General features: G+C 68.0%; 52 protein-coding genes and 2 riboswitches (2 of these 54 running past the window's edge). Of the genes, 25 read left to right on the forward strand and 27 right to left on the reverse strand.

The window, feature by feature from the left end; genetic code table 11:
- Together QC765_RS07365 and QC765_RS07370 are read right to left on the reverse strand one after the other, a co-directional pair.
- Positions 1–216, reverse strand: the start of a protein-coding gene (locus tag QC765_RS07365) for a beta-propeller fold lactonase family protein (RefSeq protein WP_278313790.1). It extends 1,059 nt beyond the left edge of the window; 216 of the gene's 1,275 nt are visible here — the first part of the coding sequence; it begins with the start codon at positions 214–216; the stop codon falls past the left edge of the window.
- Positions 217–240: 24 nt separating this feature from the next.
- Entirely contained in the window at positions 241–672 is a 432-nt protein-coding gene (locus tag QC765_RS07370) for a hypothetical protein (protein ID WP_278313850.1), read from the reverse strand.
- Between the two features lie 72 nt (positions 673–744).
- On the opposite strand from QC765_RS07370, the gene purT reads away from it, so the two are divergent.
- The 5 genes from purT (at position 745) to QC765_RS07395 (ending at position 5,339) form a co-directional block, all read left to right on the forward strand.
- Positions 745–1,938, forward strand: a complete 1,194-nt coding sequence (purT, locus tag QC765_RS07375) for a formate-dependent phosphoribosylglycinamide formyltransferase (RefSeq protein WP_278313791.1) — start codon at positions 745–747, stop codon at positions 1,936–1,938.
- Positions 1,939–2,207: 269 nt separating this feature from the next.
- On the forward strand, positions 2,208–2,501 hold the full coding sequence (locus tag QC765_RS07380; protein ID WP_278313792.1) for a hypothetical protein: 294 nt from the start codon (positions 2,208–2,210) through the stop codon (positions 2,499–2,501).
- Positions 2,498–4,186, forward strand: coding sequence for an alpha/beta hydrolase (locus QC765_RS07385; RefSeq protein WP_278313793.1), 1,689 nt, complete (start codon positions 2,498–2,500; stop codon positions 4,184–4,186). The genes QC765_RS07380 and QC765_RS07385 overlap by 4 nt, the downstream gene beginning before the upstream one ends.
- Entirely contained in the window at positions 4,183–4,752 is a 570-nt protein-coding gene (locus QC765_RS07390) for an LppA family lipoprotein (protein ID WP_278313794.1), read from the forward strand. The genes QC765_RS07385 and QC765_RS07390 overlap by 4 nt, the downstream gene beginning before the upstream one ends.
- A 104-nt stretch (positions 4,753–4,856) precedes the next feature.
- On the forward strand, positions 4,857–5,339 hold the full coding sequence (locus QC765_RS07395) for a DUF456 domain-containing protein (protein ID WP_278313795.1): 483 nt from the start codon (positions 4,857–4,859) through the stop codon (positions 5,337–5,339).
- Positions 5,340–5,494: 155 nt separating this feature from the next.
- On the opposite strand, the gene QC765_RS07400 is transcribed toward QC765_RS07395, so the two are convergent.
- A complete protein-coding gene (locus QC765_RS07400; RefSeq protein ID WP_278313796.1) occupies positions 5,495–6,874 on the reverse strand; it encodes an FAD-dependent oxidoreductase in 1,380 nt (459 codons plus the stop codon).
- Positions 6,875–7,047: 173 nt separating this feature from the next.
- Between QC765_RS07400 and QC765_RS07405 the strand changes: the two genes are divergently transcribed.
- Positions 7,048–7,461: a rhodanese-like domain-containing protein gene (locus tag QC765_RS07405; protein WP_278313797.1), complete on the forward strand. Its 414-nt coding sequence runs from the start codon at positions 7,048–7,050 to the stop codon at positions 7,459–7,461.
- Positions 7,458–8,657, forward strand: coding sequence for an O-succinylhomoserine sulfhydrylase (locus QC765_RS07410; protein ID WP_278313798.1), 1,200 nt, complete (start codon positions 7,458–7,460; stop codon positions 8,655–8,657). The genes QC765_RS07405 and QC765_RS07410 overlap by 4 nt, the downstream gene beginning before the upstream one ends.
- A gap of 18 nt (positions 8,658–8,675) precedes the next feature.
- Here QC765_RS07410 and QC765_RS07415 read toward each other — a convergent pair whose 3' ends face one another.
- From QC765_RS07415 to QC765_RS07425, 3 genes are all read right to left on the reverse strand, one after another.
- The gene (locus QC765_RS07415) at positions 8,676–9,482 is read right to left on the reverse strand and encodes an ATP-grasp fold amidoligase family protein (protein WP_278313799.1); all 807 of its coding nucleotides are present in this window, start codon (positions 9,480–9,482) and stop codon (positions 8,676–8,678) included.
- 113 nt (positions 9,483–9,595) lie between these two features.
- Positions 9,596–12,832, reverse strand: a complete 3,237-nt coding sequence (locus QC765_RS07420; RefSeq protein WP_278313800.1) for a non-ribosomal peptide synthetase — start codon at positions 12,830–12,832, stop codon at positions 9,596–9,598.
- Positions 12,829–13,299: a YybH family protein gene (locus QC765_RS07425; protein WP_278313801.1), complete on the reverse strand. Its 471-nt coding sequence runs from the start codon at positions 13,297–13,299 to the stop codon at positions 12,829–12,831. Before QC765_RS07425 ends, QC765_RS07420 begins: the two co-directional genes overlap by 4 nt.
- A gap of 166 nt (positions 13,300–13,465) precedes the next feature.
- Between QC765_RS07425 and fgd the strand changes: the two genes are divergently transcribed.
- The 4 genes from fgd (at position 13,466) to QC765_RS07445 (ending at position 19,652) form a co-directional block, all read left to right on the forward strand.
- Positions 13,466–14,506 (forward strand): glucose-6-phosphate dehydrogenase (coenzyme-F420), encoded by a 1,041-nt coding sequence (gene fgd / locus QC765_RS07430; protein ID WP_278313802.1) that lies wholly within the window; start codon positions 13,466–13,468, stop codon positions 14,504–14,506.
- Between the two features lie 65 nt (positions 14,507–14,571).
- A complete protein-coding gene (pta, locus tag QC765_RS07435; RefSeq protein WP_278313803.1) occupies positions 14,572–16,632 on the forward strand; it encodes a phosphate acetyltransferase in 2,061 nt (686 codons plus the stop codon).
- A 9-nt stretch (positions 16,633–16,641) separates the two neighbouring features.
- A complete protein-coding gene (locus QC765_RS07440; RefSeq protein WP_373876703.1) occupies positions 16,642–17,835 on the forward strand; it encodes an acetate kinase in 1,194 nt (397 codons plus the stop codon).
- Positions 17,836–18,062: 227 nt separating this feature from the next.
- Entirely contained in the window at positions 18,063–19,652 is a 1,590-nt protein-coding gene (locus tag QC765_RS07445; protein WP_278313805.1) for a DHA2 family efflux MFS transporter permease subunit, read from the forward strand.
- 136 nt (positions 19,653–19,788) lie between these two features.
- Here QC765_RS07445 and QC765_RS07450 read toward each other — a convergent pair whose 3' ends face one another.
- Genes QC765_RS07450 through QC765_RS07460 form a run of 3 tightly spaced genes read right to left on the reverse strand, consistent with a single transcriptional unit; the run spans position 19,789 to position 24,790 of the window.
- Positions 19,789–22,293 (reverse strand): serine/threonine-protein kinase, encoded by a 2,505-nt coding sequence (locus QC765_RS07450; RefSeq protein WP_278313806.1) that lies wholly within the window; start codon positions 22,291–22,293, stop codon positions 19,789–19,791.
- A 44-nt stretch (positions 22,294–22,337) separates the two neighbouring features.
- On the reverse strand, positions 22,338–23,354 hold the full coding sequence (locus QC765_RS07455) for a glutamate ABC transporter substrate-binding protein (protein ID WP_278313807.1): 1,017 nt from the start codon (positions 23,352–23,354) through the stop codon (positions 22,338–22,340).
- Positions 23,351–24,790 carry a GlnX family signal transduction membrane protein gene (locus tag QC765_RS07460; protein ID WP_278313808.1) on the reverse strand — a complete coding sequence of 480 codons (1,440 nt, stop codon included), beginning with the start codon at positions 24,788–24,790 and terminating at the stop codon, positions 23,351–23,353. The genes QC765_RS07455 and QC765_RS07460 overlap by 4 nt, the downstream gene beginning before the upstream one ends.
- A 195-nt stretch (positions 24,791–24,985) precedes the next feature.
- Here QC765_RS07460 and QC765_RS07465 point away from each other — a divergent pair, with 195 nt between their 5' ends.
- Positions 24,986–25,837 carry an NUDIX hydrolase gene (locus tag QC765_RS07465; RefSeq protein WP_278313851.1) on the forward strand — a complete coding sequence of 284 codons (852 nt, stop codon included), beginning with the start codon at positions 24,986–24,988 and terminating at the stop codon, positions 25,835–25,837.
- On the opposite strand, the gene thiE is transcribed toward QC765_RS07465, so the two are convergent.
- Complete coding sequence (gene thiE / locus QC765_RS07470; RefSeq protein WP_278313809.1) at positions 25,834–26,508, reverse strand: thiamine phosphate synthase; 675 nt, start codon at positions 26,506–26,508, stop codon at positions 25,834–25,836. The genes QC765_RS07465 and thiE overlap by 4 nt on opposite strands.
- Before the next feature lie 37 nt (positions 26,509–26,545).
- Positions 26,546–26,653, forward strand: a riboswitch (TPP riboswitch).
- Between thiE and thiO the strand changes: the two genes are divergently transcribed.
- The 5 genes from thiO to QC765_RS07495 all read left to right on the forward strand — a co-directional run bounded on the left by thiO (position 26,654) and on the right by QC765_RS07495 (position 30,543).
- Positions 26,654–27,724: a glycine oxidase ThiO gene (gene thiO, locus QC765_RS07475; RefSeq protein ID WP_278313810.1), complete on the forward strand. Its 1,071-nt coding sequence runs from the start codon at positions 26,654–26,656 to the stop codon at positions 27,722–27,724. It abuts the riboswitch before it with no gap.
- Positions 27,721–27,939, forward strand: coding sequence for a sulfur carrier protein ThiS (thiS, locus tag QC765_RS07480; RefSeq protein ID WP_278313811.1), 219 nt, complete (start codon positions 27,721–27,723; stop codon positions 27,937–27,939). The genes thiO and thiS overlap by 4 nt, the downstream gene beginning before the upstream one ends.
- A complete protein-coding gene (locus QC765_RS07485) occupies positions 27,932–28,702 on the forward strand; it encodes a thiazole synthase (protein WP_278313812.1) in 771 nt (256 codons plus the stop codon). The genes thiS and QC765_RS07485 overlap by 8 nt, the downstream gene beginning before the upstream one ends.
- A gap of 108 nt (positions 28,703–28,810) precedes the next feature.
- On the forward strand, positions 28,811–29,746 hold the full coding sequence (locus tag QC765_RS07490; RefSeq protein ID WP_278313813.1) for an ABC transporter ATP-binding protein: 936 nt from the start codon (positions 28,811–28,813) through the stop codon (positions 29,744–29,746).
- Positions 29,746–30,543 (forward strand): ABC transporter permease, encoded by a 798-nt coding sequence (locus QC765_RS07495; RefSeq protein WP_278313814.1) that lies wholly within the window; start codon positions 29,746–29,748, stop codon positions 30,541–30,543. The genes QC765_RS07490 and QC765_RS07495 overlap by 1 nt, the downstream gene beginning before the upstream one ends.
- Before the next feature lie 245 nt (positions 30,544–30,788).
- Here the strand turns inward: QC765_RS07495 and thiD are convergent, their stop codons facing one another.
- Positions 30,789–31,694, reverse strand: coding sequence for a bifunctional hydroxymethylpyrimidine kinase/phosphomethylpyrimidine kinase (thiD, locus tag QC765_RS07500; protein ID WP_278313815.1), 906 nt, complete (start codon positions 31,692–31,694; stop codon positions 30,789–30,791).
- Complete coding sequence (gene thiC, locus QC765_RS07505) at positions 31,694–33,364, reverse strand: phosphomethylpyrimidine synthase ThiC (protein ID WP_278313816.1); 1,671 nt, start codon at positions 33,362–33,364, stop codon at positions 31,694–31,696. The genes thiD and thiC overlap by 1 nt, the downstream gene beginning before the upstream one ends.
- Positions 33,360–33,468, reverse strand: a riboswitch (TPP riboswitch). (Overlaps the previous gene by 5 nt.)
- A 148-nt stretch (positions 33,469–33,616) precedes the next feature.
- Here thiC and QC765_RS07510 point away from each other — a divergent pair.
- On the forward strand, positions 33,617–33,952 hold the full coding sequence (locus QC765_RS07510) for a GNAT family N-acetyltransferase (protein ID WP_278313817.1): 336 nt from the start codon (positions 33,617–33,619) through the stop codon (positions 33,950–33,952).
- Positions 33,953–34,079: 127 nt separating this feature from the next.
- Here the strand turns inward: QC765_RS07510 and QC765_RS07515 are convergent, their stop codons facing one another.
- The gene (locus tag QC765_RS07515; RefSeq protein ID WP_278313818.1) at positions 34,080–34,952 is read right to left on the reverse strand and encodes an alpha/beta fold hydrolase; all 873 of its coding nucleotides are present in this window, start codon (positions 34,950–34,952) and stop codon (positions 34,080–34,082) included.
- A gap of 66 nt (positions 34,953–35,018) precedes the next feature.
- Between QC765_RS07515 and QC765_RS07520 the strand changes: the two genes are divergently transcribed.
- Entirely contained in the window at positions 35,019–35,615 is a 597-nt protein-coding gene (locus QC765_RS07520) for a TetR/AcrR family transcriptional regulator (protein WP_278313819.1), read from the forward strand.
- Positions 35,616–35,750: 135 nt separating this feature from the next.
- Here QC765_RS07520 and QC765_RS07525 read toward each other — a convergent pair whose 3' ends face one another.
- On the reverse strand, positions 35,751–36,554 hold the full coding sequence (locus QC765_RS07525) for an exodeoxyribonuclease III (RefSeq protein WP_278313820.1): 804 nt from the start codon (positions 36,552–36,554) through the stop codon (positions 35,751–35,753).
- A gap of 10 nt (positions 36,555–36,564) precedes the next feature.
- A complete protein-coding gene (locus tag QC765_RS07530; protein WP_278313821.1) occupies positions 36,565–37,155 on the reverse strand; it encodes a peptide deformylase in 591 nt (196 codons plus the stop codon).
- Positions 37,156–37,381: 226 nt separating this feature from the next.
- On the opposite strand from QC765_RS07530, the gene napA reads away from it, so the two are divergent.
- From napA to QC765_RS07550, 4 genes are all read left to right on the forward strand, one after another.
- Positions 37,382–37,792, forward strand: coding sequence for a nucleoid-associated protein NapA (gene napA / locus QC765_RS07535; protein WP_278313823.1), 411 nt, complete (start codon positions 37,382–37,384; stop codon positions 37,790–37,792).
- A 13-nt stretch (positions 37,793–37,805) separates the two neighbouring features.
- Positions 37,806–38,501, forward strand: coding sequence for a LytR C-terminal domain-containing protein (locus QC765_RS07540; RefSeq protein ID WP_278313824.1), 696 nt, complete (start codon positions 37,806–37,808; stop codon positions 38,499–38,501).
- Between the two features lie 101 nt (positions 38,502–38,602).
- Positions 38,603–39,361, forward strand: a complete 759-nt coding sequence (gene sodC, locus QC765_RS07545; protein WP_278313825.1) for a superoxide dismutase[Cu-Zn] — start codon at positions 38,603–38,605, stop codon at positions 39,359–39,361.
- Between the two features lie 62 nt (positions 39,362–39,423).
- On the forward strand, positions 39,424–40,560 hold the full coding sequence (locus QC765_RS07550) for a glutamate--cysteine ligase (RefSeq protein WP_278313826.1): 1,137 nt from the start codon (positions 39,424–39,426) through the stop codon (positions 40,558–40,560).
- Here the strand turns inward: QC765_RS07550 and mnhG are convergent.
- The 11 genes from mnhG to moeA all read right to left on the reverse strand — a co-directional run bounded on the left by mnhG (position 40,557) and on the right by moeA (position 53,658).
- Complete coding sequence (mnhG, locus tag QC765_RS07555) at positions 40,557–40,883, reverse strand: monovalent cation/H(+) antiporter subunit G (RefSeq protein WP_278313827.1); 327 nt, start codon at positions 40,881–40,883, stop codon at positions 40,557–40,559. The two genes, QC765_RS07550 and mnhG, sit on opposite strands and share 4 nt — an antisense overlap.
- A complete protein-coding gene (locus tag QC765_RS07560; RefSeq protein ID WP_278313828.1) occupies positions 40,880–41,191 on the reverse strand; it encodes a monovalent cation/H+ antiporter complex subunit F in 312 nt (103 codons plus the stop codon). The genes mnhG and QC765_RS07560 overlap by 4 nt, the downstream gene beginning before the upstream one ends.
- Positions 41,188–41,745 carry a Na+/H+ antiporter subunit E gene (locus QC765_RS07565; protein ID WP_278313829.1) on the reverse strand — a complete coding sequence of 186 codons (558 nt, stop codon included), beginning with the start codon at positions 41,743–41,745 and terminating at the stop codon, positions 41,188–41,190. Before QC765_RS07565 ends, QC765_RS07560 begins: the two co-directional genes overlap by 4 nt.
- The gene (locus QC765_RS07570) at positions 41,742–43,403 is read right to left on the reverse strand and encodes a Na+/H+ antiporter subunit D (RefSeq protein WP_278313830.1); all 1,662 of its coding nucleotides are present in this window, start codon (positions 43,401–43,403) and stop codon (positions 41,742–41,744) included. Before QC765_RS07570 ends, QC765_RS07565 begins: the two co-directional genes overlap by 4 nt.
- Positions 43,400–43,906 (reverse strand): Na(+)/H(+) antiporter subunit C, encoded by a 507-nt coding sequence (locus QC765_RS07575; protein ID WP_278313831.1) that lies wholly within the window; start codon positions 43,904–43,906, stop codon positions 43,400–43,402. The genes QC765_RS07570 and QC765_RS07575 overlap by 4 nt, the downstream gene beginning before the upstream one ends.
- Positions 43,903–46,809 carry a Na+/H+ antiporter subunit A gene (locus QC765_RS07580; protein WP_278313852.1) on the reverse strand — a complete coding sequence of 969 codons (2,907 nt, stop codon included), beginning with the start codon at positions 46,807–46,809 and terminating at the stop codon, positions 43,903–43,905. The genes QC765_RS07575 and QC765_RS07580 overlap by 4 nt, the downstream gene beginning before the upstream one ends.
- 51 nt (positions 46,810–46,860) lie before the next feature.
- Positions 46,861–48,270, reverse strand: a complete 1,410-nt coding sequence (locus QC765_RS07585) for a hypothetical protein (RefSeq protein WP_278313832.1) — start codon at positions 48,268–48,270, stop codon at positions 46,861–46,863.
- A 5-nt stretch (positions 48,271–48,275) separates the two neighbouring features.
- The gene (locus QC765_RS07590) at positions 48,276–50,498 is read right to left on the reverse strand and encodes an AAA family ATPase (protein ID WP_278313853.1); all 2,223 of its coding nucleotides are present in this window, start codon (positions 50,496–50,498) and stop codon (positions 48,276–48,278) included.
- Between the two features lie 117 nt (positions 50,499–50,615).
- Positions 50,616–51,539: a CDP-alcohol phosphatidyltransferase family protein gene (locus QC765_RS07595; protein WP_278313833.1), complete on the reverse strand. Its 924-nt coding sequence runs from the start codon at positions 51,537–51,539 to the stop codon at positions 50,616–50,618.
- Positions 51,540–51,609: 70 nt separating this feature from the next.
- Positions 51,610–52,323 carry a phosphatidylserine decarboxylase gene (locus QC765_RS07600; RefSeq protein WP_278313835.1) on the reverse strand — a complete coding sequence of 238 codons (714 nt, stop codon included), beginning with the start codon at positions 52,321–52,323 and terminating at the stop codon, positions 51,610–51,612.
- A gap of 132 nt (positions 52,324–52,455) precedes the next feature.
- On the reverse strand, positions 52,456–53,658 hold the full coding sequence (gene moeA / locus QC765_RS07605; RefSeq protein WP_278313836.1) for a molybdopterin molybdotransferase MoeA: 1,203 nt from the start codon (positions 53,656–53,658) through the stop codon (positions 52,456–52,458).
- A 131-nt stretch (positions 53,659–53,789) separates the two neighbouring features.
- On the opposite strand from moeA, the gene QC765_RS07610 reads away from it, so the two are divergent.
- Positions 53,790–54,566, forward strand: coding sequence for an HAD-IIA family hydrolase (locus tag QC765_RS07610; RefSeq protein ID WP_278313837.1), 777 nt, complete (start codon positions 53,790–53,792; stop codon positions 54,564–54,566).
- 13 nt (positions 54,567–54,579) lie between these two features.
- Here the strand turns inward: QC765_RS07610 and QC765_RS07615 are convergent, their stop codons facing one another.
- Positions 54,580–55,500: a pseudouridine synthase gene (locus QC765_RS07615; RefSeq protein ID WP_278313838.1), complete on the reverse strand. Its 921-nt coding sequence runs from the start codon at positions 55,498–55,500 to the stop codon at positions 54,580–54,582.
- Positions 55,501–55,795: 295 nt separating this feature from the next.
- Between QC765_RS07615 and groL the strand changes: the two genes are divergently transcribed.
- Positions 55,796–56,671, forward strand: the 5' portion of a protein-coding gene (groL, locus tag QC765_RS07620) for a chaperonin GroEL (RefSeq protein ID WP_278313839.1). 750 nt of this gene lie beyond the right edge of the window; the window shows 876 of its 1,626 coding nt (coding positions 1–876); its start codon is at positions 55,796–55,798; the stop codon falls past the right edge of the window.

Consider the following 56,671-nt stretch of genomic DNA (forward strand, 5'->3'; position numbering starts at 1 on the left):
GACGGCGAGGCGTGGGGTCGGGGAATCCTGCTCGGACTTGCTGCTCGCGGCGGGAGCTGAGGACACGGCCGAGGCAGTGCTGGTTGATCCTGGGCTGGCTGATCCCGGGCTGGCTGATCCTGGGCTAGCTGGTGCTGGAGGCTCGGTGCTGGTGCCGCAGGCGCTGAGGGCAAGACCGCTTGCGGCGAGGAGGGGCAGTGCTGATCGGAGTCGCATAGCTGCTAATGATAATCATAACCGTCAAGCTGTCGCGAACAGGCTTGCCACGAACCCCGCGAACAGCACCGCGAAGCCGCCGATCTCGGCCACGATCAAAGCGATCATGAAGCCATGCAGCCCTCGCACCGGGCTGTCGAACTGGTTCGTCGTATCCCGCAGCCAGCCATGCACCACGTACGAGGCGATCGCGCCGACGAAGAACACCAGCACCGCCAGCACCGCCACCGCATTGACCCACGACGGCCAGATGCTCAGCTCCGCGAACACAGCCAGCAGCAACGATGCGAACGAGTACAGCAGCGCCGCCCGGTGCGCGATGTCGACGTACGGATGCGCCGCATGCTCTGGCGAGCGCGCGATCTGCACGTACTTCCACACCCCGAGCAGCAGGGCCCACAGGAATATCGCTCCCGCGGCGAGCAGTGCGATTCTTGTCTCCAGCGCCAGTGCCATATCCACAAGGTCATTGTCTCACCCGCTAGGCTCTACAGGTCACGCAAGAGGCGCACGGAGAGGGAACACCAGGTGATCATCGGTACACCGCTGAGCGACGGAGCGACCCGCGTCATGCTGCTCGGCGCAGGCGAGCTCGGCAAGGAAGTCATCATCGCGTTCCAGCGCCTCGGCGTCGAGGTCATCGCCGTGGATCGCTATGCCAAGGCGCCCGGCCACCAGGTCGCCCACCGCTCGCATGTCATCGACATGACGGACAGGGACGCGCTGCTCGCGCTGATCAAGCACGAGAAGCCGCACTACGTCGTTCCCGAGATCGAAGCCATCGCTACCGACGCCCTCGCCGAAGCCGTGGCCAGCGACATCACCGAGGTCATCCCCACCGCCCGCGCGACCCAGCTCACCATGAACCGCGAAGGCATCCGCCGCCTCGCCGCCGAGGAGCTCGGCCTGCCCACCTCGCCCTATGCCTTCGCCGACACCTACGACGAGCTTGCTGCCGCCACCGAGCGCATCGGCTACCCCTGCGTGGTCAAGCCGATCATGTCCTCCTCCGGCAAGGGCCAATCCGTCGTCCACGACGCTGACGGCCTCGAATCCGCGTGGGAGTACGCCCACGCCGGCGGCCGTGTCCACAACAATCGCGTCATCGTCGAGGGATTCGTCGACTTCGACTACGAGATCACCCTCCTCACCGTGCGATCAACCCATTCCGGCGCCATCACCACCTCCTTCTGCGCGCCCATCGGGCACCGCCAGGTCGCCGGTGACTATGTCGAGTCCTGGCAGCCCCACCCCATGAGCGATGCAGCGCTCTCCGCTGCCGAGGGCGTCGCCGCGAGTATCACCGCCGCGCTCGGTGGTCGCGGCGTCTTTGGCGTCGAGCTGTTCGTCAAGGGCGACGAGGTCTACTTCTCCGAGGTCAGCCCGCGCCCGCATGACACCGGTCTCGTCACTCTTGCCACCCAGCGGCTATCCCAGTTCGAGCTGCATGCCCGCGCGGTGCTCCGGCTCCCCGTTGACACCACCCTGCTCAGCCCGGGCGCTTCCGCGGTCATCTACGGTGGCGTCGATGCGCGCGCTATCCAGTTCCAGGGCGTCGACGAGGCGCTCGCGATTCCTGGCACCGATATCCGGTTGTTCGGCAAGCCCGTGAGCTTCGAGAACCGGCGCATGGGCGTCGCCGTTGCTGTGGCCGGCACCATTGACGAGGCCCGCGAGAACGCCACCAAGGCTGCCTCCTGCGTCACCGCTGTCACCCCGTAGCTGGTTCTCGCGTCGCCAGGGCTTCTCATCGCCAGTGTGCGATTTCCGTCAGCCTTCGCGGAGAATCTGTCGTTTCTCGCACACGCGCGGATCCATGGCTGGCGAGCGGGGCACACTTCCTGGGCAGAGTCCGATGCTGTGCTGCGGCAGCGCCACCCGAATGTGATGTGAATCACAGCTAGGGGTGGAACCATTCGACGGCGTCCAGCATCTGTCTCGTGTGAAAGGGATGATCCTGGCTGCGATCCGGCGGCCAACGCGGAGGTGCCATGCATGACTCGGAACTCGTAGCGGATACCGGTGCGCTCACCGCGCTGGCAGCCGAGGTCGAGCGCTGCGCTGGTGACGTCGGTTCGATCGACTTCGGCGTGGGCGCGCCGCCTGGGCTCGCTGGCTCGGGGCTTGATGCGGCAATCGCGGAGATCGTCGATGCGTCTGTCGCGGTGCGGGAAACACATGTGGATGCGTTGCGCAGCCACGGTCGGCGCATCGCCGCTGCTTGTGACGGCTACGACGCAGCCGAGACGGCATCCGCGCAACGGCTCCTGGGGGCGTGGCCATGAGCTCGGTCACCGTGTCGCGCGCACGGGCCCTGGCCTGGGAAGCCCTGGAGCATCACGCAGCGCTGTACGAGTCAGCCGCATCCTCCCTCGTGGCGTATTCCGATGCAGCGCTCGACGCGTTCGACGTCGTGCATCCACCGAGCTGGGATGGCGCCGCCGCTCGGCTGGCACGCGAACGCTTCATCGAGCAGCGGGCGTCGGGCCGCGCATCGGCAACGGACTTCGAGACAGCGGCCGCGGCAATGCGCCAGGTCGCGCGCACCATGCGGACGGAGCAATCAGCCGCGATGAGCACTGTGGGCGCAGCGATCATGGACGGTTTTGATGTCAGTGACTCATGGGGCGTGACCGCCCCGCAGGGGGCTAGCCTGCCGGAGGAGCGCGCGGTCAAGCTGGCGCACCATCAGGAGCAGGTGAGTGCCGCCGCGAACGCGTTCCACGCATCTCTCGCGAGATCGATCGAGTCCTTGCGCGGCGCAATGCCCCAGCGGAAGTCCCCGGCAGGGGAATCCAGTGGCGGGGATCGTGCACCCGGACCTCCTGCGAATGGTTCGGCGAAGCAGAACCGCGATTACTGGGACGCGCTCACCGAGCAGCAGCGGACGTGGGTGCTCGAGGAGCATCCGGAGTGGATCGGCGATCTTGATGGCGTGCCGTCGGGCGTGCGGCATGAGGCGAACGTCGCGCAGATCGATAGCGAGCGCGCGCGCCTCGAGAGCCAGCGCAAGGACCTGGTCGGGGAGCTCGACGGCAACATGCTCGGCGGGGTGCTCTCTAACGCTGACGCGGAGCTCTGGTACACCGAGCGCAAGCTGGAAGACCTCGCCACGATCAAGGAACTGCTCAAGGACTATCCGGATGGCCGGTTGATGCTGCTCGATATGCGATCAGGGGAACGGGGCATGGCAGCGTTCGCGGTCGGGGACCCAGACAAGGCTGACCATGTCTCGGTCGCGACGCCTGGTTTCACCACCAACATCGCCGATTCCTTCGAGGGCATGGTCAAGGAGACGGCAAGCCTGCAGCGCGAAGCTGAACGGCAGCTGTTCAACAATGGCAAGGGCGATGAGACTGTCGCCTCGATCGCATGGCTTGGATACGAGCCACCACAGAATGACGGCCCCGGCTGGGCGGACATGCCTGTCAGCTTCACCGATGTCGCGCAGAGCGACCATGCCAAGGAGGGCGCGGCGAAGCTCGCATCCTTCTATGACGGGATCGCGGCGGCATCCGAGCAGGATGACCCACATATCACCGCGCTCGGCCACTCCTACGGCTCATACACGACAGGGCTCGCGTTGCAGGACCCTAGCCCGGGGCAGCCCGTCGATGACGCGGTGTTCTACGGCTCGCCAGGCATCAACGCCAGCGACGAGAAGGACCTCGGCCTCAAGGAAGGACACGCGTACGTCATGGAGGCCGAAGGGGTGTGGAGCTTCATGGGCGGCGACGGAGATGCGATCGGTGATCTCGGCAACTTCGGCACATTTGGCCCCGACCCCACCGAGGCTGGCTTCGAGCAACTGTCCACCGACGAATCGATCACCCCCGATGGCATCGAGCGCGAGCACTCGACCGGTCACAGTGAGTATTCCCGCATGGGAACGAATGGGGAGCTGAGAACATCGGGCTACAACATGGCTGTCATTGTCGGCGGTCTCCCGGATCAGGTGGTGCGCAGATGAAGCGATCAGCCAGGCTAGCGATGGCTCTGCCGATCGTGGCGATCGCCATGGCCGTGAGCGGATGCGGAGGCATCATGGACAACCCTTACAACCATTCCGACGAAGAGATCGCCCAGGCCGCCGAGCTGATGCGCGATCTGCCGACGCTCGAGGAGACCGAGGCCACGATGGTCGCGGTGGTCGACGAGATCAAGGCCGCTGCGACCGCCATCAACCCGGCGCTGCGGTGGGAGGAATCCCGGCCGAGACGCGCCGAGGGGTGCGGCGGCGCGTTCGCGAGGACGGACGGCTCCAGCGTGCGCATGCCCTTGTGGGGATCGCAGGCTCCCATCCCCGATGCGGACTGGCCGGAGATCCTCGCCGCCGCCCGTGAGATCGCCGCGAGAGCGGGCATCCACGATGTGAACGTCCGGGTCGACCAGCCGGGTGACCATGACGTCCTCCTCACCGGGGAGACCGGCAACCGGCTCCAGATCGGCACCAAGGTGGCGGCGAGCATCACCGGCGAGACGGGCTGCCGGTACAAGGCAGAGAGCATGCCTGCCGGGGAGCCACCGGCGTCGTAGGACTGGTAGCCCTGCTGGCACCGGGCAATCCGGTGCTCGGTGCACGCACCGGACGTGGCGCGCATCATCGCTGGCAGGCAGGCCGACCGGCTACCGTATGCCGCATGAACCTGCTAGGCGAGCTTATCGTCGCTCTCGTCATCATCATCGGCATCATCGGTACCGTGCTGCCGATCCTGCCCGGCGTGATCGTCATCTTCGGCGCAGTGCTGGCCTGGGCCATCTTCGAGGGCACGACGCTCGGCTGGATGATCTTTCTCATGGTCACGGGATTCATCGTCATCACGGGGGTGCTGCAGTACACCTGGCCGGGGAGGTCCCTACGCGATGCAGGAATCCCTACCCGGTCCATCGTGGTCGGGCTCGTCCTCGCTGTGGTCGGGTTCTTCGTCATCCCCGTCATTGGCCTGTTCATCGGCTTCATCGGGGGCACGTTCCTCGCCGAGACAGCCCGCGTCCGCCAAGCCGATGCGGCGTGGAATGCCACAGTGCATGCCACCAAGGCAGTCGTGCTCTCCACGCTGATCCAGCTCCTCGGAGCACTGGCCGCAGGTGCTACCTGGGCGATCGGCGCCTGGGTGCTGTAGGCCCCCAGGCTCCCGGCCCACTGCGGTCCCACCCCGCTGCGATCCCACCCCACTGCGATCCCGGCCCGCTGCGATCCCACGAATGCTCCACGCAGCACAGCAGCCCCCGGTGGATCCGTGGGGATCGCGGCCGGGGGCTGCTGTGCAGGATCGTGCTATTCCTCGTCAGTGACGCCGCTGGCGCGGAGCATCTCGTCGCGCTCGACGACCTTGATGCGGGGGCGCCCGTGCGGCTCGCCAAGAGCCTTCTCGTGAGCATCGAGCCGGTACCAGCCATCCCAGGTGGTGAACGGGACGCCCTTGCTGGTGAGGTGGTCGGTGATCGCGTCCTCGCGGGGATCGGTGGGCTCGGGCAGCGTCGGCATGTCCTCGAGGAGGCAGGCGATGGTCTCGTTCGCATCGCCCTTGGTGTGGCCGATCAAACCGATGGGGCCACGCTTGATCCAGCCGGTGACATAGATGCCGGGCAAGGCCTGGCCATCGTCGCCGGTGACGCGACCGGCCTCGTTGGGCACGGTGCCGGCCTGCTCGTCGAAGGGCAGCTTCGCGATGTTCTCCGACAGGTAGCCGACGGCGCGGTACACGGCCTGGACATCCCAGTCGGTGTACGTGCCGGTGCCGCGGACATTGCCGGTGCCGTCGAGCTCGGTGCGCTCGGTGCGTAGTCCGGTGACCTTGCCGTCGGCTCCGAGGATCTCGGTGGGGCTCTCGAAGAAGTGCAGGTAGATCTTGTTCGGCAGGCCCTTGGGATCGCGGATCGCGTAGTCCTGGATGATGTTGGCGACCTGGTCGACGATCTTCGACGAGCGCCGCGCGATCTCGGAGGCCTCGTCGTAATCGATATCGATCGGGTCAACGATCACATCGACGTTGGGGGAGTGCGCGAGCTCCTTGAGCTCGAGCGGGGTGAACTTGGCCTGGGCGGGGCCGCGGCGGCCGAACACGTGGACCTCGCGGGCCTTGGAGGCGCTCAATCCCTCGTAGACATTGTGGGGGATCTCGGTCTCGAGCAGTTCGTCGGCAGTCTTGGCGAGCACGCGAGCCACATCGAGGGCGACGTTGCCAACGCCGAGGACGGCGACCTTCTCGGCCTCGAGGGGCCATTCGCGGGGCACGTCGGGGTGGCCGTCGTACCAGGACACGAAGTCGGCGGCGCCGTAGGAGCCATCGAGGTCGATGCCGGGGATCCCCAGGGCGCGGTCGGCGTTGGCGCCAGTGGCGAAGATGACCGCGTCGTAGAGGGAATGCAGCGTGGGCAGGTCGATGTCAGTGCCGTAGTCGACGTTGCCGAATAGCCGGACCTCAGGCTTGTCGAGCACCTTGTGCAGCGCCGTGATGATGCCCTTGATTCGGGGATGATCGGGCGCGACGCCATACCGGATCAGCCCGAAGGGGGCGGGCATGCGCTCGAAGATGTCGATGCTGACCCCCCGTTCAGCCGCGGCGTCTGATTTCATCAAGGCGTCAGCGGCATAGATGCCGGCGGGGCCGGACCCGACGATTCCAACTCGCAACGGCCGATTCTGGTCAGTCATCAGAAGCGCTTAACCTCATTCTGGGGTGGACAGTCGAGTGTCCAGTGTAGATTAGAAATTCCGGCACTGGTAAGCCTGCTCTAACCTGCTAGGTGCCCGGCCCCCTCCTGAGCCGCTGGCTGCATATGCCTGCCAGTGTGCGCGCGAGCCCCCCGGTATGGAACTCTGTAGGGGTGAGCTACGCAGGTGACATCAGCCCCGAGCAGGCATGGCAGATGCTCGAGAACGATCCCGAGGCAGTCCTCGTCGACGTCCGCACCCAGGCCGAGTGGAACTATGTGGGTGTGCCCGATGTCTCATCGCTGGGCAAGCGGACCGTCTTCGTCGAGTGGGTCGGTTTCCCCACTGGCGCGCGCAACGCGGACTTCCTCCACGATCTCGCCGCCGCCGGCATCCACCCTGGCCAGCCGCTGGTGTTCCTCTGCCGGTCGGGCCAGCGCTCCATCGGTTCGGCGCAGCTCGCTACCTCCGCGGGCCTCGGCCCTGCCTTTAACGTCCTGGACGGGTTCGAGGGCGCCATCGACGACCAGGGTCATCGCGGTCATCGCGGCTGGCGCGCCCTTGGCCTGCCGTGGAGGCAGTCATGAGCCTCCCGCCGCAGCGTCCGCTGCCCGGGAGCGTCCGCCCCGAGACCATTGGCGTGCGTGGTGGCCTCGCGCGGTCCGGCTACGAGGAGACCGCCGAGGCGCTCTATCTCACGTCCGGCTATGTGTATGAGTCCGCCGGTGCCGCCGAGCAGGCCTTCATCGATGGTGATCGCTTCGTCTATTCCCGCTATGGCAATCCCACCGTCGCGATGTTCGAGGAGCGGCTGCGCCTCATGGACGGTGCCGAGGCATGCTTCGGCACGGCGAGCGGCATGGCGGCGGTCTTCGTGGCGCTCGGCGCGCTGCTGAAGGCCGGCGACCGGCTCGTGGCGGCCCGCAGCCTGTTCGGCTCCTGCTTCGTGGTGTGCAACGAGATCCTTCCCCGATGGGGCATCGAGACGGAGTTCGTCGACGGCGAGGACCTCGATCAGTGGGAGCAGGCGCTCGCGAAGCCGACCGCTGCCGTGTTCTTCGAGACGCCGGCCAACCCGATGCAGGCACTCGTGGATGTGCAGCGGGTCGCTGAGCTCGCCCACGCTGCCGGGGCGAAGGTCGTGCTCGACAATGTCTTCGCGACCCCGTTGCTGCAGCGGGGCTTCGAGCTCGGCGCGGACGTGGTGGTGTACTCCGGCACCAAGCACATCGATGGCCAGGGCCGGGTCCTGGGCGGCGCGATCCTGGGGCCCAAGGACTACATCGACGGCCCCGTTCAGACACTGATGCGCCATACCGGTCCCGCGCTGAGCCCGTTCAACGCGTGGGTGATGCTCAAGGGCCTCGAGACGCTGGGCATCCGCATCAAGCAGCAGAACGAGGCTGCCCATCGCATCGCCGAGTTCCTCGACGAGCACCCCGCCACCCGCTGGGTTCGCTACCCCTTCCTGCCCTCGCACCCGCAGTACGAGCTCGCGAAGCGGCAGATGCTCGGCGGCGGCACCGTGGTGACGTTCGAGCTCGATGCCGAGGATGGCAAGGCGCGCGCCTTCGAGGTGCTCGACAAGCTGCGGATCATCGATATCTCCAACAACCTCGGCGATTCGAAGACCCTGATCACCCACCCCGCCACCACCACCCACCGCGCCATGGGGCCCGAGGGACGCGCGACCGTCGGCATCACCGACGGCGTGGTCCGCATCTCCGTGGGGCTCGAGCACGTCGACGACCTCATCGAGGACCTGCAGCAAGCACTCGCGTGAACGGGGACGGCGTCGGCTTCAGCGGTCAGCGTGGTTCCCGGCTCTCCTAGCGCAGGGAGTCTCTAGCTCGGGGAGCTCCCAGTAGGAGCCGAGCTGGCGGTCGAGCCATTCCGGGTACTTCGATAGCCCGCCCACCGGGTATGGGGTGGTCTCGCCGAACCAGATCTCGCCATCGAGCTCATACAGGTCGACGCGCAGGAAATCGAACCCGTGGGCGATCTCCGAGGCCAGCGCGAGCATGGCATCGAGGCGGCGCGGCCGGGGCATGTCGGGCCCGGCGGGGGTAGCGACCGGCACTTCCTGGCGCACCCAGTCCGGCGTGTAGTAGTTGACCGTGAGCTGGTCATGTCGATTGGCCTCCACGACGATGAAGCGTGGAACGCCGTGGAAAACCAGGAACTTGTAGTCCGGGGGCAGGGTTGTGCCGTCGCCAAGCCGTTCCTCGAAGACAAACCGCGGAGTCGCGAACTGGTAGGCCCATTCGCCCAGCACGGTCCAGTTCGGCTGGTGCATCCATCCGCGGGTCTGGTTCAGGAGCTCATCAGTATCGGGCGGTCCCGTGCCCTCGATGATCTGCTGGGATCGGTGCGCGGGCTTGAGCACCCACGGGCATTCCCACGTTTCCTGTGGTGCGTGCCGTGCTTGCTCCAGGGAGCGCCCCGACCACAGGGTGCGGGGTATGCAGATGCTCCCTCCGAGCCGCTCGCGCACGATGTCCTTCATGGCTACCTTGTCGCAGGTGGGCTTGAGGAGTTCGCGCCGATCATGGACTATCCGCCAGTTCACCTTGTGCGTGAAGAGCTCAGGGGACCTGAGGTTGGCCATCCGCCCATTGTGAGTGGCCGCATACATCAGCTGCCGTCGCATCGCTAGCGGCATCGCCCCGAGCGCATGCCCAAGGGCTGTGTTTGTGGCACGGCGGGCCTGCCCGGCTCGATTCATGGATCTGGTACCGCCTTCTGCGAGCTGAGTGGTGGGGCAATGTCGATCAGCATGGTGGTCTCGTCGCCCGAGCAGAAGCGCGCGAGGTTGTGGAGCAATCGCGATGCTAGCGACTCGATCGTCGAGTGATCGAAAACTTCGGTGGCGTAGGTCATGGCGATATCGAGCACCGTGCCGCCTGCTTCTGGACGCTCGTGCATGGCGAGCTGCAGATCGATCCGAGCCTGGTCCTCGGGGATCTCGATGAGCGATGAAGCAACCCCGGACAGTTCCAGCGATGGAGATGGATAGTTCTGGTATGCCAGCATGACGTTGTAGAGCGATGGAACTGGTTGTGCCAGCGCCGTTGCGGAGTTCGCGGATCGGGCGCGATGCTCGTCGATCAGTGCATCGGGGAAGATGTCGAGGCGAGCGAATGCCTCCTGGCAGGTTCGATGCACCCGCTCGAGCAGGGAAGAGAACGATTCGCCTTGCCTCAGCCGGATCCGGATCGGAGCGGTGACGATCATCATGCCGACCACGCGGGCGAGGTCCTCATCGCTGCGGCGGGTCACGGGAACACCGATCACGATGTCATCGCTACCGCTCGCCTCGGCCAGGGTCACGGCAAGTATGGATTGGACGACAATGAAGCGGGTGGTCCTGTTCCTGGCTGCGAGGAGCGTCGTCGCAGCCAGGACGGGCGGCTTGGTGCTGACCGCATGGTTGCCGGCGGAAGTGCTCCGGCATGGTGGTCGCGGCCTGTCCAGCATGCGCGAGATGTGGTCGTCCGACCCTGCGAGCATGTCGAGCCACCAGCGATGATTCGTGGCGGCAAGAGAGCTTGGGTCCGCGGGATCGCCCAGCAGAGCGAGCTGCGCGAGGGTGAAATCGATGTACTCGATGCGGAGGCGCGGCCACCCGGGCGCTGTGCCTCGGGAGCGGGCGGCGTAGGCGGTCGAGAGATCCTGCAGGAGCACTGCCTCGGAGAATCCATCGCACGCGGTGTGGTGGACGACCAGCGCGAGCGCGCGCGGGGACCCGTCGCGCTTCTCGAGCACATGGACCCGAAGCGGAATCTCCGCCTCGAGATCGAAAGGGATATCGCGGACGCGACGCAGCGCATCGAGCAGCGCCGAACCGTCTGGCGGGCAGTGGCGCACCAGGCCGCGGCAGGCATCCACGGCCGCGAGCACTACTTGGAGTGGAGCGGGCTCGTCGCACGGCGTGATGGTCCGCAAGGATTCGTGCCGCTCGACGAGATCGAGCAGGGCTGCATCGAGCGCGGATGCATCGATCTGGCCGTCGACGTGGAAGGCCATGATCAGGTTGTTCATCGGTGATTCGGGATGGCTACGGAAATGCTTGTGCATCCGCCGTTGCTGGGGTGCCAGCTGGATGCGTGCTGGCCGGGGCGGTGGAGCCATCCCGGGCCTGCTCGTCGCTACAGCGTGGCTGCCTGGCCCGGCCATCCGGGCGATCTCGCGGGGCGAGGGATTCCGCAGCAGTTCCTCGACGGTGGGCGGGCTCGGGAAATGCCGGCGCAGGCCAGTGAGCAGGCTGACCGCGGACAACGAGTCTCCGCCGAGCGCAAAAAAGGAATCGGTCGCGCTCACGGGGCAGCGCAGGATCGCCGACATCTCCCGCGCGATGGTGGCCTCGAGCTCCGTGGCTTCCTCCGCCGCTAGGGAGACTGTGTCGCCGGGAAGATCGGATCCAGCGCTGATGGGCGGGAGGGCTGACCGGTCGAGCTTGCCGCTCGCCGTCAGTGGCCACGACGTGACAGTGGCGAGCCGGGCCGGCACCAGGTGGGCCGGGAGCACTGCCGCGAGATGATCCTGCAGCTCGGGAACGGTCACCGAGGCCGTCCCGGCGAGCGCCGCATAGCCATCGAGATGCTCGCCCCCGTGACTAGTCCGCTTGAGGACGACTGCCGAGCTGACCCCGGGGTGGCGGCGCAGCGCATGCTCGATGTCGCCGAGCTCGATGCGGTGCCCGCGCAGCTTCACCTGGTGATCATTGCGACCGAGGAACTGGAATCCCGTGGGCTCGGAGAGCACGGCGAGATCACCGGTGCGGTACATGCGGCTTCCTGGCTGGCCATAGGGATTGGCCACGAACCGTGTCGCGGTGAGACCGGGCTGGCCGAGGTAGCCCCGGGCCAGTTGCACGCCGCCCAGGTACAGCTCCACTCCGGGGCCGGCAGTGGAGGGCGACAGCCCGGGGCCAAGCAGCAAGGCCTGCACATCGCGCTGCGGGTGCCCGATCGGCACGACCCGGCGGCCTTCTCCTGTGCACGCGCGGGATGCCGCGGCTTCGAACTGGGTCGCCGAGACAGCAGCCTCTGTCGGGCCATAGAGATTGTGCACCGTTGCCGCGCACAGCGAATCCAGCCGATCAACGGTTTCCTGGTGCAGTTCCTCGCCGATCACGAGGATATGGCGCAATGTCTCGAGCGAGCGTGACTGCGCGAGCTCGGCGAACACCCGCAATGGCGAGGGAACGAAGACCGCATGTGTCACGGAGTGCTGGTCGATCAACTTGCACAAGTAACTGGGATCATTGCGCGAGGCGGGGTCCGCGATCACCAGGTGCGCGCCGCATGCGAGCGGCCAGAACAGCTCCCAGACCGAGACATCGAATGTCGGAGCGATCTTGTGCAGCACAGTGGCGCCAGCGGGGAGCGGGAAACGATCGCACATCCATGTGATCTGGTTCGTGATCGCGGCGTGCGGGATGACCACTCCCTTCGGCGTCCCGGTGGAGCCAGAGGTGAACATCACGTAGGCGGCGGAGCCCGGGCGCAAGGGCGCGATCCGGTCCGGATCGTCCAGCGAGGCGGAGGACGAGGCGTGATCATCGAGATCCGCGGGCGCGACCGCGGGAAACGGCTCGAACCGCAGCGGCGCGCGATCAGCAGAGATGATCAGCGACGGACGAGCCGTCCGCAGCATCCCAGCGAGCCGGTCCTCGGGGAGCGACCGGTCGAGGGGGAGATAGGCCGCTCCAGCCTTGATCACCGCGTGGACGTGGACGACGAGGTCGATGGAACTAGGGATATCGAGCGCAACGATGTGCTCGGGTCCTATTCCGCGACGAGCCAGCCCACGCGCGATCCGGTTCGTGCGAGCATCAAGCTCCCGATGGGTGATCCTTTGCTCGCCGCACGTGATGGCAGGGGAGCCCGCATCGGTCGAATGGCCCAGCAGGCTTGCGAGGTGCGGGCTGGCCAACGGCCCCGCCATCGCTGTCATCCGCCCACAGTGGAGCGGTCGCCTTCCCCGCCTGGGCCGAAGGTTCGCTGGGGAACACCGGGCGCGAGGGAGATGTGTGTATGGATCGCGAGCCACGGATCCTCCATCGATCCCCGGGCGAACAACACGGTCGCGCGCCCGGGGCGGGGGAAGGCGGTGCCGTCCTCGGCGTAGCCCGTGGATGTCCACGGGCAGATCCCCCATCCCGTGAGCCCGTCCGGTGCCTGCCAAGTCCGCGATTCGCCGAGCAAGAACCGGAAGCCCGACATCGAGCCCCAGATCGCGGCCCACTGCTTGTTCGCGAGCTCATCTATTCCGAGCAGCAGCGGCTTGTGGGTGCCGAATCCCACCACCTCGCTGTGGAACATCGTCCGTGCAGCGTCGAGATCCACGTTGTTGATGTGCTGTTCCCAGTCGCGGAACCAGGCAATGAGATCGTCGACTTTTTCAACCCCGTGAGGAGGCATTGATCGCTCCAGCGTGTCGATGGCAAACACCCAGGCATGGCGGTACGGATGATGGTCCGTGGCCCGGTGATACGACCAGGCTAGCCGAACATGAAGGAGCCGAGGCCGAGACTTTCCGCCCGTCCGCTCCGGGCGCGCCCGCAGCCGGCTCCAGCGGGTAGCGTGGATGCTGGCGAAGGGAGGCACACCAGTGCTCAAGCTCGGGTACAAGGCATCGGCGGAGCAGTTCGCGCCCCGCGACCTCGTGGAGCTCGCGGTCAAGGCCGAGCAGTGTGGCTTGGATTCCGCCACCGTCAGCGACCATTTCCAGCCGTGGCGGCACACCGGTGGGCATGCCCCGTTCTCATTGTCCTGGATGACGGCCGTGGGGGAGCGGACCAGCCGCATCCATCTCGGCACCTCCGTGATGACACCCACCTTCCGCTACAACCCGGCCGTCATCGCGCAGGCGTTCGCCACGATGGGCGTGCTCTATCCGGGGCGCATCATGCTGGGGGTGGGCACCGGCGAGGCGCTCAATGAGATCGCCACCGGGTTCAACGTCTCCGACGACCATCCGTGGCCCGAGTTCAAGGAACGCTTCGCCCGCCTGCGCGAGGCGATCCGGCTCATCCGGACACTGTGGACCGAGGACAACGTCACCTTCGACGGCGACTACTACCACACCGTCGACGCGACCATCCACGATCGTCCCGAGCAGCCCCTGCCGGTCTACATCGCGGCCGGAGGGCCTGTTGTCGCGAAGTACGCGGGCCGGGCGGGGGATGGCTTCATCTGCACGTCCGGCAAGGGCATGGACCTCTACACGGAGAAGCTGCTGCCCGCGGTCGAGTCGGGCGCCGAGGCCGCGGGCCGGGACGCCAGCGGGATCGACAAGATGATCGAGATCAAGCTCTCCTACGACACCGACCATGACGCCGCGCTCGAGAACACCCGGTTCTGGGCGCCGCTGAGCCTCACCCCGGAGCAGAAGCACTCGGTGAGCAGTTCCGCCGAGATGGAGCGCCTCGCTGATGAGCTGCCCATCGAGCAGGTGGCCAAGCGGTGGATCGTTGCCTCCGACCCCGACGAAGCGGTCAAGCAGATCAAGCCGTACCTCGACGCCGGGCTTAACCATCTCGTCTTCCACGCGCCCGGCCACGATCAAGCCCGCTTCCTCGACCTGTTCGCCCGGGATCTCGCCCCGCGCCTGCGCGCCCTCGGTTAGTTCCAGGGGGCTGGATTTTCGCCCCAATTCGCGCGATCCCGCACGCAACGGTTAAGAATAGGAACATGCCGTCGAGTGTGTACGTTGCCGCGCCATCCGGGGATACCGGGAAGTCCACCATTGCGCTGGGGGTGCTGCACTTCCTCGCGGCCTCCGCCGCGCGCGTGGGAGTGTTCCGCCCGATCTCCCGCTCCAACGATCACACTGACTACATCCTCGAGATGCTGCTCGAGCACACCACGGCAGACCTCGAGTACGAGCAGTGCATCGGCGCCACCTATGCCGACGTCCATGCCGACCCCGAGCGTGCCCTTTCCGACATCGTCAGCCGCTTTCATGTCGTCGCCGAGAAATGCGATGCCGTCGTCATCGTGGGCTCGGACTACACCGATGTGGTCAGTCCCACCGAGCTGACCTTCAATGCTCGCGTCGCCGTCAATCTCGGCGCGCCCGTGCTGCTCGCGCTCTCCGGCAGCGGGCGGGACGCGGAGACCATCGCGCACGCCGCGGAACTGTGCCTGAGCGAGCTACGTACCATGCGCGCCCACACAGTAGCGATCATCGCCAACCGGTGCGCGCCCGACCAGATCGACGACATCACCAAGGCGCTCGAGGCGACCGGGGTCGCGGCCTGGGCGCTGCCCGAGGTGCCGCTCATGGTGGCCCCAACCATGCAGGAGCTCCTCGATGCGCTCGGCGGCGAGCTCTACAGCGGGGATGCCGAGCTGCTGCAGCGCGAGGCGACGGCCGTGCTGGTCGGGGCGATGACGGCCGAGCACCTGCTCGAGCGGCTTACCGAGGGCGCCGCGGTCATCGCGCCCGCCGACCGCTCCGATGTGCTTCTGGCCCTCGTCAACGCGCACGAGGCCGCGGGCTTCCCCTCTCTCGCCGGGATCATCTTCAACGGCGGCCTGCTCCCGCACCGGTCCGTGGCGTCCCTCGTTGAGGGCCTCAAGCCGAAGCTGCCCATTATTACCACCGAGCACGGCACGTTCAAGACCGCCAGCATCGCTGCCGAGACCCGCGGCCGCGTCGGCGTCGGCTCCCAGCGCAAGGTCGATACCGCCCTCGGGCTGATGGAGAAGCACGTCGACGCGTCGGCCCTGATCAAGCAGCTCGAGGTCATGATGCCGTCGGTGATGACACCGCAGATGTTCGAGTACCAGCTGATCGACCGCGCCCGCGAGCACCGCAAGCACATCGTGCTGCCCGAGGCCACCGATGACCGCATCCTCCGCGCCGCCAGCCGACTCCTGCAGCGGGAGGTCGCCCAGCTGACCCTCCTTGGCGAGGAGTCGTCCGTCCGCAAGCGCGCCGCCGAGCTCGGCCTCGATCTCGAGGCCGCCGACATCATCGACCCTGCCACCTCGGACCTGCTCGACAAGTTCGCCACCGAGTACGCCCGGGTCCGCGCGCACAAGGGCATGACGGAGGAACGGGCCCGCGAGATGATGGTCGATGTCGCCTACTTCGGCACCATGATGGTGCACATGGACATCGCCGACGGCATGGTCTCTGGCGCCGTCCACACCACCGCCCACACGATCCGCCCCGCGTTCGAGGTCATCAAGACCGTCCCCGAGTGCTCCATCGTCTCCAGCATCTTCCTTATGTGCCTCGCCGACGAGGTTCTTGCCTACGGCGACTGCGCGGTGGTGCCGGTTCCAACCTCCGAGCAGCTCGCGGATATCGCGATCTCCTCCGCCGAGACCGCCCGCCAGTTCGGCATCGAGCCGAAGGTCGCCATGCTGTCCTACTCCTCGGGCGAGTCCGGCAGCGGCGAGGACGTCGACAAGGTCCGCCGTGCCACCAAGATCGTCCAGGATCGGCGCCCCGACCTCCTCGTCGACGGCCCTATCCAGTACGACGCCGCGGTCGAGCCCTCCGTCGCGCGCAGCAAGATGCCCGACTCCAAGATCGCCGGCGAGGCCACGGTGCTGATCTTCCCCGACCTCAACACCGGCAACAACACCTACAAGGCCGTGCAGCGCAGCGCTGGCGCCGTCGCCATCGGACCCGTCCTGCAGGGCCTCAACAAGCCCATCAACGACCTCTCCCGCGGTGCCCTCGTCCAGGACATCGTCAATACCGTCGCCATCACCGCCATCCAGGCCCACAAGGAATAGGAGGCCGTGGTGGCCCGCACCGTCCTCGTCATCAACTCCGGCTCATCGTCGATCAAGTACCAGCTCCTCGACCCTGCATCCGGCGAAGCCCTCGCCAGCGGCGTCGTCGAGCGCATCGGCGAGCGCGACGGCATCATCACCCATGCCGACAGCGCGGGCGAGACGGAGCAGCGCGCGCCCATCGCCGACCACAAGGCCGGGCTCGCGCTCGCGTTCGACATGTTCACCCGCGATGGCGGATCCCTCGATGACCTCGGCATCGCTGCGGTCGGTCACCGCGTTGTCCACGGCGGCACCATCTTCACCAGGCCCACCCTCATCACCGACGACGTCGTCGCCGAGGTCGACAAGCTCTCCTCGCTCGCGCCGCTGCACAACCCGCCCAACCTGCTCGGCATCGAGGTCTCCCGCGCGCTGCTGCCCGAGGTGCCGCACGTGGCGGTGTTCGACACCTCCTTCTTCACCACCCTGCCCGCGGCTGCCAGCACCTATGCCATCGACCGGGACATCGCCGAGCAGCACGGTATCCAGCGCTACGGGTTCCACGGCACCTCCCACGACTACGTTTCCCACCAGGCCGCCGAGCACCTTGGCCGCCCCTACGACTCCGTCAACCAGATCGTCCTGCACCTCGGCAACGGTGCCTCGGTCTCCGCGATCCGTGGCGGCGAGGCGATCGACACGTCCATGGGGCTGACCCCCCTCGAGGGGCTCGTCATGGGCACCCGCAGCGGGGACATCGACCCCGGCGCGCTCCTGCACCTGCTGCGCGTCGCTGGCCTCAGCATCGATGAGCTCGATGAGATGCTCAACCGAGGCTCCGGGCTGAAAGGGCTCTCCGGCGTCAACGACTTCCGCGCGCTCAGCGACCTCATCGACAGTGGCGACGAGGATGCGCAGCTCGCCTACGACGTCTACATCCACCGGCTCCGCAAGTACATCGGTGCCTACCACCTCCAGATGGGCGGGACCGACGTCATCACCTTCACCGCCGGTGTTGGCGAGAATGCCAGCCACGTCCGCGCCGACGCCCTCGCCGGGCTCGAGCGGCTCGGCATCATCCTCGACCAGGAGGCCAATGCTGCTCGCGCCAAGGAGCCCCGCATCATCTCGACCCCCGAGAGCGCGGTGACCGTCCTCGTCGTTCCTACCAACGAGGAGCTCGCCATCGCCCGCGCGGCCTGGAAGCTCGCGAGCGGGTAGGGCGCCCAGCCTGGATGCGCAGCAGCAGGCTCGGCACAGGGATCGATCCGGGGCTCGCCTGATGCGTCCGATCTGCGAATATTCCCACGCTGCGGTGCACGACACTGTGGGAAAAATTGCATTGCCGGTTGTCAGACGCGCCGCCTATGGTGAATCCGCGCGCATCACCGGCCTCCGGCACCCCGGCGGGACCGCGGCGCTCCTGACCCCCCGCGAAAGGCATGGACGTGCCCAAGAACCATCCGGAAAGCCCCGCCACCACCGTGCCGGTGCCGGACGGAGCCCCCGCTGTCCCCGCGCATGGCGAGGTACTGCCCGCTCCCGGGCTGCCCGCGCCCGCGGTACCCGCCGCTGCGGCAGCACGGCCGCGCAAGACCCCGCCCGTGCTGCACTGGCTCGTGGCCGCCACCTTCATCGTCATCCTCAACGAGACGATCATGATGAACGCGCTGCCAGTGCTCATGGACGTCTTCCAGGTCACCGAGCGCACCGTCCAGTGGCTCTCGACTGCCTTCATGCTCACCATGGCCGTAGTCATTCCCGCCACGGGCTGGTTCCTGCAGCGCGTCACCACTCGTGCCGCGTTCGTCTCCGCGATGTCTGTGTTCCTTGCCGGCACTGCCATCGCCGCTGCGGCACCCATCTTCGAGATCCTCCTGCTCGGCCGCATCGTGCAAGCCGTTGGCACCGCCGTCATGCTGCCGTTGCTGATGACCACCCTCATGACCGTCGTCCCAGAGCATGACCGGGGCCGCGTCATGGGCAACGTCATGCTCGCCATCTCCGTGGCCCCCGCGATGGGCCCGGCCGTATCGGGCCTGCTCCTCGCCGTCGGCTCGTGGCGACTCATCTTCATCGTCGTGCTGCCCATCGTCGCCGCCATCATCATCGCGGGGCTGCGCTACCTCATGAATGTGGGCGAGAACGAGAGCGGGCCGCTCGATCAGCTCAGCGTCATCCTCGCCGCCCTCGGGTTCGGTATCACCGTGTACGGGCTCAGCGAGATAGGAGCGGACGATCCCAGCCTGCACCCGGCCATCACCATCATCGTCGGGCTGCTCGGCATCGCCCTGTTCGCCGGGCGCCAGATCCAGCTCCAGCGCACCGGTGCGCCCCTGCTCGACCTACGCACCCTGACGCATCGCACCTACGCGCTCGCCCTCGGGCTCCTGGCGTTCGGCTTCATGGCAATGATGGGCGCCATGGTGCTGTTCCCGCTGTTCCTGCAGAACGCGCGTGACCTCAGCGCGCTGCAGACCGGCCTGCTCATGATGCCCGGAGGCCTCGCGATGGGGCTACTGGGCCCCACGGTCGGGCGCATGTTCGACAAGCATGGCGGACGGCTCCTCATTGTGCCCGGAGCAATCGGCATCCTCGTCGGGCTCGCCATCTTTGCCCGCATGAGCCTCACCATGCCCCTGGGGGTCGTGCTGGCCGCGCACATCCTGCTGATGGTGTCGCTCGCCGCCGTCTTCACGCCCGTCTTCACCATTGGGCTCAGCGCCGTGCCCCCGCACCTGTACTCGCACGGCAGCTCCCTGCTCGCCACGCTCCAGCAGGTCGCGGCCGCCATGGGCGCCGCCATCCTCATCACCGTGATGGCTGCCCGCGCCCGCGTCCTCGAGTCTGCGGGGGCAAGCGACCTCGAAGCGCTCGTTGGCGGCATGCAATGGGCCTTCGGCGTGGGCGCGCTCCTGGGCATCGCCATCCTCGCGTTCGCGGTGTTCATGCCACACCGGCCCGACGGGTTCGGCGAGGATGAGCCTGGCGTGGGCGAGCCTGGCGTGGGTGACTCGGCCGCAGCTGGGCAGCACTAGCCGGTCCCTCCGGAAGTGTGCGCTTTTGCCCCCTCTCGCTCGCCGCGAAGGGGGCAGAAGCGCACACAACTGGTCGCAGCAGGCCGAGCCGGGCCGACAGCTCAGGCGCGGCCAGAACCAGCCGCGCCGGGCCGCGTCAGAAGAGGCTGCGGGGCCGGATGGCGTTGGCGAGGTCGATGAGACGGTAGCGATGCCGCCGCTCCGGGGCATTGCGGGCCAGGACCCGGAGCGCGCGCTCGGTGCTGCCACGCAGCGCTTCCTCATTGAGGGCTACGCCCAGGAAGGGCTCGGGGTAGCGTGCCCGTCGCCCGGAGCGGATCCAATCAAGCGCAACTCCGAGCACCACGACGCGCATCTGGAGGGCGCGGCGCTCGGTCTCGGGAACCATCTCGACCCGTCGCGCGGCCTCGCGGAGCTCGTTCTCGGTGATGTCCTCGACGGGCCTGCCGCCGATGAGCGCCATCACGCTGGAGAGGCGCGCGATGTGATAGTGGCGGGAGCTCAGGGGAACCTGGTCGAGGGCCCGGACCCCTCCCGTCCGGTTGCCGGCGTGCACGAGCTGCCGGGCCAGCCCGAACGCGGCACTGATGACGTTGTGGTCGGTGCGCCAGACCGTCCGGTAGTACTTCTCGGCGAACTTGTGCCAGGTGAGGTCATCGTCGGTCTCCCAATGATCAAGGATGAGCTCGGCGGTGGCGGCGAGCGCGACCTTGGGGGCGGACTCGCCAGGCAGCGCGGTGAGAACAGTCTCGAAGTGGTTGAAGGCATGCTCGAACTCGCCGAGCAGCAACTCGGTGAACGCGCAGTACCAGTCGAGCCGCCAGTGCTGCTTGTCGGCGCGCAGCTTGCGCAGGATCCGTTCGGCGTGCTCGGGCTCCTCGAGGTCGAGGTGGGCCCGGACCTCCGCGAGAGGGATGGCGAGGCTCTTGTCGAGGATGTGCTTGGTCTCGGCATCACCGCTGGTGGTGGTCTCGCGGATCTTGCGGATCGAGTCGAGGATCTCGTTCGGTTCGCTCGATGCGGTTGCCGTGAGCAGGCTCGCGGCCGGATCGAGCGGGTCGATGAGCGGAATGGGCAGTGCCGCGACGATCTCGCGGGCCTCCATGTGCATGTCGCGCATGTGCCCGTCGATGTAGACGTCGGTCTGGCGGACGGCCTGGTCGGTGCCGAAGGTGGTGCGCTGCGGCGAGAACAAGGTGGACATGCCCGGATGGGGCTCGCCCCGCTTGTAGGCGAGGACTTCCCGGAGGACGCCGCTGAGCTGGCTGGACATCTCGTCGGCGGAGGCGAACCGCTGCGTGTGGTCGGGGTTGGTGGCGCGCAGCAGGGCGCGGTGGAAGAACTCGTTCTCCCGGTACAGGGATTCTGATTCTGGACTGGGCAGGCCTGGCTTGTAGACCCCGTCCTGGGAGGGCAGCCGGGCAGTGAGCACGGCAAGGGTGCGGCCGACGGTGTAGATATCGGATGCGACGGTGGGGCCGGTCTGCGCGAGCTCGGGGGCCTGGAAGCCGGGAGTGCCGAAGATGTAGCCGAAGCTCTCGAGCGAGGCAACGGCTCCGAGGTCGATCAGCTTGATGCCTTCATCGGTGATCATCACGTTCTCGGGCTTCAGGTCGTTGTAGGCGAGCCCGGTGGCATGCAGGTATGACAGGGCCTTCAGGGTTTCCTGCACGAGCACGATTGCCTGCTCGATGGGCAGGCAAGCACTGTTATCACCGAGGTCCTTGCGCCGGTTGTGGACGAGGTGGCGCAGCGTGGTTCCGCCCACGTACTCCATCACGATGTAGCCGACCGGGTTGCCCTCGCGGTTGATGTGCTCGACGAAGTTGTAGATCTTCACGATGCTCGGGTGCGAGACCTCCGCGAGGAACCGCCGCTCGGCCATGGCCACTGCCTGGGCCTTGGCGTCGCCGGACTGCAGCAAGCCCTTGAGAACCACCCAGCGGTCCTCGACGTTGTGGTCGATGGCGAGGTAGATCCAGCCCAGGCCACCGTGGGCGAGGCAGCCGCGGATCTCGTACTGCCCGGCCACGAGGTCGCCGGGGCGCAGCAGGGGAGTGAACCAGTACGGGGTGCCGCAGTTGCTGCACGCGCCATCGGGCTCGCCGGGCCCATTCGGCCCGGACCGTCCCACCGGCCGCTTGCACTTCTTGCAGAATCGCTTGTTCTCGGGCACCGCGGGATCGGTGAGTATCGCGGAGACCGGATCGATGGGCGGGATGCGGGGAATAGGTACGAGGCCAGCGCCGAGCCGTTGGTGCGGGCCGCTGCGGGTGCGCACGTAGCGGCCACTGGTGCGACCGCTCGACGGGCTGCCTCCCGAGGTCGCCCTGCCCTGCGGCCCGGTCGTGCTGGACCCGGATGTCGCCACGCCCTCCGTGCCAGGCTCGCCAGGATCGGACTCTCCTGTTTCGCTGCCCTCGGAATCGGCGAACGGATCGAACGCGACGGCGTCGGTGGCGGCGCCCTCGGTGCTAGCCATCCCCGTGCTGGCCATCCCGGTCGTGGCTGGTCCCGAGTCCGCCATGCCGGTAGCGACCATCTCGGTGTTCGCCGATGGGTCCTCGGCTGGGGCCTCGTCAGCGGATGCCTCATCAGGGGCGTTGTCGTCGGCGAGATCATCGGGGTTCTGGGAGTTCATGGCTGCATCCCCTGCGGTTTCCGTCGGTGGCATGGCGCGGCGGCTCAATCCCGGTAGCGGGCGGGAGGGGGCCCAGGGGACGGGCCCAGCACCGATAGCCATCGCTGGTACAGCTCGTTCCAGGTGCCATCCCGCCGGATCCGCTCGAGCGTTCCGTTGACGAATCGCACAAGGTCCGGATTGCCGAGATTGACACCCACCCCGTAGGGCTCCGAGCTGAGGAACCCGCCGACGATCTCCAGGTAGGGATCCTGTGCCTTGAGCCCGCCCAGGATCGAATCATCCGTGGAGATGGCATCGGCCTGTTGCTGTTGCAGCGCCACCAGGCAGTCCGCCCATGCTGGAACGCCCAGGATCCGCGCGTCCGGCGCGAGCCGCTGCAGCCTGGCCAGGGACGTCGTTCCCTTGGTGACGCATACCGTGCGACCAGCGAGATCCTCCGCGCTGCTGATCCCTGACCCGCTCACGGTGAGGATCCGCTGGTAGGCCTGGAAGTAGGCGGTGGAGAACTCGACGAGCTCGCGCCGCTCGCAGGTGATGGTCATGGTCTTCACCACGATATCCACGCGCGAATCCTGCAGCGCGGGAATGCGCTGGGCCGAGGTGAGGATCTCGAACTCGATGCGATCAGGATCGCCGAAGATGTCGCGGGCGATCTCCCGGGCGATGTCCACATCAAAGCCCACGAGGTCGCCGGTGAGCGGGTCGCGGAAGCTGAACAGGTTGCTGCCGGCATCGAGGCCGACGATCAACCGGCCCCGCTCGAAGATCTCCGCGACCGTGTTTCCCGGCGGGATCTCGCCAGGGGGTGGATTGGGGCCCTCGGGGCGGAGGCTTGCTGTCGGATCGCAATCCAGGCTCGGCGGTGGCTGCAGCTCGGAGGGCCGGGGGATCTGCTCGGCACCGGCGGGCAAGGGCCGTGGGGGATACGTCGGGGGCACTCCCGGCAGGTCATCGGGCACCGAGCACCCCGCGACGAGCCCCACGCAGAGCAGCGCGATCGCCATGAAGCGGGCAACTGGCTCGGGACAGGCCGAGGAAATCCACGCGCGCGGGCTCATTGGTACTCCCTCAGACGCGGCCACACGCCACCCGCGATAGCCAGGCTCGCGAGCACCGACAGCGCCATGACCCCGCCCGCGGCGAACGCGAGGGCGGTGCGGGCCCGCGTCAGCGCGGTGCGCAGCTCGGCGCGCGTCGCGGCGATGCCGTCCTGCAATGCGTCGTCGAGCGCCGCGAACTGGGCGGTGGAATCCTCTTCGCCGGCGCCGACCGCGATGCGCGCGGCGCCCAGGTGATCGCCCGCCGCGTACAGGTCGGACATGCGGTGATGCGCGTCGCGCCAGCCCTCATGGGCGGCGATCGCGGTCTCGATCGCGCGCGTGCCCACCGTCACCCGCTCATCCTCCTGGAGCTCGGTGAGCTTCGCGGAGAGCGCGGCCGAGGCGTTGGCGAAGCCCTCCTCGATGTCGCTGGACTCGCCGCGCCGCGCCAGGCCGAGCGTCTCGTCGGCCCGTGCCTGCTGGGCCAGGATCCGAGAGGTGGCCAGCGCGTCGAGGGGCCTCACCCCTTCGTCGAGGGCACGGTTCGCCTCGGCGCGGGTGAACAGCCCCACCACCAGCAGCCACAGCAGTACCAGCGTCATCACGAGCGACGCGATCACCCAGCCCAGGTTCAGCGTGCGCTGTGTCTTGCGCGCGAGCCGTACCTGGGCCGCCGCGAGCACCACGACCACCAGCAGGACGATCGCCATGGCGACCCAGGGTGGATGCACGAACCGCCCGTGTGATTCCGCCACCCGCTGCGATTGCGTCCGGTACAGGCCTTCCGAGATCGGCAGCACCCGGGCGCGCATCATCTGCGATGCCTCGTTCAGGTATGCGGCGCCCACCGGGTTGCCGACCCTGTTGTTGGCCCGGGCGCTCTCCACTAGTCCCGCGTACATCGGCAGGTGCATCGCGATCTCGGCGAGCATGCGCTGCGCGTTCTCATCGCCATCACCGACCTGGGAGGACGCGTTCACCAGTGAGCGGGAGGCATCGAAATTGGCGCGCAGGTAGCGGGTGCGCAGGTCTTCCGGCTCGATGCCGCCGAACACGAACGCCGTGCTCGCTGCCGCGTCCGCGATCGACAACGACGAATAAAGCTCGAGCGAGGAACTCGCGATCGGCTCCGTGCTCGCGATGAGCGTGTCGAGCTGGTCCTGCCGCGAGCTGATCGAGGTGGCCGTCACCGCCCCCGCGCCAAGGCACAGCATGATCAGCGCGAGCGCTGCGATCACCAGCTTGCCCGGGCTTGATAGGGCGAGGTCCGAGACGGCGCTGGCCTGGTTCGGGTAGTACTTCGCGTACTTGCGCGACAGCGGCTTGCGAGCCCGGGGCATCAACCATTCGGGCTCGTCCCCGCCCGATGGCGGCACGGCCGAGGGATCGATGCCGAACCTGTTGAAGCCGAACGAGGCCGGTTCGTGCTTCTGCGCGCCCGTGGTCCTGGGCATCGCTCCACACCTCCCCATCAGCTCGCACCATGCGCCCGGTGCATCGGTCGCGTGGCATACGACTACTCCTCAACTATTCATCTTCCACGGTGTGCTCTGCATTACTCGTGGCGGGGGGTGTGTCGCGATCGTCATCGATTCGTGATGAACAACTACTCTGGGTGGGGCAACCACCAAGGACAGCGAGGTTCCCCGATGCGCGGCGATGGCGATGGCTGGGTAGTCAGCGCTCGAGGCGCCCGCAGATGGGGCAAGCACGGCGCTGCGGGGCTTCTGCTGCGCTGCCCCGACGAGCAGGGGATGCCCACGGTCCTGCTGCAGCATCGCGCCCACTGGTGCCACCACGGTGGCACGTGGGGCCTGCCCGGTGGCGCTCGCGATAGCCACGAGACACCCATCCGCGCGGCGTTGCGCGAGGCGCGCGAGGAGGCGGGGATCCCAGCGGACGAGGTCCGGGTACGGGCGTCGCGGGCAACCGCGTTCGAGGGAACCGGCTGGGAGTACACAACCGTGGTCGCGGACATCGCCACCCGGCCTGGTACCACGCCGAACGCCGAGGGCATCGAGCTGCGCTGGGTGCCCGAGCACGAGGTGGCGGGCTACCCGTTGCACCCGGGGCTCGCCGAGGCATGGCCCGGGCTGCGGCTCGAGCAGGTGCGCGTCATCGTCGACACCGCGAACGTCGTGGGCAGCCGTGCCAATGGCTGGTGGCGTGATCGCGCCGCGGCAACCCGCGCCCTTGCCGAGGAGATCGCTGAGTCGCTCCCCATCACCTGCCCGTTCCCTGATGGTCGCTACGGCTGGATCAACCACATCGAGATGGTGCTCGAGGGGCACGCGCGCAGCACTGGCGACGAGGCGAGGCAACCGGCCGGTATCACCTTCCACCAGGCGCCGGGCAGCGGTGACGATCACATCGTCGAGCTAGCGCGAGGGGACGACCCGCTGCGCACTGTCGTCATCACTGCGGACCGCGGGCTCAAGGAGCGCCTCCCCGGCGATGCTGCGGCTTGGGGGCCCAAGCGATTGCTGGGCTGGCTGCCCTAGTCGAGGGGTGGCAAGGCGTCCTTGAGCCGCTGCGCGGCAGCACGGGGGTCGGGCGCCCCGGTGATGGCGCGCACCACCACGATGCGGCGGGCGCCGTGACCGATCACCTGGCCGACGTTGTCCTCGCCGATGCCGCCGATGGCGAACCATGGGCGAGCCGGGCGGAGGTCGGCAGCAACATGCACGAGCCCCAGGCCAGCCGCAGGACGATCCGGCTTGGTGGGGGTGGGCCAGCACGGCCCGACGCAGAAGTAGTCGACGCTGTCCTCGCGGGCCGCGTCAGTCGCTTGCTCGGCATCATGGGTGGAACGGCCGATCACCACACGGTCGCCGACGATGGCGCGGGCATAGTGCACGGGCAGGTCCCGCTGCCCGAGATGCAGCACGTCCGCGCGGGCCGCCACGGCGATATCGGCCCGGTCATTCACGGCGAGGAGGGCACCGTGCCGGCGAGCGGCCGCCGACAGCACCGCGAGCGCAGCGAGCTCATCGCGCGCCTCGAGCGGGCCGAACCGTCGCTCGCCCTCGGAGCCCTTGTCCCGCAGCTGGATGACATCGACCCCACCAGCGAGCGCGGCATCAGCAAACTCGGCGAGGTCACCGTGCTCGCGGCGCGCATCGGTGCACAGGTACAGCTGGGCGGCTTGGAGCCGGTCGCGTGGCGATTGCACACCAGTGACCGTATCGGGCTACCGTGGAGATGTCACCCATGGTTCGCGCGGGAGCTCCGGTCCGGGAGCTGAGAGGGAGCACGCCGCTCCGACCGTCATACCTGATCCAGGTAATGCTGGCGCAGGGAGTTGGAGGCTTATTGTGATGCCCGACGTCAACGAGCGTTGCTCCGTCGCGGTCATCGGCGGGGGCGTGATCGGATCGACCGTGGCCTGGCAGCTCGCCGAGGCGGCCTACCGCGTCACCCTTTACTCCGGGCCAGCCGTCGAGCAATCCACGACGTGGGTCGCGGGCGGCATGATCGCGCCCTGGAGCGAGGCATGGCCCGGCGAGAGCGACCTCCTCGATCTGTCGCTGGCCTCGATGCGCGCCTGGCCGGGCTTCGCCGCCCGCCTCGAGCAGGACGAGCATCGCATCCTCACGGCGCGAGGTTCCCTGGCGGTCGCCGCCGACGATGGGGACGTGGCTGACCTGCGCCGGGTCATGGCCTGGCTCGAGAAGCGCGGCGAGCCCGTCGCGCCACTGTCGCGCCGCGAGGCACGGGCGCAGGAACCAGGCCTTGCTGCTGGGCTGCGCCCGGTGTTCCAGGTGCAGGAGGAGCTCGCCGTCGATAACCGAGCCATGCTGCTTGCCCTGCGTGCCCGCGCGGCCGAGGCCGGGGCAGTCCTCGAGGGACGGTGCATCAGTGCCCTTGGCGACGTCACCCAGGACCAGGTCGTTGTCGCGGCGGGGCCCTGGACCAGCGAGCTTCTGCCCGGGCTGCGCGTCCGGCCCGTCAAGGGCGAGATCATGCGCCTGGCCCGCAGGCCATTCAGCGCCCCGCCGCCCCAGCACATCGTGCGCGGCTGGGTGCGCGGGCGGCATGTCTACCTGGTGCCGCGCCCCGATGGCATGGTCGTCGGCGCCACCCAGCACGAGGCAGGGTTCGATACGACCGTCACCGCGGGGGGAATACGTGATCTCCTCGCCGATGCCGAGGCCGTGTTCCCCGCCGTCACCGACTACGCGATCACCGGCATCTCCGCCGGCCTGCGCCCCGTCACGCCCGACAACATCCCGCTGATCGGACGCGTGGATGACCGTACCCTGGTGGCAGCAGGGCACGGCCGCAACGGAATGCTGCTCGCGCCACTGACGGGCAGCGCCATACTTGCCGAGCTCGACGGCCAGCCCCTCGCTGAGGCGGCCGCCGCACACCCCAGGAGGTTCGCATGAGCACAACCACGACCATCGAGGCCCGCGTCAACGGCGAATGGCGCGCCATGCCGCGTGGCAGCACGTTGCGCGATCTTCTCGACCTCCTCGGGCTGCCGGGGAAGGGCATCGCCATCGCCGCTGGAGGCAACATCGTGCCCGCCGACAAGTGGGAAAGCCACACCGTCGAGCCGGGGGACGCCATCGAGATCGTCACGGCGGTACAAGGTGGATGATCCGCTCGTCATCGCCGGGACCGAGCTCGGGTCGCGGCTGATCACCGGCACCGGGGGAGCTGGCAACCTCGACGTGCTCGCCGATGCCCTCGTTGCCTCCGGTACCGAGCTGACCACCGTCTCGATCCGGCGCGCCAACCTCGCCAGTGGCGACGGCACGCTCGCCCTGCTCGAGCGGCTCGGCATCCGCGCCTTGCCCAACACCGCCGGATGCCGCACCAGCGCCGAAGCGGTGCTCGTCGCGAAGCTCGCGCGCGAGGTGCTCGGCACGAACTGGATCAAGCTGGAGGTCATCGCCGACGACCGCACCCTGCTGCCTGATCCCGTGGAGCTCCTCGACGCCGCCGAGCAGCTCGTCGACGATGGGTTCACCGTCCTGCCCTACACCAACGACGATCCCGCGCTCGCGCGCAAGCTCGAGGACGCTGGATGCGCTGCGGTGATGCCCCTTGGCTCGCCCATCGGAACCGGGCTCGGCATCAACAACCCCCACAACATCGCCATGATCGTCGAGCAAGCGAGGGTGCCCGTGATCCTCGATGCCGGCATCGGCACCGCGAGCGACGCGGCGCTGGCGATGGAGCTTGGCTGCGATGCGGTACTGCTTGCCACGGCGGTCACCCGTGCCACCGACCCGGTGCGGATGGCCACCGCCATGTCGCACGCGGTGCAGGCTGGCCGCCTCGCTCGCCTTGCCGGGCGGATCCCCAAGCGGCAATGGGCCCAGGCATCCTCGCCGCGGCCCGACCACCCCGGAGCCTGATGCGGGTATACCCCGGGCCGCCGGGGTAGCAGATCATACCTAGGTATGACACAGGTCCAGACTTCCGGACGATGTGCACGCCATGACGAGTAGGGCAGAGTAATCACCATGATCCAAGTACGCGGCCTGACCAAGGCATACGGACCAACGAAGGCAGTGGACAACCTGACCTTCGACGTCCAGCCAGGCATCGTGACCGGCTTCCTCGGCCCCAACGGCGCCGGCAAGTCCACCACCATGCGCATGATCCTGGGGCTCGACCGGCCGACCGCCGGAACCGCCACCATCAACGGCAAGAAGTACACCGAGCTCGATCAGCCGCTCCAGCACGTGGGCGCGCTGCTCGACGCGAAGTGGGTGCATCCCAACCGCTCGGCCCGCAGCCACCTGCGCTGGATGGCCGCGAGCAACGGCATCCCCACCAAGCGCGTCGACGAGGTCCTCGAGCTCGTCGGGCTGACCGCCGTGGCGAAGAAGAAGGCCGGCGGGTTCTCGCTCGGGATGTCGCAGCGGCTCGGACTCGCAGCCACTCTCCTCGGTGACCCCGAGGTCCTTCTCTTCGACGAGCCGGTCAACGGTCTCGACCCCGAGGGCATCCGCTGGATCCGCCTGTTCATGCAGCGCCTCGCCTCGGAAGGCCGCACCGTCATGGTGTCGAGCCACATGCTCTCCGAGATGGCCCAGACCGCCGAGCACCTCATCGTCATCGGCAAGGGGCAGCTCATCGCCGACACGACGGTGCAGGAGTTCGTCGACCGCGCCTCGGGCGCCACTGTCAAGATCCGCACGCCGCAGCTCGACACCCTGCGCACCGCCCTCACCAGCCAGGGCCTCACCGTGCGGGAGGACGGCACGGGCGAGTCCTCGCTGCTCGTGGTCGGTACCACCACCGACGCTGTCGGTGAGATCGCCGCCGCCAACCGCATCACCATCCACGAGCTCGCCGCCCAGCGCGGATCCCTCGAGGAAGCCTTCATGAAACTCACCGGCGATTCCGTGGAATACCACGCCGCTGGATTCAATGCAGAAGGAGGGAACAACTGATGGGCGTCCTCGCAGCAGAGCGCATCAAGCTCACCTCGGTCAAGTCCCCCTGGTGGTGCAGTGGCATCGTCGTCGTGCTGGGCCTCGGCCTCGCCGCGCTCTTCGCCGGCACCACCCGATCAACCTTCGAGAGCAGGAGCAACGAAGGGATCGCCCCGCCGCCCGTCATGACGGCCTTCGAGGCCACCATCGGGGTGCAGCAGATCGGCGTCATGGTGCTGATGGTCCTCTCGGCCCTCGTCGTCACCAGCGAATACCGGTTCGGCGTCATCCGCAACACCTTCATGGCCAGCAACAACCGCACTGCCGTGATGCTCGCCAAGGCCGGCATCGCCGCGCTCTGGTCCGCCGTGCTCACCACCGTCCTCGCTGCCGCGGCGATCGTCCTCTCCCGGCTCATTGCTGGTCCCGAGGTCGGCGCCAACCTCACGTTCAGCAACGGCGATACCCTCCGCGTGCTGTACACGGTGCCGATCTACGCTGCGCTCGCCGCGATCCTCGCGGTCGGCGTCGGCGCGCTCGTCCGGCAGACCGCTGGAGCCGTCACCATCCTGCTCCTGTGGCCGCTCCTGCTGGAGAACATCGCCTCGGTACTGCCGAAGATCGGTGAGCACATCGCGCCGTTCCTGCCGTTCCTCAATGCCAGCTACTTCCTCGCTGGCGACAACGGGATGTCGGCTGGGCCGCCGATGGACTTCTTCCACTGGGGCCCCTGGGCCGCGATCGTGTACTTCGGCCTCATAGCCGGCGGCATCTTCGGGCTCAGCGTCCTGGTCGTCAACAAGCGCGACGCCTGACGGCCCTCAAGGCTTGTGATTGCTAGTCGGGAGCAATCACAAGAACCGAACTCCGGGGTGGTGGTGCGCCCCGTCGAGATCGGACACGACAACCCGGTGCCTCCCCATTGGCGCCGGGTTGTCGCACGTCTGGGGGGGTGGGCTCCGGCCTGAGGCCGGAGTGCGCGGCTCGCCCGCGCGGCTCGGCCGCACCGCCCGCCCGCGCTCCAAACGCGATAGAAACCGCTTAGATCCCGGGGCGATTTCTATCGCGTTTGGCGGTTTCCCGTGCTTTTGCGGGGACCGGACCGGGGGCCGCCAGCCGCCAGCTGGCCCAGCCGCCACAGCGGCGAGACGGGTCCATGTCCGCGGCCGAGCGGGTAAGCCGAGCGCAGGCACTCGGTGACCCACCGCTTGGCGTATTCCACGGCGCCGGGCATGTCGCGGCCGTGGGCGAGGGCGCAGGTGATCGCGGCGGCGAGGGTGTCGCCACCACCGTGATCGTGGCCCGTCGGGATCCGCTCCACCGTGTACTCGTGCTCGTCGGTGCCGTTGGTGAGCAGGTCGGTGCTGCTGGGGGATTCGCGCAGGTGCCCGCCCTTGATGAGCGCCCAGCGCGCGCCGAGGTCGAGGAACGCGCGCGCGGCGGCGCGCTGGCTAGCAGCATCGATCACCTCGATGCCCGTGATCAGGCGAACCTCGTCGAGATTGGGCGTGACGACGGTCGCGCGCGGGACGAGCTGCTCCCGCACGGCATCGAGCGCGTCGGCGCGCAGCAACGGGTCACCGTGCATCGACGCAGCCACGGGGTCGATGACGAGCGGGATTGTGTTGTCGGCGCCGATGCCGAGGCGCGCGCACGTCGTGGCCACGGCCTCGATGATCTCGGCGCTCGCTAGCATCCCCGTTTTTGCCGCGAGCACCCCGATGTCGGTGACCACGGATTCGATCTGCGCGGCCACGGTCTCCGGCGGAATCGTGTGCACGCCGGTGACTCCGACCGAGTTCTGCACGGTCACGGCGGTGACGGCGACGCAGCCGTGCACGCCGGTGAGCGCGAACGTGCGCATGTCCGCCTGGATCCCGGCGCCGCCGCCGGAGTCAGAGCCAGCGATGGTGAGTGCCCGCGCCGGAGTGTGGCCCGGCGCGGGCGGGGGGAGCAGCCAGTCCATCAATTCGTGGTGAGCGGCAGGTAGACCTGGTTGCCGTGGTCGGCGAACTCCGCGGACTTCTCGGCCATTCCCTGAGCGAGCACCCGATCGATGTCCTCCTGGGTGTTCATGCCGTTCTGCTCCGCGTACTCGCGCACGTCGGCGGAGATGCGCATCGAGCAGAACTTCGGCCCGCACATCGAGCAGAAGTGGGCAGTCTTGGCGGGCTCGGCGGGAAGCGTCTCGTCGTGGTACTCGCGAGCCGTGTCCGGATCGAGGGAGAGGTTGAACTGGTCGGTCCAGCGGAACTCGAACCGGGCCCGGGAGAGGGCGTCGTCGCGCTCCTGGGCGCGTGGGTGGCCCTTCGCGAGATCGGCGGAGTGGGCTGCGATCTTGTAGGCGATCACGCCTTGCTTGACGTCGTCGCGGTTGGGCAGCCCGAGGTGCTCCTTGGGGGTGACGTAGCACAGCATGGCCGTGCCAGCCTGCGCGATGATCGCGGCCCCGATGGCGGAGGTGATGTGGTCATACGCGGGGGCGATGTCGGTGGCGAGCGGGCCGAGGGTGTAGAACGGTGCTTCCTCGCACAGTTCCTCCTCGAGCCGCACGTTCTCGACGATCTTGTGCATCGGCACGTGGCCGGGCCCCTCGATCATCACCTGCACGCCGTAGGACTTCGCGATCGTCGTCAGCTCGCCGAGGGTGCGTAGTTCCGCGAACTGTGCCTCATCGTTGGCATCCGCGATCGACCCGGGGCGCAGGCCGTCACCGAGGGAGAAAGTGACGTCGTACTCGCGGAAGATCTCGCACAGCTCACGGAAGTGCGTGTACAGGAACGATTCCTGGTGGTGGGCCAGGCACCAGGCCGCCATGATGGAACCGCCGCGCGAGACGATGCCGGTGACGCGCTTGGCGGTCAGCGGGACGTAGCGCAGCAGCACGCCCGCGTGAACGGTCATGTAGTCCACGCCCTGCTCGCACTGCTCGATGATGGTGTCGCGGTAGATCTCCCAGTTGAGCTTCGTCGGGTCGCCCTTGACCTTCTCCAGTGCCTGGTAGATGGGCACGGTGCCGACGGGCACGGGGGAGTTGCGCAGGATCCACTCGCGCGTCTCGTGGATGTTCTTGCCGGTGGAGAGGTCCATGATGGTGTCGGCGCCCCAGCGGGTGGCCCACACCATCTTCTCCACTTCCTCGCCGATGGAGGAGGAGACGGCGCTATTGCCGATGTTGCCGTTGATCTTCACCGAGAACGCCTTGCCAATGATCATCGGCTCGATCTCGGGGTGCTTGTGGTTGGCGCAGATAACCGCGCGGCCGCGTGCCACCTCGTCGCGCACCAGCTCGGGGGAGACGCTCTCGCGGGCAGCGATGAAGCGCATCTCGTCGGTGATGATCCCGGCGCGCGCCCAGGCGAGCTGCGTGGATGCGCCATCGATCGGAGCAGGCTTGGTCCAGCTGTCACGATTGCGGGGCAGGCCCGTCTCGATGTCGATGGTGGCGCTGGTGTCGGTATACGGTCCGGACGTGTCGTACAGGTCGAGGTGCTCGCCATTGGTCAAGTGCACCCGCCGCATGGGGACATGCAGGCCGGGAGCTCCGGGGACCTCGATGTAGATCTTGCTGCTGCCCGAGATGGGGCCCGTGGTGATGGCCTGGTCGGCAGGATTATGGACAGATGAAAGCGTCACGATGGACGTCCCTCCCTACGCCGGCATTACCCGGTCAGGTTCATACGGTCGACAGCCCTAGCTGTCCTCTCAGCCCGCTGGTGCGAGCCCCCGTGGAGATGTGCTGTTCCTGGATGAAGTTGTGGCCCTCACCATAGCGGAGTGGTTGCTGGCGCGCAGGCAGGTGGTGCTGCCGATGGGCGTGCCATCGAGCGAGCGGCAGCGGTCGCGGGCATAGACTGGTGATCCAGGCACGAGCGCGGGAGGAAGACCATGGCGTCGCACGCAGATCAGGCCCAGGACGATCAAGCCCACGGCGATCAGTCGCGGATCGCGGTGATCGACAATCAGTCGCGGTCGCGGTACGAGATCTGGGTCGATGGCGAGTTCGCAGGGCTCGAGGGCTACGAGATCGATGACGACGGCGTGATCACCCTGCTGCACACGATCATCGACGAGGCCTACAGCAAGCAGGGCTATGCGCGAGCGATGGTGCGCGCGATCCTCGACGGGATGCGCGAGCGGCAGCAATCCTTCCGTCCCGTGTGCTCGTACGTGCAGAGTTTCCTCGACCGGTTCCCTGAGTACCGGGATCTCGTCGCGGCGTAGCCTGGCCCCGGCGCCTTCCTGCCCCGGTTCTGCCCCGTCCGAACCCGCGAGTGCGCGCAAAACGACAGGTCCACCGAGAAATCCTGTCGCTTTTCGCACACTCGCGGGGAGCCCAGCCCCGCGCCTTCTAGCGGTCGTGCTTGCGCACGAACTGGAGGATCCGTCCTATGACCTCGGCGGGGCGCTCGTGCAGCACGCCGTGCGCGGCGCCCTGATAGACCTCGACCTCCGCGGATCGGAATGCTCCCAGGGCCCGTGCCACTGCCCGCTCGACGTTGACGAGCAGAGTCTCCGAGCCCAGGATCACCAGCACCGGGGCGGGGATGGAGCGGAGTTGCTCGTCGGTAGGCATCTTGCCCCACGGTAGTTTCGTCCTGAATTTGGCGGCCACTTTGAGCAGGGCCAGCTCCTCCTCGTTGAGGTGCACGCCGGGGGTGAACCACTCGCGGAACTTGCGGAAATTCTCGTCCGTGGGCCGGGCGCCGACCGCGATCATCTTGGCGAGGATCCGCCAACTGACTTTGTCGAGGACGTTGCCAGGCTCGATGAGGGTGAGGCTGGCGAGGCGGCGCGGATCGCGGATGGCGATGGCCGTGGCGTGCCGCCCGCCGTCGGAGTAGCCGACCAGGTGAACGGAGTCGAGCCCGAGTCCCGCGAGCAACTCGTCGAACCAGATCGCGAAGTCCGCTTCGCTGGTGATGGGTGCGGTTTGCACGCTGCGCCCGGCGGTGCCGATCGTATCCAGCGCGTAGACCTCGCGGTCTCGGGCGAGGCCTTCGATCGATTGGTGCCAGATCAGGCCGTTGCCGAGTATCGGGTGCAGCAGCACCACCGGGGTGCCGGCGCCCGAGCCGCTGATGCGAACGTGCGTGGGGCCGAAGGAAGTCTCGACCGTGCGCTCGAGGGCGGGCACGGGCCACCATGCCTCGAGGGCGGTGTATGCGTGCAAGTACGCCTCGCGGGACTCATCGTCCTTGAATGCCCCGATCTTCTTGGCCATGCTTGCTCCCTCGCTCGTTGATGGTACGAGCATATCACTTCATTGGTATGGGTGTACCATCAAAAAATGCCAAGACTCGTAGACCACGACGAGCGGCGCCGCGAGATCACTAGCGCGGCGCGGCGGGTGATCGTCCGCGGTGGCCTCTCCGCAGCCACCTTCCAGGCCGTCGCCGCCGAGGCCGGGATCTCGGTTCGCTTGATCCAGTACTACTTCGGCACCAAGCGCGACTTCCTCCTCGCGACCCACAAATCGGTGATAGAAGATGGCGCGGCCCGGTTCGCTGCACGCATGGCCGACTTCGGCGAGGACGTCCCACCGCGCGAGGCCGTCCGTGCGATCGCGACCGAACTGCTGCCGCTCGATGCTGCCCGGCGCGATGACGCCGTCGTCCTCGATGAGTTCTTCGCCGCCAGCCTCACAGGCCAGGACATCGCGATCGGCGATATGACTCCCGCCGCGCGACTGCTCGTCACCGTTGTTGCTGGCCACCTGCAGCGCGCCGGGGCCGGGCACTCCGCCGCAGCGCTCGACGCGGAACTCACCGTCGCTGCCCTCGTTGGCCTCACCAACAGCCTGATCGCAGGGATGATCGACGCGACGGCCGCCGTGCGCCTCGTCGAACGACTGCTCGACCGCACCCCTGGCCTCGCCAAGCCCTAGCAGCTGGCGCCGGGGCCGCTACGTCGCCGCGGCTGTGCGAAAAACGACAGTTCAATCGCGAATTGCTGTCGCTTTTCGCACACTCGCGCCCAGACCCAGCCCAGCCCACCCTGGTCCCGCCAGAGAGCGCGAGAGCTAGCGCGCGATATCCACCACCACGGGCGCGTGGTCGCTCGCTCCCTTGCCCTTGCGCTCGTCACGGTCGATGTGCGCGTCGGTGATCCGCTCGGCAAGAGCGGGGGTTGTGAGCACGTGATCGATGCGCATGCCCTGGCGCTTGGGGAACCGGAGCTGCGTGTAGTCCCAGTAGGTGTAGACGCCGGGGCCCGGGGTCCGGGGACGCACGACGTCCTGGTAGCCAATGTCGGTGAAGCGGGTGAACGCGTCCCGCTCGGGCGCGGAGACGTGCGTGGAGCCCTCGAACTCGGCGATGTCCCAGACGTCCTCGTCGAGCGGGGCGATGTTCCAGTCGCCGGTCAGCGCGATGGTGGCGGAGGGATCGTCGGCGAGCCACTTCTCGGCATCACGGGCGAGCGCGGCGAGCCATTCGAGCTTGTAGGTGTAGTGGGGGTCCTCGAGGGTGCGCCCGTTGGGCACATACAGGCCCCACCAGGTGATCCCGGCGCAGGTCGCGGCGATTGCGCGGGGCTCGACGGATTCAGTGCCCTGCCATTCAGGCTGGCCGGGGAAGCCGATCTGGACGTCATCGAGTCCGATGCGCGAGAGGATCGCGACACCGTTCCATTGGTTGGCGCCGTGGTGCGCGACCTCGTAGCCCAGCTCGGTGAATCGCTCGGCGGGGAACTGGTCGTCGCGGCACTTGGTCTCCTGGATGGCGAGCACATCGGTGCCGCTCTTCTCCAGCCAGGCACAAATGCGGTCGACGCGGGCGCGGGCCGAGTTGACGTTCCAGGTGGCGAAGCGGAGCGAGTCTGTCACTGGGGTTCCCTCAGTCGTCGTGGCCGAATGGGTCGGGTACTTCGCCGGGGGTCCAGGAGAGCCCTGGCACGCCCCAGCCGTTTCGCTTTACGGCCTTCTTCGCGGCGCGCGCGTTGCGGCCGATCAGCTGGTCGATGTAGAGGAAGCCATCGAGGTGCCCCACTTCATGCTGCAGGCAGCGGGCGAACAATCCAGTGCCGGAGATATCCACGGGGTCGCCGTTGACGTCGATGCCGGTGACGCGGGCCCACTCGGCGCGTCCGGTGGCGAATTGCTCGCCCGGCACGGAGAGGCAGCCCTCGAGGTCGTCATCGGGGTCGGGCATGTACTCCGGGATCTCGGAGGTCTCGAGCACGGGGTTGATCACCTCGCCCCGCTTGCGGACGGTCTTGCCCGATTCGTCGGTGACTGGGCAGTCGTAGACGAAGAGGCGCAGGTCCACGCCGATCTGGTTGGCGGCGAGGCCCACGCCGTGGGCGGCATCCATGGTTTCATACATGTCCTGGACCAGTTCAGCGAGCTCCTGCGGGGGTTGCTCGACGATGCGGGTGGGTGTGTGCAGGGCAGGATCGCCGACTACGCGGATCGGATGGATGGCCATGGCTGCACAGATTACCCAGCGATGCCGACAACCTTCGACTCGCCGTGGAGCGTAGCGAAAAACTGACAGCTATCGGTGGTTGAATGTGGGCTACGAAGGCTTGGATCGACATCGGTCCCCCATGTGGTGGCAGCCGGGGTTGCGGCAGGCGTCGCGGGCAACGCGATCGGCTGTGCGCGCCGATGGCAAGCCACTGCTCCGAGGGAATGGTGAGGCGAGGAGCGAGATGGATAGCGCCGCGGCACGCGATGAGCACGCAGGAGCACAAGACGGCAACAACGTTGTGCCGATGCCGGGCCTCATGGGCGATGCTCCCGCGCCGGAGGGCTCGCAGGCAGCAGACGCTCCCGGTCAGGGCAGCGCGTCCGCGCCCGGTGATTCCAGCGGACTGAGCGAGCGTGACCTGGAGGTCCTTGCCTTCGAGCGACAGTGGTGGAAGTACGCCGGGGCGAAGGAGGAAGCGATCAAGAATCTCTTCGGCCTGTCCGCGACCCGGTACTACCAGTTGCTCAACATCCTGCTCGATCGTCCGGAGGCATTGCGCGCTGACCCCATGCTGGTCAAGCGGCTGCGGCGGCTTCGCTCGGGCAGGCAGAAGGCGCGCACCGCGCGCCGGCTGGGCATGAGGTCAACCTAGTGGGGAGAAGCTGATGGGCAACCCGAATCCAGGCACGAGCACGCTGCCGCTGCGGTCGTTCGCGTTCATGCTGCTATCGGCAGCGGTGGTGTTCTTTGTCATCGGTGCGCTCGTGCTGCGGGAGCCCGGTGGAGGCAACGACTCCGCCTCCGCTTCGGCGACCAATGCCGTTGGCTCCTCCGCGGTATCCGAGTCGCGCGATGGCGAAGCTGGCGAAGGCTCCGCACGCAGCGAGGGTGAGGGTGAGGGCCGGGGAGATGTCGGTGCCCAGGCAGCGGCCGATGGCGAGGCACAGCAGGGCAATGGTTCCGGGGCAGGCGACGACGCCGGCAGCGACGATGATGCGAGCACCGGTCCAGATGCTGACGACGCAGAGCCAGCTACTGACGAGGATGACGATGCCCCGGCCACCACGACCGAGCTCGCGCCACCTCCCGCGACGGCTACCCAGGTCCATGTTCTCAACAACAGCACGGTCTCGGGCCTCGCGGCGCGTACCGCCGACACGCTTCGCGGGGCTGGCTGGCAAGTAGGGGACGTTGGCAACTTCAGCGCGACAGCACTGGGCGCGACCACCGTGTTCTATGGCTCCCCGGCGGAACGTGCCCTGGCGGAGGAGATCGCCGCGCAGATCGGAGCGCAAGTTTCAGCACGCACCGGCGCGCTCGCTGGGCAGCCGAGCGGCATAGTCGTCGTCCTCACCGGATAGTTCGCCATCCGGTGCATCGCCGTCCATGGCGTGCCGATATGCTGTGATGTGCGTTGATCGGTCTCGATCCACCTCGTGGTTTGTCCAAAGGAGCTTTAGTGATGGCCTCACCTGCACGGCAGTTCGTTCTCCGGCGGGGTTCCGCCTTGCGCAAGCCTGGTCTCGTTGCCGGTGCCCTCGCAGCGGGGGCGCTCGTGCTCAGTGGCTGCGCGGCACCGTTCGAGGCGCCGAGCGACAGCAACGAGGAGTACACCGCGCCTCCGGTCTGGACGGGCGCTCCTGCTCCCGCGGGCCACGGCGAGGACGACGACCACTCCGACGAGACCTCGGAGGGCGACTCCAGCGGCCCCTCCCGCACGGTTCGCGCCACGCTGAACAATGCCGAAGGCGCCTCCGTGGGCACCGTCACCATCAGCGAGAGCGCTGACCATCTCGAGATCCATGCCACGGTCGATGCTGATCCCGAGGTCCTCTCGCCCGGTTTCAAGGGCATGCACATCCACGAGATCGGTGAGTGCGAGCCGGAGAGCCAGGCACCCGACGGCGAGAACACTGGCGATTTCCTGTCCGCCGGCGGGCACCTGCAGCTCGAGGGCGCGACCCACAGTGGCACCGGCATGAGCGGCGACCTCATCTCTCTGTACGTCCTCGAGGACGGCTCGGGCGAGGTTGTCACGCTCACCGACCGCGTCACCATCGACGATCTCCTGATCGGTGATGGCACGTCGATCATGATCCATGAGGGGCCCGACAACTTCGGCAACATCCCCGATCGCTACACCGATGGGGCTGGCCCCGATGAGCAGACTCGCAACACCGGTGACGCGGGCAGCCGGGTTGCCTGCGGCGTCATCGAGTAGCGAGACCTAGCACGACGGCCGCTGCCCTGCACGGGGCAGCGGCCTTGTGGTTCCATTCAGGGGTGGAACTCCGCTTCGCTGGATCGCCCCGCCCCACCCTCGGGGTCGAGTGGGAGCTCGCGCTCGTCGACCGCCGTAGCCGGGACCTCGCCAACCAGGCCGAGGACGTGTTCGAGCTGCTCGAGGCCCAGCATGGCATCATGCCCGGCACCCGCGTGCACAAGGAATTCCTGTGCAACACCGTCGAGATCGTCACGGGCATCTGCGACACCACGGCGCAAGCAATGGCCGAGATCAGCGACACCCTCACGGTGATGCACACCGTGGGCGACCAGCTTGGTCTCGATTTCTTCAGCGCGGGCACCCATCCGTTCGCGCAGTGGACCGACCACATGCTGACCGACAAGCCGCAATACCGGGAGATCATCAACCGCAGCCAGTACTGGGGCCGCCAGATGCTGATCTGGGGCGTGCACGTCCACGTCGGGGTCTCCCACCCGGACAAGGTGTTCCCCATCCTCAACGCCCTGCTGATGAAGTATCCGCACGTGCTCGCGCTGTCCGGGTCCTCGCCGATGTGGGATGGCCAGGACACCGGCTACGCCAGCACCCGGGCCCTGCTGTTCCAGCAACTGCCCACCGCGGGACTGCCCTTCCAGTTCGAGACGTGGCAGCAGTTCGAGCAGTTCACCGCGGACCAGGTCAAGACAGGGATCATCGAGTCAGTCGGTGGCCTGCACTGGGACATCCGGCCCAACCCGGGCCTCGGCACGATCGAGATCCGCGTCTGCGACGGCACGCCCACCCTTCGGGAGCTCGCCGCGCTCGTGGCGCTGATGCACTGCCTCGTGGTCGATCTCGATGAGCGGCTCACCGCGGGGGAGCAGTTGCCGTCCATGCCGCCCTGGCTGGTGCAGGAGAACAAGTGGCGCGCGGCGCGCTACGGGCTCGACGCCGAGATCATCACCGACGACGCCTGCACCGAGAGGCTCGTCACCGAGGAGATCAGCACCATGCTCGAGCAGCTCGCTCCGGTGGCGGCGCGGCTGCATTGCAGCAGCGAGCTAGCCTCCGTGGCCGACATTCCCCGGATCGGCGCGTCCTATCAGCGCCAGCGTGCCGCGGCGCGGACTGGGGGCATGAAGGCAGTGGTGGATCAGCTCGTCGCGGACCTGCGAGGGAGCGCCGCCACCACCTAGTCGTCGCGGTTGGGCTCCATCTGGTCGATCGTCATCAGATCGCGCCGGTACAGGCCCTCCCGGTGCGCGAGCCGTCCCACACGATGTCCAACAACGGGAACGGTGAGGCATGCGAAGAAGATCGCGAGCACGAGCATCCCGGCCTCGCGCATGCCCCAGCTGGCGATGGCCGCGGCGGCGAGGGTGAGGATCAAGCTCACGATCTGTGGCTTGGTGGCGGCATGCATGCGGGTGAGCGTGTCGGGGAATCGGACAATGCCGATAGCAGCGACGAGCCCGAGGGCTGATCCGGCGAGCGCGAGCACCCCAGCGAGGATCATCATGAGCCTGCCTCCTCCGTCGTGGTTTCCACAGGTGGGACAGGCTGCTCGGTCTTGTGGTCGGGCACGCGGTAGCGGGTCACCGAGATCGACCCCACGAATCCGAGCAGGGCGAGGACCACGATCGCGGGAACGATCGTGGTGTCCCGCGTATAGATCGTCCAGACTCCCAGCCCGCAGATCATCAGGGCGACGAGCATGTCGACCGCGGCGAGCCGGTCGAGGCTGTTGGGGCCGCGGACGAGCCGGTAGGTGGAGATCAGCGTGGCAAGGACGATCATGGTGCCGCTGAGTCCGAGCAGCAGGGTCATTGGTGCCGCCTCCCTCGGGCCGTGACTCCATCGGGAATGGCCTCGTGCCGTTCATCGGGACGCTCGAAGGCGCGCACGAACCATTTCTCCAGCAGGTCGGTGTCCCGGTGGAACTTGGTGATGGCCTTCTTGTCGCGGGCATCGAGGACGTGCACGAATACCACGCGCTGCACCTTGTCGACCTGCAGGACGAGACTGCCGGGCGTGAGGCTGATCGCATCAACGAGCAGGGTCAGCACGAGATCGGACTTGATGTCCACGCGCCGCTTGAGGATCGCGCTGCGGGGCGAGGTCCCAGGCTTGACCACCAGCCACGACACCTCGATGGTGGCACGGGCGAGCAAGCCCGCGACGACCAGGTTGAGGATGACGAACGAGATGGGGTGGAAGGTGCCACCGATGGGGATGCGGGGCAGTGGCAGGAGAAAGGTGATGCCCAGCCCGACAATGATGCCGGCGAGGATCGTGCCAGGCGAGGGGTCTCCCCAGAGGAGCACCCAGATCGTGGCGAGCCAGGCGACGGCGGCGAACTGCCGGAGCACGGTGCGTGTCATCGATCGCTCCCTGGGACGGGGGAGCCGCTGATCGGCTCGGTGGGCAGATCGAGTGCCGGTTGATCCTCGCCCAGGACGGTGCTGATGTAGTCGGTGCCGCCGCGCAGGTTCGCCGCGGTGCGGGAGGTGAACTCCACGAACGGCCCGGCAAGCACCGTCAGTATCAAGCCCATCACGATCAGCCCGATCGTGGGCAGCACCATGAGGACGGGCATCCGGCCCACATCCTCGCGATCGGTGAGCTTGATATCGAACGAGTCCTCGATCATCACGGTCGGGGTCGACGCGACGAGGTGGCCCTCGGGGGCATCCTCGCGCTCCCGCCAGAACGCCTTGGTCCAGATGCGCGCCACGACGTAGAGGGTGAGCAGGCTCGTGATGACGCTGCCCGCCACGAGCATCCAGGCGAGGAAGCTCGCATCGTCCGCGCCGGCCTGCAGCAGTGCCACCTTGCCGATGAAGCCACTGAATGGCGGGATGCCGCCGAGGTTGAACGCGGGAACGAGGAAGATCACCGCGAGCAGCGGGCTCGCCTTGGCGAGGCCTCCTAGCCGCCGCAGCGAGGAGGAGCCGGCCTGGCGCTCGATGAGCCCGACGATGAGGAACAGGGTGGTCTGCACGATGATGTGGTGCGCCGCGTAGTAGATCGCCCCGGAGAGCCCGAGCGTGGACGACAGCGCGATGCCAAACACCATGTAGCCGATATGGCTGACGAGGGTGAAGGAAAGCAAGCGCTTGATATCGGACTGCGCGATGGCGCCGAGGATCCCGACGATCATGGTGATGAGCGCGGCGACGAGCAGGATCTTGTCGAGCAGGCCGCTGGGGAAGATCAGCGTGTGGGTGCGGATGATCGCGTAGATGCCCACCTTGGTGAGCAGTCCGGCAAAGACCGCGGTGACGGGTGCGGGGGCAGTGGGGTAGGAGTCGGGCAGCCAGCCGGAGAGGGGGAAGATGGCGGCCTTGATGCCGAACGCCACGAGCAGCACGGAGAAGATCGCGGTGCGGGTGCCCTCGGGCACGTCCTGCATGCGGACCGCGATGTGCGCGAGGTTGAGCGTGCCCACGGCGGCGTAGGTGAAGGCGATGCCAAGCAGGAAGATGATCGACGACACCATCGAGACGAGCACGTAGGTGATTCCCGCTCGGACCCGCTCCTTGCTGACCCCAATGGTCAGGAGCACGAAGCTCGCGACGAGGAGGATCTCGAAGCCGACGAACAGGTTGAACAGGTCGCCGGCGAGGAAGGCATTGCTCACGCCCGCGGTCAGCGCCAGGTAGGTGGGCACGAAGATCGAGACGGGTTGCTGGTGGTTGCCGTCGCGGATGCCCTGGCCGACGGCGTAGACAAGCACGGCGAGCAGCACGGAGGAGGAGATCAGCAGCATCAGCGCCGAGAGCCGGTCCGCGACGAGAGTGATACCGATCGGCGCGTCCCAGCCGCCGACCTGGACCGCATGGGTGCCGTGGACGTCCGTCAGGTACATCAGCATCGCCGCGATGAGGAACACCGCGGAAAGCACCGCGAGGGTGATGTAGCGCTGCACCCGGTAGTGGCGGCCGAAGAACAGCGATGCCGCCGCGCCGAGCAGGGGCAGCAGCACCGGCAGCGGCAGCAGGATGCTCGCGAGCTCAGTGGAGAGGAGGTCCGTGCTCATTCGCGATCGCCTCCCTTGTCGCTGCTGCCGAAGTCGGACTTGTCGAAGTCGGTGTCCGAGCCATCCACCGGCGGCCCGTGCGGGCCCTCGGGCGGAACCGGTGGCGGGGGCTTCGGCAGCTCGTAGTCGGGAGCCTCCGCGCGCGTGCGGCGGGGCAGCTTCTTGTCCTCGTCGTCGTCATCGACCTCCTCGCGGGTCTGCAAGGTGAACGAGCGATAGATCAGCGCGATCACGAATGCCGACAGGCCCATGCTGATGACGATGGCGGTCAGGATCAGCGCCTGCACCAGTGGATCCGCCATCGACGAATGCTCCGCGGAGGTTCGTCCGACGATGGGTGGCCCGCCCGAGCGCCCGCCCATCCCGAGCAGCAGCAGGTTCACGGAGTTGGTGAGAAGCAGCAGGCCGAGCAGCGCCTTGATGATGCTGCGCTCCATCACCAGGTACACGCCGCAGCCGAAGAGGATGCTCGCGATGACGAGCATTCCGATGCTGGTGGTCATTGGCGCTCCACCTCGATCCGTGAATCCAGGCGCGCGCCCAGGCTGCGCAGCACATCGACGACGAGCCCGATCACCAGCAGGTACACGCCGATGTCGAAGAACAGGGCGCTGACCAGCTTGACCTCGCCGAATACCGGAAGATCGAAGTACCACGTCGCGGACGACAGCGCTGGCGCCCCGGCGAGCAGCGAGGACAGCGCGACGATCGTCGCGATGCCGAGACCGACGCCGAGGATGCGTCCAGCATCGACGGGCACCGATTCCCCGAGCTCGTACTTGCCGCCCGCCAGGTAGCGCAGCACCAGCGCGAGGCCTGCGACGAGCCCGCCAGCGAATCCACCGCCGGGAGCGTTGTGGCCGGCGAACAGGAAGTACACCGAAAGCACCATCATCGCGGGGAACAATAGCCGCGTGGTCACCTCGAGCACATAGGAGCGATTGCGCGGATTGCGCAGCTCGCTGCCGCGGAGCCAGACGATCTCGGTGTACTGGAGGTGGCGCCGGGCGGGCATGGCCGCGACGTCGGGCGGCTGCTCCTCGCTGAAGTCCTCGTCCGCGAAGGAATGGTGGTTCTCCCGGTGCGCGGAGGCGGGCGCGTCAGCGATGCGGGGTGCGCTGCCGAACCGGCGGTTGCGGAAGATCAGGCTGGCGATGCCAGTGGCCGCGACGAGCAGCACGCTGATCTCGCCGAGCGTGTCCCAGGCGCGGATATCAACGAGCACCACGTTGACGATGTTGGCGCCGTTGCCCTCCTCGTACGCGAGGTGGGGCAGGTAGCCCGAGACCGGCATCTCGGAGCGGGTGCTCACCGCGAGCAGGCCGACGACAAGCACCAGCAGCCCCGATCCAATGCCGAGCAGCGCGCGGATCGCATGGTGCCCCGCCGCGCGCGTCGGGGGCGGCTCGGCGGGCAGCTTGCGCAGGAGAAGCACGAAGACCACCAGGGTCAGGGTCTCCACGGCGACCTGGGTGAGCGCGAGATCGGGAGCTCCATGCAGCGCGAAGATCGCGGCAGTGCCGTAGCCGGTGACGCCGATGACCAGGATCCCGCTGAGCCTGTTGTTGAGCATGGTCGCGGTGATCGCCGCGATCACCATCGCGAGTCCCACGCCGATCTGCACCGGCGAGCCAAGGTTGCCCTGCGGGGCGATCGCCCAGTCGTTCCAGATGATGAGGGTCAGCGCGGGCAGCCAGATCAGGGTGGCGAGGATCGTCGCCTGGGTGAAAGGCAGCGAGCCGCGCTGGGTGGCACCAGTGACGCGCTGCGCGAGCGTATCGACTACCCGGAGCACCGCATCGTAGGCGCGGTCCGCGTTGCCGAGCGGAGGGTTCTCGAAGCGGAGCCTGCTCACCTGGCGATGCGCGATGAACAGTCCCAGGCCGCCGAGCACTGCTAGCGCGCTGAGCGCGAGTGCTAGCGCCGAGCCGCCGAGCTTCGGCTTGCTGCCCTCCTCGCCGACCGGGAACTGGTCGATGTAGGGCAGCATCCCGCTGACCAGTGCGGTGGTGGCGAAGCCGGCAACGAGGCCACCCACGGACAGCACGGCGGGGGAGATGGTGAACACGAATCCCGGACGGTCCATCTCGGCGACCGCGGTGCTGGGCTGCCGGTGGTGCTTGCCGGCGAACGCGCCGGAGAGGAACCGCAGGCTGTACGCCGCGGTGAAGACAGATCCGAGCACCACGGCGGCGAGAGTCGCCCAGCGCAGCACCGGCGGCAGCACCTCGGTCTGGGAGATCGCGGTGAACGCGGTCTCCTTGCCGTAGAAGCCGATGAACGGGGGCAGGCCAGCCATGCTCGCGGCGGCGAGGGTGGCGATCGACGCGAGCACGGGCGCCCGCCTGCCGAGCCCCCACAGCTTTCGCACGTCCCGGGTGCCGGTGCAGCGGTCGATGATGCCGACGACGAGGAACAAGGTGCCCTTGAACAGGGCGTGAGCGATGACGAGCGCGATCGCGGCGAGCGCGGCATGGCGGGTGCCCAGGCCCGCGAGCACCATGAGGAACCCGAGCTGGCTCACGGTGCCGAACGCGAGGATCAGCTTCAGGTCGAACTCGCGCAGGGCGCGCCAGCCCGCGATCACCATCGACAGGGCGCCGAGGGTGATGATCAGCGGTCGCCAGGTGGACGAATCCGCGAACGCCGGGGCGAGGAGCGCCGTGAGGAACACCCCGGCCTTCACCATCGCCGCGGCGTGGAGGTAGGCACTGACCGGGGTTGGGGCCGCCATCGCCGCGGGCAACCAGAAGTGCAGGGGGATGATCGCCGATTTCGACAGCGCCCCCACGATGACCAGGACGAGCGCGACGTCCACCAACCGGCCCGAGGGCGGATCAGCGAGCAGGTCCGATAGCAGGTAGCTGCCCGTCAACTGGCCAAGCATGATGATGCCGACGAGCATCGCGAGCCCGCCAAAGGTGGTGACGAGCAACGCCTTCGTCGCGGCGCGGCGGCTCTCCAGCTTCTCCTGCTTGTAGCCCACGAGGAGGAAGGAGAGGACGGTGGTGGCCTCCCAGAAGACGAACAGCAGGAGCATGTTGTTGGAGGTGATGATTCCGAACATGGCGCCGGCGAATGCCACGAAATAGCCCGAGAACGAGCCAAGCCGCACCGCCGAGGCGGGGAAGTAGCGCGCGCAGTACAGCAGCACCAGCGCGCCGACGCCCAGGACGATGCACGCCATGATCGCGGTGAGCCGGTCGAACCATAGGTCGATGCCCAGGCCTAGCTCGGCAGCCCACGGGATCGAGATCCGGTGCGGGCTGGAGAAGCTCGATACCACCCAGCCGAGGCTGGCGAGCGGCACGAGGGCGAGCACGGCAAAGGCGTTCCTGCCCAGGAAGCGAACCAGGACCGGCGCGATGAGGGCGGCAAGCGCATGCGCTACGAGAACCGCGATCAAGGGCAACTCCGTCCGGGTCGTGGGCATGAGGGCCCTGGGCGGATACCTCGTCTAGTCTAGGGGCTCAACGGGCTTCGCGCCGGTCCATCGCATAGTGCCATATGCGATGCCCAGGATCCCCGCGCCACAGAGACCGACCACGCTGACCGCGATGATGCCGCCACTGCTGCCCGGGATGACCTGGAACCACAACGCGGGCACGTCTGACGCGGAACGCACCGCGGCCGAGGGGATCGCCCCCTGGAACAGGGGCTGGGCGACCAGGGCGACGATGGTCAGCGACATGAGCGGCGAGAGGACCGCCAGCGCGATCCCGGACGGGCCAGCGCCGGGCAGCGCCGAGCCGAGCGCCAGCCCGGCCCCGGCCGCGATCAGGAGCAACTGGCCCACGATGATGATTCCCGATCCACCGGCGATGACGCCGATCACCGGGACCGCAGCGAGGATCAAGAGCCCGTTGAGGACGTGATAGCTACTGTGCCGCAGCACCGCGCCGAGCCCGAGGCTCGCGAGCAGCACGAGCACCACCGGAACCGCCCAAGGCGTGCCGATGCGGGGCACCTGGCTGATCACCGGTGCCGCGGCCGCGGTGAACGCCACCATCACCAGCAGCGCAGCGCCCGCCCACGGGCTGCTGGTGAGCGCCAGGCGCAGCGCTACCAGCCAATGCGCCAGCATCAGGACCGCCACTGCCGCGGTCGCGGCAGCGAACCTCGCCAGCGTTGGCCAGCCGAGCGAGGCCTCAGCGACCAGCGCGATCGCGGCGATCTGCGCGGCACCGAGCCCGCCTGCCAGCATCAGCAGCTCGCGCAGCCGTGGCGCCATGAGCACGTGGCTCGACCCAGTCGGCAAGGGCGAGTCGAGGACCACTCCGGCCGTGACCGATGCCATGCCCAGCGCGAGCAGCATCCACGTCACGGAGGTCGCTACCGTGCCTGCCGCGACCAGCTGACCATTGAGGTAAATGCCCGAGGCGGCCCCCGAGATGAAGCCGGACAACAGGATCGGGGCGAGCACGCCGGCGGTCGCGGCCAGCGCGGGCGCAGCGCTGCGGAACGACCAGGAGCGCGAGAGCACGGCACCGATCACCACCCCGGCCAGCGCCGCGGTGGCGGCACGGAGGCCCAGGTACGCCCCGGCTCCCAGCGGGGCGCTGTAACCGTCGGCGTTGAAGAACCACAGCACCACGATGCATGCCAGCAGTGATCCGCCCGCGATCAGCCAGGTGCGGGAGGAGCGGCCTAGCCGCGCGGCCGCCCACACCGCCGCCAGCACGGAGCACACGAGAGCGATCGGTTCCCCGACGGCGACGGCCTCGCCCGCGCGGGCGTACTCGCGGGCGTCGAGGGCGATCGGCAGCGCTCCCACGAGCACCGAGGTGGCCGCGGCTGGCACAAGGAACCCGATCGTGGTGGCGAGCAGGAGCTCGAGGCGGGGACGGGCCGTCGATATCGTCGTCATCGCGATCAGTCGGCTGCCCGCCGGTCAGCGAACGCCTTCAGCGATGCCACTTGATCAGGATCCAGCGACGGGCGCACGGCCCGGCGCGCGGACTCCACATCATCGGCAGTAACGACTGTCGCATCGACGGTGCGGCGCATCGCAGCGAGCGCGGCCTCGCGCAGCAGCGCGGCGCAGTCCGCCGCCGAGTACCCGTCGAGCTGATCGGCGAGCTCGTCGAGGCGAACATCCTCGGCGAGCGGGATCGAGGCACCAGCAGCACGCAGGATCGCCGTGCGGGCCTCGGCATCGGGTGGCGGCACGAACACGAGCCGCTCCAGCCGGCCCGGGCGCAGCACAGCAGGGTCGATCAGCTCGGGCCTGTTGGTAGCACCGAGCACGATCACGTCGCGCAGCGGCTCGGCGCCATCGAGCTCGGTGAGCAGCGCCGCGACGACCTTGTCGCTGACTCCCGAATCGGAGCTCTGGCCGCGCCGGGGGACCATCGCGTCGATCTCATCGATGAATACGAGCGAGGGGGCGGTGTTGCGCGCCCGCTGGAACAGGTCGCGCACGGCCTTCTCCGACGAGCCCACCCACTTGTCCATGAGCTCGGAGCCCTTGACGGTGTGCACGCTCAGCTGCCCGGAGCTCGCGAGCGCCCGCACCACGAAGGTCTTGCCGCAGCCGGGCGGCCCGTAGAGCAGGACTCCGCGCGGCGGCTGCACGCCGAGGCGCGCGAACGTGTCGGGATGCCGCAGCGGCCACAGCACGGACTCGGTGAGCGCCTGCTTGGTCTCCACCATGTCGCCCACGTCCTCGAGCGTGATGCCACCGACCGAGATCTCCTCCGTCCCCGACCGCGACAGGGGCCTGATGATCTCGAGCGCTCCAAGCAAGTCCTCCTGCTTGATGACGGCAGGAGCCCCATCCCTGGAGGCGCGCGACGCGGCACGCAGCGCGGACTCGCGCCGCAGCGCCATCAGGTCGGCCGCGACGAATCCGGGGGTGCGCAGCGCGATCACCTCGAGGTCGAGATCGGTGGTCGGCACATCCCGCAGCAGGTGGTCGAGCAGGGCACGGCGGATCGCCCCGCCTGGCAGCGCGATCGTCAGCTCGCGGTCGCACAGGTCGGGCGCTCGCAGCCGCGGATCGGTGAGGTCCGGGTGCGCCGTCGTGGCCACGAGCACGACTTGATCGTTGGCGATGGCCCGCCGTAGCCGGCTCAGGATCAGGCTCGAAACGGGCTCGGGGTCGCGCGGCAGCAGCGCGTCGATCTCGGTGATCAGCAGCACTCCGCCGCCGCGAGCGGCATTGATGGCCTGCGTCACGGTCTCCGCGCGGCTACCGGACTCGAGCGCCCCGGTGCCGGGGCCGTCGAGCTCGACGACGTTGCGGGCCGCGCAGACCGAGCGGACCAGGGTGGCCTTTCCGGTGCCCGCGGGCCCAGTGACGACGATGCCGAGGCGTGGAGAGGCACCAAGGGAGGTAAGCAGCTCGGGCTCGTCGAGGGCGAGGCTCAGCCAGTCGGTGAGCTTCGCTACCTGGTCGGCGACTCCCACGAGCTCGCCCACCGGGACCGGTGGGTCCGTGACGACCGGATCGGGCTGGCTGGTGCTCCCGCGCGAGGTGGTGGTCGTGCGTGCCGTGGTCGCGGTCCCGCCGCCGCTGCCGTCCTCGGAATGGCCCCGGGTGCTGGTGATCAGTGGATCCTGGCCGCGCCCCGGATTGTCCGTCGCCGATCCTGGCCAGGCCATCGCGGTGTTGGGCTGCACGCTCACGGCGCCGAGCGGCTCGGTCTCCACCACGGTCAGCAGCTCGGAGGTCCACGTGATGCCAACGGCGCGCCGCAAGGCCTGCGTGGCATCGGAGGTGCTCGTGCCTGGACCGAGGTCGCGCGGCAGCAAGGAGACCGTGTCACCGACCGTGACGACCTTGCCAAGCAATGCCTGGCGCAGCGCGTTCGGCGTCAACGAGGTCATCGCCAGGGAGGAGCCGCTCACCACGATCCGGCGCGCGCCCTGCACCGCGACAGGCCGAACCACCACGGTCGCGTCCTCGCGGATCCCGGCATTGGAGAGGGTCACATCGTCGAGCAGCGCCACCCGGGGCGCGGAGCCCTGCGGCGCGCGCGCGACGACCGCTGCCGTGCTGCGGGTGCCATAGATCTCGATCGCGTCCCACTCCCGGAGATCCAGCGCCGAGAGCACCTCGGCATGCACCCGGACCACGCCCCGGCGCGAGTCCATGTGCGCGGTGGAGAGGCGGGCCGTCAGGGTCACGTGGGCCGTGTCGTTGGCGGGATTCACGTGCACGAGCCTAGACGGTCGAGGAGCATGGGCGCCCGTCGATGGACAGCGGCGGTGTCACCGCCGCGGCCTGGCCCGTCCCGCGACGCGCGACAGCCGGCCGCGTGGCTTGGACCGGCGCAGGCCGAGCCGGGTCAAGGAACGGCGCTGCGCGCTCGAGCGGCGGATCGCGCGCCGCTCCGCTGGGGGAATGTCCCAGGTCTCGGGCCTGGCCGCCACCCAGCGCTTGGTGCGGATCGCGTAGGGGATGTGGGCCAGGTAGACCAGCACCATGAGCACGAGGACCACATAGGGATAGGTGATGAGCCCCGCGGCGATCAGCGCGACGAGGATCAGCAGGAGCGCGGCGATGCGCGGCGGCACCGATACCTGCTTCATGGCGAGGGTGGGCACGCGGCTCACGATCAGCGCTGCGGCGCCGATCATCCAGGCCGCCACGAAGACGAACGAGGTCCACCAGCCTTCCCCCCAATGCTGGAACGCAGCGAGGGGAGCAATGGCAACGAGCGCTCCCGCGGGAGAGGGCACGCCGACGAAGAAGTCCTTCCGGTAGGCCGGGGCATCCTCGTCATCAGTGAGCACATTGAACCGGGCGAGCCGCAGCACGATCGAGACGACGTAGACCAGGGCAACGATCCAGCCGCCACTATTGCCATGGAGCAGGGTCACATAGATGACGAGCGCGGGCGCGACACCGAAATTGATCGCGTCCGAGAGGGAATCGAGCTCGGCACCGATCTTCGTGGTGGCATCGAGCAGTCGCGCGACGCGTCCGTCCACGCCATCGAGGATCGCGGCCGCGCCGATCGCCGCGATCGCAAGGTCGCCCCGGCCCTCGAGCGCGAACCGGACCGCCGAGAGGCCCGCGCACAGCGCGAGAATGGTGATGGCGCTCGGCAGCAGGCGAATGCTAGCGCTGCGAATAGGCGGTGATTGCTCGCTCGTCCTGTGCTCGCGAGCATGGTCCGGGCGCGCGCGCATCTGCCGTGAGTGATCCCTCGGTCGTCCGTCGCTCAATTGACACCTCACTCGACAGTGGCGTGGCCTCGGCTCATGCTAGTTCCGCGATCACCGTTTCCGCGCCGATCACGCGCTGCCCGCGCTCGACGAGGATCCGGCTTCCCTCGGGCAGATAGGTATCCACCCGTGAGCCGAACCTGATCAGGCCGTACGTCTCGCCGAGGGGGAGGACGTCGCCGGCCCGGGCATCACAGACGATGCGGCGCGCCACGAGCCCAGCGATCTGGACGACCACGACCTGCTTGTCATCGACGGTCCGCAGCTCCATGCTGCTGCGCTCGTTCGCCTCGCTGGCCTCGTCGAGATCCGCGGACAGGAACGATCCTGGGCGGTGGATGACCTGCACCACCTGCCCCGCGACGGGGCTTCGCTGCACATGCACATCGAGGATCGACAGGAAAACGCTGACCCGCGGCCTCGGTACGTCGCCGAGGGCAAGCTCGGCGGGGGGCACCGCGGTATCGACGATCGTCACCTCGCCGTCGGCGGGGGAGACCACCACGCCGCTGCGACTCGGCGGCACCCGCTTCGGGTTCCGGAAGAACGTGGCGCACGCGAGGGCGAGGCCGATGCCGGTGCGGCGCGCTAGCGGCGAGCGGTGCCCGGCGGCGGCCACCGCGAGCGGAACCGCGATGAACGGGATCCCCGCTGGATGCACCGGGGGAACGGCATCGCGCACGAGGCCTAGCGCATGGGCGACGGGATTGCGGGGGGCTTGCCCGGGCGGTGCGGGTTTGCGGGCCACTTCGGGTCGACCTCATCTCGTTCGTCGGAGCCATGATGCGCGTGCAGGATGCCGCGCTGGCGTGCTCCGCCCAAGCCTACGGCACCGGCTGGCGCGATCGGCGTTGGTCAGGAATGTCCGGCGGTGCCCCGCTCAGGGCCGGGACAGGTCCCAGACGTCCACCGCCGCCCCCGCGGGGATCGACTCGGTTTCGGCCGGGATGTCCACCAGGCAATCCGACGAGGCCAGCCATCGCAGGAAGTGCGATGCGGGCGGGCCAATGGTGCGTACCGTGCCCGTGGCCCGGTCAAGCACCCCGCGCCGGAACTGGCGCTTGCCGAGCGGCGAGCGGATGTCCTCGGCCAGCGTCGCGGAGACTACCTCGCGACCGGTGCGCGCGTAGCCCATCGCGGCGCGCAGCGCGGGCCGCACGAACACCTCGAACGAGATCAGCGCGCTCACCGGGTTGCCGGGCAGCGTGATGATCGGGGTGCCCTCGAAGGTGCCACTGCCCTGTGGCATGCCCGGTTGCATCGCTACTTTCAGGAACTCCACCCCGCGATCGGCGAGGGAATCCTTGACTACTTCGTACGCCCCGGCGCTCACGCCACCGGAGGTCAGGAACACGTCGGCGTCATTGGCGTGGGCACGCAGCGTGGCGAGGAAGTCGTCGGTGTCATCGCTGACGAAGCGCAGCTGCGCGGCCCTCGCGCCCGCCTCCCGCGCGGCGGCGGCCAGCATGATGCTGTTGGACTCGTAGATCTCGCCGCGGCGCAATGCCTGCCCGGGCGCGACGAGCTCGCTGCCCGTGGAGAGCACCATCACCCGGATCGGCGGGACCACCGGCACCGTCGCGTAGCCGAGGGCGGCAAGCAGCCCGAGCTGGGGGGCGCCCAGCGTGCTGCCGCTCTCGAGCGCGATCTCGCCCTTGGCGATGTCCTCGCCGTTGCGCCGGATGTGCTGGCCCGGCGTGGTCGATGCGGTGATCCGCACGGTCGTCGTGCCGCCGTCTGTCCGCTCGACCGGGATCACGGAATCCGCGCCGGGCGGCAGCGCGGCGCCCGTCATGATGCGGTGCGCCGTGCCCGCATGATGCTCGGGGATGTCGGTGCGGCCAGCCGGGATGTCCGCCGCCACCGGCAGCTCGACCGGGTGCGCCTCGCTCGCACCAGCGATGTCCGCGGCACGCACCGCGTATCCGTCCATGGCTGAGTTGTCGAAGCCCGGGAGCGATCGCGGGGCGATCACATCACGAGCGAGCACGCTCCGGTGCGCCGCCGTGAGCGTGGCTTCTTGTTCGGGGCGTGCCGTGACGAGCGCGGCGATGGCAGCCGCATGTTCAGTGACCGAGCGCATCCCCCTATTGTGCGGTGCCGTGGTGCCGCCTGGCAGCAGGTGGGGCGAATCGTGCCACCGCCGGTTCCCGCAGCAGATGATTGCGGCTCCCCGTTGCACCGGTCGGGCTGGTCGTGAGTAGTGTCGGAGGCATGGCTCGCGTTGAGGGCGTCTTGTTCGATATCGACGGGGTTCTCGTGACCTCGTGGCAGGCCATCGAGGGCGCCGCCGACGCAGTGCGCGCCGTGCGCGAATCCGGCCGCCGCTGTGGCTTTCTGACCAGCACGACGTCGCTTACGCGTGAGCTGATCGCCGCCAAGCTCACCAAGCTGGGCATTCCCGCGGAGGCCGACGACATCATGACCGCGGCGTACCTCACGGCGCAGCATGTCCGGGAGAACCACCCCGACGCGCAATGCTGGGTGCTCAACCAGGGTGATGTGTTCATCGACATGGATGACGTCACGTGGGCGGCCAAGAAGCCGGATCTGATCATCCTGGGCGGAGCGGGGCCGGAGTTCAGCCACGAGGCGCTGAGCCGTGTCGCGGAGCTGATGCTCGCCGGGGTGCCGGTGATCGCGATGCACCAAGGACTCACCTGGGCAACGAGCTCGGGGCTGAAGCTGGATGTGGGCGCGTACATCCCGGGGCTCGAGGCTGCTGGAAACAACCGGATCACCGTGATCGGCAAGCCCTCGCCGGGTGCTTTCGAGAAGTCGGCGCGGATGCTGGGCATCGCGCCCAAGCACACCCTCATGATCGGGGATGACCTGAACAACGACGTGCTCGCCGGCCAGCGCGCGGGCATGCGTGGCGTGCTCGTGCGCACCGGCAAGTTCCACCAGCCCGTGCTCGACGCCAGCCGGGACAAGCCGGACCACGTGGTGGATTCCGTGGCAGATCTCCCGGAGCTATTGGACTCGCTCTGACCGCGTCACGCCGTCAACGCGCATGCTCCAGGACTCGCGCGCTGCGGAACGAGCGCGGCCGCCCGCTGATCGGATCGGTGAACGCGATCTCGGCAGCGAGGAGCTGCAACGGGTTGGTGAAGTCCCCGTCGGCGCGCTCGCGGATCCCGGGGTACAGGTCGTCGCCGAGGATGGGTGCTCCGAGCGTGCTCAGGTGAACCCGTAGCTGATGAGTCCGTCCGGTCTCGGGGCGCAGCCGGTAGAGCGCCAGGCCTTCCTCGAGGGCCGCCGCGTGCTCGATGTGGGTGATCGCGTTGACAGTGCCGATGCCCTGGCGGGCTTGCCGCTCTCCCGGTTGCTTGGTGATGTGGCTGCGCACGGTGCGCGGAAGCTGGAGGCCGGGCAGGTGGGGCGCCACTGCCAGGTACTTCTTGGTGACCTGCCGCTGGGCGAACATTTGCTGATAGGGCGCGCGTGCTCCGGGATGGGTGGCGAGCAGCAGCACGCCCGCAGTGGTGCGGTCGAGGCGGTGCACGGGTGTCAGGTGGGGGAGGCCGAGCAGCGTGCGCAGCCGGACCGTCGCGGATTCGATGACGTGACGGCCGCGCGGCATGGTGGCGAGGAAGTGTGGCTTGTCCGCCACGACGAGGTGCTCGTCCTGGTGCAGGACGGTGACGCCGAACGGCACGGGGATCTCCGCGGGGAGGTCGCGGTAGTAGAAGAGTGTCATGCCGCGCGCGAGGGGCTGGCAGGCATGAACGGGCACGCCGTGGTCGTCGACGATCTCCTGGGCGGCGAGCCGCCGGCGGAAGCGCTCGCGATGCTCGGGGTAGGTGGCGGCGAGGGCTTCCCCGATGGTGTGCCAGGGGGCGTGGTCGGGGAACCGGACCCAGGCGGCGTCGACGCCGTGGCGCGGGGGGAGCGGTGATCGTGTGGTTGGCGAGCGGTGCCCCACGGCTGAGTTCCTTCCGGCTGGCTGGTGCTGGCTCGGCGCATGGTTGCCCCGGTGGTTGTTCGCTGTGCGCGGAGCCTGGGGCGCGCCAGCGCCCGCGTCTTGCACTCGTATGCCGCGAGTGCTAAACATGATTCTGGCACTCAATACACGAGAGTGCTAGGTCGGGACGGTGAGGCCAGGCGCTGACACCCTGGTCGTCCGTCGCGGGCACCGCGCCTGGCCAACAGCGCAAATGGGACGCGCAGCCGCTGCACGTTCCGTGTGTCGGCCTCATCATCTGGAGGATCACTTCGCAATGGCCAAAATCATCGCGTTCGACGAAGAGGCCCGCCGTGGCCTCGAGCGGGGACTCAACGCCCTCGCCGACGCAGTCAAGGTAACGCTCGGCCCCAAGGGTCGCAACGTTGTCCTGGAGAAGAAGTGGGGCGCCCCCACGATCACCAACGATGGAGTTTCCATCGCCAAGGAGATCGAGCTGGACGACCCGTACGAGAAGATCGGCGCAGAGCTGGTCAAGGAAGTCGCCAAGAAGACCGACGACGTCGCTGGCGACGGCACCACCACCGCAACCGTGCTCGCCCAGGCGCTCGTGCGCGAGGGCCTGCGCAACGTCGCTGCTGGCGCTAACCCGATGGCGCTCAAGCGCGGCATCGAGAAGGCCGTCGAGACGGTCGTCGCGCGCCTGCTCGAGTCCGCCAAGGAGATCGAGACCAAGGAGCAGATCGCTGCTACCGCTGGCATCTCCGCCGGTGACCCCCAGATCGGCCAGCTCATCGCCGAGGCGATGGACAAGGTCGGCAAGGAAGGCGTCATCACCGTGGAGGAGGCCCAGACGTTCGGCCTCCAGCTCGAGCTCACCGAGGGAATGCGCTTCGACAAGGGCTTCATCTCGGGCTACTTCGTGACCGACCCCGAGCGCCAGGAAGCTGTCCTCGAGGACGCCTACGTGCTGCTCATCTCGTCCAAGATCTCCACGGTCAAGGACCTGCTGCCGCTGCTGGAGAAGGTCATCCAGTCCGGCAAGCCGCTCGCCATCATCGCCGAGGACGTCGAGGGCGAGGCCCTCTCCACCCTCGTGGTGAACAAGATCCGCGGCACCTTCAAGTCCGTCGCCATCAAGGCGCCCGGCTTCGGTGACCGCCGCAAGGCAATGCTGCAGGACATGGCCATC

It is taken from the genome of Hoyosella levis, assembly GCF_026008515.1.
GTDB classification, from domain to species: Bacteria; Actinomycetota; Actinomycetes; order Mycobacteriales; family Mycobacteriaceae; genus Lolliginicoccus; species Lolliginicoccus levis.

What these genes read in the sequence shown, in the direction of transcription:
- QC765_RS07455 (WP_278313807.1), bottom strand. Translation starts at nt 23,354, where the DNA reads ATGAGCCCGCGCGCGTGGATTTCCTCGGCCTGTCCCGAGCCAGTTGCC.
- mnhG (WP_278313827.1), bottom strand. Translation starts at nt 40,883, where the DNA reads ATGATGATCCTCGCTGGGGTGCTCGCGCTCGCCGGATCAGCCCTCGGG.
- QC765_RS07595 (WP_278313833.1), bottom strand. Translation starts at nt 51,539, where the DNA reads ATGCGCGCGCGCCCGGACCATGCTCGCGAGCACAGGACGAGCGAGCAA.
- QC765_RS07560 (WP_278313828.1), bottom strand. Translation starts at nt 41,191, where the DNA reads ATGACCCTGCTGCTCGGACTCAGCGGCACCATGATCGTCCTTGCCACG.
- napA (WP_278313823.1), top strand. Translation starts at nt 37,382, where the DNA reads ATGGATAGCGCCGCGGCACGCGATGAGCACGCAGGAGCACAAGACGGC.
- thiD (WP_278313815.1), bottom strand. Translation starts at nt 31,694, where the DNA reads ATGGACTGGCTGCTCCCCCCGCCCGCGCCGGGCCACACTCCGGCGCGG.
- QC765_RS07585 (WP_278313832.1), bottom strand. Translation starts at nt 48,270, where the DNA reads ATGACGACGATATCGACGGCCCGTCCCCGCCTCGAGCTCCTGCTCGCC.
- QC765_RS07415 (WP_278313799.1), bottom strand. Translation starts at nt 9,482, where the DNA reads ATGGCCAACCTCAGGTCCCCTGAGCTCTTCACGCACAAGGTGAACTGG.
- QC765_RS07540 (WP_278313824.1), top strand. Translation starts at nt 37,806, where the DNA reads ATGGGCAACCCGAATCCAGGCACGAGCACGCTGCCGCTGCGGTCGTTC.
- QC765_RS07395 (WP_278313795.1), top strand. Translation starts at nt 4,857, where the DNA reads ATGAACCTGCTAGGCGAGCTTATCGTCGCTCTCGTCATCATCATCGGC.
- QC765_RS07465 (WP_278313851.1), top strand. Translation starts at nt 24,986, where the DNA reads ATGCGCGGCGATGGCGATGGCTGGGTAGTCAGCGCTCGAGGCGCCCGC.
- QC765_RS07460 (WP_278313808.1), bottom strand. Translation starts at nt 24,790, where the DNA reads ATGCCCAGGACCACGGGCGCGCAGAAGCACGAACCGGCCTCGTTCGGC.
- QC765_RS07570 (WP_278313830.1), bottom strand. Translation starts at nt 43,403, where the DNA reads ATGAGCACGGACCTCCTCTCCACTGAGCTCGCGAGCATCCTGCTGCCG.
- QC765_RS07515 (WP_278313818.1), bottom strand. Translation starts at nt 34,952, where the DNA reads ATGGCCAAGAAGATCGGGGCATTCAAGGACGATGAGTCCCGCGAGGCG.
- QC765_RS07490 (WP_278313813.1), top strand. Translation starts at nt 28,811, where the DNA reads ATGATCCAAGTACGCGGCCTGACCAAGGCATACGGACCAACGAAGGCA.
- QC765_RS07520 (WP_278313819.1), top strand. Translation starts at nt 35,019, where the DNA reads ATGCCAAGACTCGTAGACCACGACGAGCGGCGCCGCGAGATCACTAGC.
- QC765_RS07590 (WP_278313853.1), bottom strand. Translation starts at nt 50,498, where the DNA reads ATGGACTCGCGCCGGGGCGTGGTCCGGGTGCATGCCGAGGTGCTCTCG.
- QC765_RS07410 (WP_278313798.1), top strand. Translation starts at nt 7,458, where the DNA reads ATGAGCCTCCCGCCGCAGCGTCCGCTGCCCGGGAGCGTCCGCCCCGAG.
- sodC (WP_278313825.1), top strand. Translation starts at nt 38,603, where the DNA reads ATGGCCTCACCTGCACGGCAGTTCGTTCTCCGGCGGGGTTCCGCCTTG.
- QC765_RS07425 (WP_278313801.1), bottom strand. Translation starts at nt 13,299, where the DNA reads ATGCCTCCTCACGGGGTTGAAAAAGTCGACGATCTCATTGCCTGGTTC.
- QC765_RS07370 (WP_278313850.1), bottom strand. Translation starts at nt 672, where the DNA reads ATGGCACTGGCGCTGGAGACAAGAATCGCACTGCTCGCCGCGGGAGCG.
- QC765_RS07575 (WP_278313831.1), bottom strand. Translation starts at nt 43,906, where the DNA reads ATGACCACCAGCATCGGAATGCTCGTCATCGCGAGCATCCTCTTCGGC.
- QC765_RS07380 (WP_278313792.1), top strand. Translation starts at nt 2,208, where the DNA reads ATGCATGACTCGGAACTCGTAGCGGATACCGGTGCGCTCACCGCGCTG.
- thiS (WP_278313811.1), top strand. Translation starts at nt 27,721, where the DNA reads ATGAGCACAACCACGACCATCGAGGCCCGCGTCAACGGCGAATGGCGC.
- pta (WP_278313803.1), top strand. Translation starts at nt 14,572, where the DNA reads ATGCCGTCGAGTGTGTACGTTGCCGCGCCATCCGGGGATACCGGGAAG.
- thiO (WP_278313810.1), top strand. Translation starts at nt 26,654, where the DNA reads ATGCCCGACGTCAACGAGCGTTGCTCCGTCGCGGTCATCGGCGGGGGC.
- QC765_RS07495 (WP_278313814.1), top strand. Translation starts at nt 29,746, where the DNA reads ATGGGCGTCCTCGCAGCAGAGCGCATCAAGCTCACCTCGGTCAAGTCC.
- QC765_RS07390 (WP_278313794.1), top strand. Translation starts at nt 4,183, where the DNA reads ATGAAGCGATCAGCCAGGCTAGCGATGGCTCTGCCGATCGTGGCGATC.
- QC765_RS07530 (WP_278313821.1), bottom strand. Translation starts at nt 37,155, where the DNA reads ATGGCCATCCATCCGATCCGCGTAGTCGGCGATCCTGCCCTGCACACA.
- QC765_RS07565 (WP_278313829.1), bottom strand. Translation starts at nt 41,745, where the DNA reads ATGACACGCACCGTGCTCCGGCAGTTCGCCGCCGTCGCCTGGCTCGCC.
- QC765_RS07610 (WP_278313837.1), top strand. Translation starts at nt 53,790, where the DNA reads ATGGCTCGCGTTGAGGGCGTCTTGTTCGATATCGACGGGGTTCTCGTG.
- QC765_RS07450 (WP_278313806.1), bottom strand. Translation starts at nt 22,293, where the DNA reads ATGAACTCCCAGAACCCCGATGATCTCGCCGACGACAACGCCCCTGAT.
- QC765_RS07420 (WP_278313800.1), bottom strand. Translation starts at nt 12,832, where the DNA reads ATGACAGCGATGGCGGGGCCGTTGGCCAGCCCGCACCTCGCAAGCCTG.
- QC765_RS07385 (WP_278313793.1), top strand. Translation starts at nt 2,498, where the DNA reads ATGAGCTCGGTCACCGTGTCGCGCGCACGGGCCCTGGCCTGGGAAGCC.
- fgd (WP_278313802.1), top strand. Translation starts at nt 13,466, where the DNA reads ATGCTGGCGAAGGGAGGCACACCAGTGCTCAAGCTCGGGTACAAGGCA.
- QC765_RS07400 (WP_278313796.1), bottom strand. Translation starts at nt 6,874, where the DNA reads ATGACTGACCAGAATCGGCCGTTGCGAGTTGGAATCGTCGGGTCCGGC.
- QC765_RS07510 (WP_278313817.1), top strand. Translation starts at nt 33,617, where the DNA reads ATGGCGTCGCACGCAGATCAGGCCCAGGACGATCAAGCCCACGGCGAT.
- moeA (WP_278313836.1), bottom strand. Translation starts at nt 53,658, where the DNA reads ATGCGCTCGGTCACTGAACATGCGGCTGCCATCGCCGCGCTCGTCACG.